General features: G+C 63.2%; 60 protein-coding genes (2 of these 60 cut by a window edge). 26 read left to right on the top strand and 34 right to left on the bottom strand.

Annotated features, from left to right (window positions below; all coding sequences use genetic code 11):
* Positions 1-1611 carry the start of an ATP-dependent RNA helicase HrpA gene (gene hrpA, locus WDS16_RS10970; RefSeq protein WP_338892696.1) on the bottom strand. The gene continues 2289 nt to the left of window position 1, outside the view, so 1611 of the gene's 3900 nt are visible here — the first part of the coding sequence; its start codon is at positions 1609-1611; its stop codon lies off the left edge, out of view.
* An 83-nt stretch (positions 1612-1694) separates the two neighbouring features.
* On the opposite strand from hrpA, the gene WDS16_RS10965 reads away from it, so the two are divergent.
* The gene (locus tag WDS16_RS10965) at positions 1695-2357 is read left to right on the top strand and encodes a Pr6Pr family membrane protein (RefSeq protein WP_338892695.1); all 663 of its coding nucleotides are present in this window, start codon (positions 1695-1697) and stop codon (positions 2355-2357) included.
* A gap of 14 nt (positions 2358-2371) precedes the next feature.
* The gene (locus WDS16_RS10960; RefSeq protein ID WP_338892694.1) at positions 2372-3631 is read left to right on the top strand and encodes an aspartate aminotransferase family protein; all 1260 of its coding nucleotides are present in this window, start codon (positions 2372-2374) and stop codon (positions 3629-3631) included.
* On the opposite strand, the gene WDS16_RS10955 is transcribed toward WDS16_RS10960, so the two are convergent.
* Positions 3615-3839: a hypothetical protein gene (locus WDS16_RS10955; RefSeq protein WP_338892693.1), complete on the bottom strand. Its 225-nt coding sequence runs from the start codon at positions 3837-3839 to the stop codon at positions 3615-3617. The genes WDS16_RS10960 and WDS16_RS10955 overlap by 17 nt on opposite strands.
* A 33-nt stretch (positions 3840-3872) precedes the next feature.
* Here WDS16_RS10955 and WDS16_RS10950 point away from each other — a divergent pair, with 33 nt between their 5' ends.
* Positions 3873-4508 (top strand): hypothetical protein, encoded by a 636-nt coding sequence (locus WDS16_RS10950; RefSeq protein WP_338892692.1) that lies wholly within the window; start codon positions 3873-3875, stop codon positions 4506-4508.
* A gap of 29 nt (positions 4509-4537) precedes the next feature.
* On the opposite strand, the gene WDS16_RS10945 is transcribed toward WDS16_RS10950, so the two are convergent.
* The 3 genes from WDS16_RS10945 to WDS16_RS10935 form a co-directional block, all read right to left on the bottom strand.
* Positions 4538-5209 (bottom strand): PhzF family phenazine biosynthesis protein, encoded by a 672-nt coding sequence (locus WDS16_RS10945; protein WP_338892691.1) that lies wholly within the window; start codon positions 5207-5209, stop codon positions 4538-4540.
* A gap of 88 nt (positions 5210-5297) precedes the next feature.
* On the bottom strand, positions 5298-5837 hold the full coding sequence (locus tag WDS16_RS10940) for an alkyl hydroperoxide reductase (protein WP_338892690.1): 540 nt from the start codon (positions 5835-5837) through the stop codon (positions 5298-5300).
* Position 5838: 1 nt separating this feature from the next.
* On the bottom strand, positions 5839-6426 hold the full coding sequence (locus WDS16_RS10935) for a peroxiredoxin (protein ID WP_338892689.1): 588 nt from the start codon (positions 6424-6426) through the stop codon (positions 5839-5841).
* Between the two features lie 164 nt (positions 6427-6590).
* Between WDS16_RS10935 and WDS16_RS10930 the strand changes: the two genes are divergently transcribed.
* Positions 6591-7526, top strand: a complete 936-nt coding sequence (locus tag WDS16_RS10930) for a LysR substrate-binding domain-containing protein (protein WP_338892688.1) — start codon at positions 6591-6593, stop codon at positions 7524-7526.
* Here WDS16_RS10930 and WDS16_RS10925 read toward each other — a convergent pair.
* The 4 genes from WDS16_RS10925 to sthA all read right to left on the bottom strand — a co-directional run bounded on the left by WDS16_RS10925 (position 7513) and on the right by sthA (position 13916).
* The gene (locus tag WDS16_RS10925; RefSeq protein ID WP_338892687.1) at positions 7513-10023 is read right to left on the bottom strand and encodes a DEAD/DEAH box helicase; all 2511 of its coding nucleotides are present in this window, start codon (positions 10021-10023) and stop codon (positions 7513-7515) included. The two genes, WDS16_RS10930 and WDS16_RS10925, sit on opposite strands and share 14 nt — an antisense overlap.
* 59 nt (positions 10024-10082) lie before the next feature.
* Positions 10083-11120 (bottom strand): alpha/beta hydrolase, encoded by a 1038-nt coding sequence (locus tag WDS16_RS10920; protein ID WP_338892686.1) that lies wholly within the window; start codon positions 11118-11120, stop codon positions 10083-10085.
* Positions 11121-11346: 226 nt separating this feature from the next.
* The gene (locus WDS16_RS10915; RefSeq protein WP_338892685.1) at positions 11347-12300 is read right to left on the bottom strand and encodes a PAC2 family protein; all 954 of its coding nucleotides are present in this window, start codon (positions 12298-12300) and stop codon (positions 11347-11349) included.
* 200 nt (positions 12301-12500) lie between these two features.
* The gene (gene sthA / locus WDS16_RS10910) at positions 12501-13916 is read right to left on the bottom strand and encodes a Si-specific NAD(P)(+) transhydrogenase (RefSeq protein ID WP_338892684.1); all 1416 of its coding nucleotides are present in this window, start codon (positions 13914-13916) and stop codon (positions 12501-12503) included.
* Positions 13917-14072: 156 nt separating this feature from the next.
* On the opposite strand from sthA, the gene WDS16_RS10905 reads away from it, so the two are divergent.
* The 4 genes from WDS16_RS10905 (at position 14073) to WDS16_RS10890 (ending at position 17849) form a co-directional block, all read left to right on the top strand.
* Positions 14073-15158 (top strand): S-(hydroxymethyl)mycothiol dehydrogenase, encoded by a 1086-nt coding sequence (locus WDS16_RS10905; RefSeq protein WP_338892683.1) that lies wholly within the window; start codon positions 14073-14075, stop codon positions 15156-15158.
* Positions 15155-15781 (top strand): MBL fold metallo-hydrolase, encoded by a 627-nt coding sequence (locus WDS16_RS10900; protein ID WP_338892682.1) that lies wholly within the window; start codon positions 15155-15157, stop codon positions 15779-15781. The genes WDS16_RS10905 and WDS16_RS10900 overlap by 4 nt, the downstream gene beginning before the upstream one ends.
* Positions 15782-15941: 160 nt before the next feature.
* Positions 15942-16586, top strand: coding sequence for a DUF5642 family protein (locus WDS16_RS10895; protein WP_338893338.1), 645 nt, complete (start codon positions 15942-15944; stop codon positions 16584-16586).
* 138 nt (positions 16587-16724) lie between these two features.
* Complete coding sequence (locus tag WDS16_RS10890) at positions 16725-17849, top strand: DUF4192 domain-containing protein (RefSeq protein WP_338892681.1); 1125 nt, start codon at positions 16725-16727, stop codon at positions 17847-17849.
* On the opposite strand, the gene galE is transcribed toward WDS16_RS10890, so the two are convergent.
* The gene (galE, locus tag WDS16_RS10885) at positions 17850-18839 is read right to left on the bottom strand and encodes a UDP-glucose 4-epimerase GalE (RefSeq protein WP_338892680.1); all 990 of its coding nucleotides are present in this window, start codon (positions 18837-18839) and stop codon (positions 17850-17852) included.
* A 106-nt stretch (positions 18840-18945) separates the two neighbouring features.
* Entirely contained in the window at positions 18946-19632 is a 687-nt protein-coding gene (locus WDS16_RS10880; protein ID WP_338892679.1) for a metal-dependent transcriptional regulator, read from the bottom strand.
* A 159-nt stretch (positions 19633-19791) separates the two neighbouring features.
* Between WDS16_RS10880 and WDS16_RS10875 the strand changes: the two genes are divergently transcribed.
* Entirely contained in the window at positions 19792-21063 is a 1272-nt protein-coding gene (locus WDS16_RS10875; RefSeq protein ID WP_338892678.1) for an acetoin utilization protein AcuC, read from the top strand.
* Positions 21056-23734 (top strand): GNAT family N-acetyltransferase, encoded by a 2679-nt coding sequence (locus WDS16_RS10870; protein ID WP_338892677.1) that lies wholly within the window; start codon positions 21056-21058, stop codon positions 23732-23734. The genes WDS16_RS10875 and WDS16_RS10870 overlap by 8 nt, the downstream gene beginning before the upstream one ends.
* A gap of 259 nt (positions 23735-23993) precedes the next feature.
* Here WDS16_RS10870 and WDS16_RS10865 read toward each other — a convergent pair whose 3' ends face one another.
* The gene (locus WDS16_RS10865) at positions 23994-24302 is read right to left on the bottom strand and encodes a hypothetical protein (RefSeq protein WP_338892676.1); all 309 of its coding nucleotides are present in this window, start codon (positions 24300-24302) and stop codon (positions 23994-23996) included.
* 283 nt (positions 24303-24585) lie between these two features.
* Positions 24586-25413: a MerR family transcriptional regulator gene (locus tag WDS16_RS10860; protein WP_338893337.1), complete on the bottom strand. Its 828-nt coding sequence runs from the start codon at positions 25411-25413 to the stop codon at positions 24586-24588.
* 163 nt (positions 25414-25576) lie between these two features.
* Here WDS16_RS10860 and WDS16_RS10855 point away from each other — a divergent pair, with 163 nt between their 5' ends.
* Positions 25577-25921, top strand: a complete 345-nt coding sequence (locus tag WDS16_RS10855) for a nuclear transport factor 2 family protein (RefSeq protein WP_338892675.1) — start codon at positions 25577-25579, stop codon at positions 25919-25921.
* Positions 25918-26805 (top strand): SDR family NAD(P)-dependent oxidoreductase, encoded by an 888-nt coding sequence (locus tag WDS16_RS10850; RefSeq protein ID WP_338892674.1) that lies wholly within the window; start codon positions 25918-25920, stop codon positions 26803-26805. The genes WDS16_RS10855 and WDS16_RS10850 overlap by 4 nt, the downstream gene beginning before the upstream one ends.
* Here the strand turns inward: WDS16_RS10850 and WDS16_RS10845 are convergent.
* Together WDS16_RS10845 and WDS16_RS10840 are read right to left on the bottom strand one after the other, a co-directional pair.
* Positions 26802-26942, bottom strand: a complete 141-nt coding sequence (locus tag WDS16_RS10845; RefSeq protein WP_338892673.1) for a hypothetical protein — start codon at positions 26940-26942, stop codon at positions 26802-26804. The genes WDS16_RS10850 and WDS16_RS10845 overlap by 4 nt on opposite strands.
* Positions 26943-27060: 118 nt before the next feature.
* Positions 27061-27993 carry an AraC family transcriptional regulator gene (locus WDS16_RS10840; RefSeq protein WP_338892671.1) on the bottom strand — a complete coding sequence of 311 codons (933 nt, stop codon included), beginning with the start codon at positions 27991-27993 and terminating at the stop codon, positions 27061-27063.
* A gap of 111 nt (positions 27994-28104) precedes the next feature.
* On the opposite strand from WDS16_RS10840, the gene WDS16_RS10835 reads away from it, so the two are divergent.
* A complete protein-coding gene (locus tag WDS16_RS10835; protein ID WP_338892669.1) occupies positions 28105-28845 on the top strand; it encodes an SDR family oxidoreductase in 741 nt (246 codons plus the stop codon).
* Between the two features lie 455 nt (positions 28846-29300).
* Here the strand turns inward: WDS16_RS10835 and WDS16_RS10830 are convergent, their stop codons facing one another.
* Both WDS16_RS10830 and def read right to left on the bottom strand, forming a co-directional pair.
* Positions 29301-29732 carry a MepB family protein gene (locus tag WDS16_RS10830; RefSeq protein ID WP_338892668.1) on the bottom strand — a complete coding sequence of 144 codons (432 nt, stop codon included), beginning with the start codon at positions 29730-29732 and terminating at the stop codon, positions 29301-29303.
* Positions 29733-29865: 133 nt separating this feature from the next.
* Complete coding sequence (gene def, locus WDS16_RS10825) at positions 29866-30432, bottom strand: peptide deformylase (protein WP_338892666.1); 567 nt, start codon at positions 30430-30432, stop codon at positions 29866-29868.
* A gap of 154 nt (positions 30433-30586) precedes the next feature.
* On the opposite strand from def, the gene WDS16_RS10820 reads away from it, so the two are divergent.
* On the top strand, positions 30587-30856 hold the full coding sequence (locus tag WDS16_RS10820; protein ID WP_338892664.1) for a hypothetical protein: 270 nt from the start codon (positions 30587-30589) through the stop codon (positions 30854-30856).
* Between the two features lie 248 nt (positions 30857-31104).
* On the opposite strand, the gene WDS16_RS10815 is transcribed toward WDS16_RS10820, so the two are convergent.
* Positions 31105-32052, bottom strand: coding sequence for an esterase/lipase family protein (locus WDS16_RS10815; RefSeq protein ID WP_338892662.1), 948 nt, complete (start codon positions 32050-32052; stop codon positions 31105-31107).
* Between the two features lie 80 nt (positions 32053-32132).
* Here WDS16_RS10815 and WDS16_RS10810 point away from each other — a divergent pair, with 80 nt between their 5' ends.
* Positions 32133-32699, top strand: coding sequence for a TetR/AcrR family transcriptional regulator (locus tag WDS16_RS10810; protein WP_338892660.1), 567 nt, complete (start codon positions 32133-32135; stop codon positions 32697-32699).
* A gap of 68 nt (positions 32700-32767) precedes the next feature.
* On the opposite strand, the gene WDS16_RS10805 is transcribed toward WDS16_RS10810, so the two are convergent.
* The 4 genes from WDS16_RS10805 to WDS16_RS10790 form a co-directional block, all read right to left on the bottom strand.
* Complete coding sequence (locus WDS16_RS10805; RefSeq protein WP_338892658.1) at positions 32768-33238, bottom strand: hypothetical protein; 471 nt, start codon at positions 33236-33238, stop codon at positions 32768-32770.
* Positions 33239-33725: 487 nt separating this feature from the next.
* A complete protein-coding gene (locus tag WDS16_RS10800) occupies positions 33726-34697 on the bottom strand; it encodes a sigma-70 family RNA polymerase sigma factor (protein WP_068375872.1) in 972 nt (323 codons plus the stop codon).
* A 105-nt stretch (positions 34698-34802) separates the two neighbouring features.
* Positions 34803-36338 (bottom strand): class I SAM-dependent methyltransferase, encoded by a 1536-nt coding sequence (locus WDS16_RS10795; RefSeq protein ID WP_338892655.1) that lies wholly within the window; start codon positions 36336-36338, stop codon positions 34803-34805.
* Positions 36339-36373: 35 nt separating this feature from the next.
* Entirely contained in the window at positions 36374-36742 is a 369-nt protein-coding gene (locus tag WDS16_RS10790; protein WP_338892654.1) for a DUF3099 domain-containing protein, read from the bottom strand.
* An 84-nt stretch (positions 36743-36826) separates the two neighbouring features.
* Between WDS16_RS10790 and WDS16_RS10785 the strand changes: the two genes are divergently transcribed.
* On the top strand, positions 36827-37063 hold the full coding sequence (locus tag WDS16_RS10785) for a DUF3039 domain-containing protein (RefSeq protein WP_032398413.1): 237 nt from the start codon (positions 36827-36829) through the stop codon (positions 37061-37063).
* On the opposite strand, the gene WDS16_RS10780 is transcribed toward WDS16_RS10785, so the two are convergent.
* The gene (locus WDS16_RS10780) at positions 37036-38160 is read right to left on the bottom strand and encodes a YihY/virulence factor BrkB family protein (protein ID WP_338892644.1); all 1125 of its coding nucleotides are present in this window, start codon (positions 38158-38160) and stop codon (positions 37036-37038) included. The genes WDS16_RS10785 and WDS16_RS10780 overlap by 28 nt on opposite strands.
* A 213-nt stretch (positions 38161-38373) precedes the next feature.
* Here WDS16_RS10780 and WDS16_RS10775 point away from each other — a divergent pair, with 213 nt between their 5' ends.
* Positions 38374-40107 carry a DEAD/DEAH box helicase gene (locus WDS16_RS10775; protein ID WP_338892642.1) on the top strand — a complete coding sequence of 578 codons (1734 nt, stop codon included), beginning with the start codon at positions 38374-38376 and terminating at the stop codon, positions 40105-40107.
* Positions 40108-40210: 103 nt separating this feature from the next.
* Here the strand turns inward: WDS16_RS10775 and WDS16_RS10770 are convergent, their stop codons facing one another.
* Positions 40211-40405: a DUF7455 domain-containing protein gene (locus WDS16_RS10770; RefSeq protein WP_121114656.1), complete on the bottom strand. Its 195-nt coding sequence runs from the start codon at positions 40403-40405 to the stop codon at positions 40211-40213.
* A 241-nt stretch (positions 40406-40646) separates the two neighbouring features.
* Here WDS16_RS10770 and WDS16_RS10765 point away from each other — a divergent pair, with 241 nt between their 5' ends.
* Both WDS16_RS10765 and WDS16_RS10760 read left to right on the top strand, forming a co-directional pair.
* On the top strand, positions 40647-41576 hold the full coding sequence (locus WDS16_RS10765) for an EamA family transporter (protein ID WP_338892640.1): 930 nt from the start codon (positions 40647-40649) through the stop codon (positions 41574-41576).
* Between the two features lie 23 nt (positions 41577-41599).
* Entirely contained in the window at positions 41600-41959 is a 360-nt protein-coding gene (locus WDS16_RS10760; RefSeq protein WP_338892639.1) for a DUF952 domain-containing protein, read from the top strand.
* Here WDS16_RS10760 and WDS16_RS10755 read toward each other — a convergent pair.
* The 4 genes from WDS16_RS10755 to ppgK all read right to left on the bottom strand — a co-directional run bounded on the left by WDS16_RS10755 (position 41914) and on the right by ppgK (position 46284).
* A complete protein-coding gene (locus tag WDS16_RS10755; protein WP_338892637.1) occupies positions 41914-42615 on the bottom strand; it encodes a response regulator transcription factor in 702 nt (233 codons plus the stop codon). The genes WDS16_RS10760 and WDS16_RS10755 overlap by 46 nt on opposite strands.
* Positions 42612-43826: a sensor histidine kinase gene (locus WDS16_RS10750; RefSeq protein WP_338892636.1), complete on the bottom strand. Its 1215-nt coding sequence runs from the start codon at positions 43824-43826 to the stop codon at positions 42612-42614. Before WDS16_RS10750 ends, WDS16_RS10755 begins: the two co-directional genes overlap by 4 nt.
* Before the next feature lie 148 nt (positions 43827-43974).
* Entirely contained in the window at positions 43975-45357 is a 1383-nt protein-coding gene (locus WDS16_RS10745; protein ID WP_338892635.1) for an RNA polymerase sigma factor, read from the bottom strand.
* Positions 45358-45480: 123 nt separating this feature from the next.
* Positions 45481-46284 (bottom strand): polyphosphate--glucose phosphotransferase, encoded by an 804-nt coding sequence (ppgK, locus tag WDS16_RS10740; protein WP_338892633.1) that lies wholly within the window; start codon positions 46282-46284, stop codon positions 45481-45483.
* 163 nt (positions 46285-46447) lie between these two features.
* Here ppgK and WDS16_RS10735 point away from each other — a divergent pair, with 163 nt between their 5' ends.
* Positions 46448-47347, top strand: coding sequence for an inositol monophosphatase family protein (locus WDS16_RS10735; RefSeq protein WP_338892631.1), 900 nt, complete (start codon positions 46448-46450; stop codon positions 47345-47347).
* Positions 47348-47355: 8 nt separating this feature from the next.
* On the opposite strand, the gene cei is transcribed toward WDS16_RS10735, so the two are convergent.
* Positions 47356-48036, bottom strand: a complete 681-nt coding sequence (gene cei / locus WDS16_RS10730; protein ID WP_338892629.1) for an envelope integrity protein Cei — start codon at positions 48034-48036, stop codon at positions 47356-47358.
* 495 nt (positions 48037-48531) lie between these two features.
* On the opposite strand from cei, the gene WDS16_RS10725 reads away from it, so the two are divergent.
* On the top strand, positions 48532-48834 hold the full coding sequence (locus WDS16_RS10725; RefSeq protein WP_068375910.1) for a DUF4193 domain-containing protein: 303 nt from the start codon (positions 48532-48534) through the stop codon (positions 48832-48834).
* Positions 48835-48913: 79 nt separating this feature from the next.
* Here WDS16_RS10725 and WDS16_RS10720 read toward each other — a convergent pair whose 3' ends face one another.
* Positions 48914-49381 (bottom strand): DUF3093 domain-containing protein, encoded by a 468-nt coding sequence (locus WDS16_RS10720; RefSeq protein ID WP_338893336.1) that lies wholly within the window; start codon positions 49379-49381, stop codon positions 48914-48916.
* Between the two features lie 205 nt (positions 49382-49586).
* Between WDS16_RS10720 and dut the strand changes: the two genes are divergently transcribed.
* Positions 49587-50072: a dUTP diphosphatase gene (gene dut / locus WDS16_RS10715; RefSeq protein ID WP_338893335.1), complete on the top strand. Its 486-nt coding sequence runs from the start codon at positions 49587-49589 to the stop codon at positions 50070-50072.
* A gap of 2 nt (positions 50073-50074) precedes the next feature.
* The gene (locus tag WDS16_RS10710) at positions 50075-50902 is read left to right on the top strand and encodes a DUF3710 domain-containing protein (protein ID WP_338892626.1); all 828 of its coding nucleotides are present in this window, start codon (positions 50075-50077) and stop codon (positions 50900-50902) included.
* Between the two features lie 30 nt (positions 50903-50932).
* Here the strand turns inward: WDS16_RS10710 and WDS16_RS10705 are convergent, their stop codons facing one another.
* Positions 50933-51664: an alpha/beta hydrolase gene (locus WDS16_RS10705; RefSeq protein WP_338892625.1), complete on the bottom strand. Its 732-nt coding sequence runs from the start codon at positions 51662-51664 to the stop codon at positions 50933-50935.
* 149 nt (positions 51665-51813) lie between these two features.
* Here WDS16_RS10705 and WDS16_RS10700 point away from each other — a divergent pair, with 149 nt between their 5' ends.
* Positions 51814-52191 (top strand): OB-fold nucleic acid binding domain-containing protein, encoded by a 378-nt coding sequence (locus WDS16_RS10700; RefSeq protein ID WP_068375927.1) that lies wholly within the window; start codon positions 51814-51816, stop codon positions 52189-52191.
* Positions 52192-52236: 45 nt separating this feature from the next.
* The gene (locus tag WDS16_RS10695) at positions 52237-52920 is read left to right on the top strand and encodes a DUF3159 domain-containing protein (RefSeq protein WP_338892622.1); all 684 of its coding nucleotides are present in this window, start codon (positions 52237-52239) and stop codon (positions 52918-52920) included.
* Here WDS16_RS10695 and WDS16_RS10690 read toward each other — a convergent pair.
* The 3 genes from WDS16_RS10690 to WDS16_RS10680 are packed head-to-tail and all read right to left on the bottom strand — an operon-like array spanning position 52883 to position 54531.
* Positions 52883-53176 carry a GNAT family N-acetyltransferase gene (locus WDS16_RS10690; RefSeq protein ID WP_338892621.1) on the bottom strand — a complete coding sequence of 98 codons (294 nt, stop codon included), beginning with the start codon at positions 53174-53176 and terminating at the stop codon, positions 52883-52885. The two genes, WDS16_RS10695 and WDS16_RS10690, sit on opposite strands and share 38 nt — an antisense overlap.
* Positions 53173-53832, bottom strand: a complete 660-nt coding sequence (locus WDS16_RS10685; protein WP_338892619.1) for a TrkA family potassium uptake protein — start codon at positions 53830-53832, stop codon at positions 53173-53175. The genes WDS16_RS10690 and WDS16_RS10685 overlap by 4 nt, the downstream gene beginning before the upstream one ends.
* Before the next feature lie 33 nt (positions 53833-53865).
* Positions 53866-54531, bottom strand: a complete 666-nt coding sequence (locus WDS16_RS10680; protein WP_338892618.1) for a TrkA family potassium uptake protein — start codon at positions 54529-54531, stop codon at positions 53866-53868.
* Between the two features lie 213 nt (positions 54532-54744).
* Here WDS16_RS10680 and WDS16_RS10675 point away from each other — a divergent pair, with 213 nt between their 5' ends.
* Positions 54745-56454, top strand: partial view of an APC family permease gene (locus tag WDS16_RS10675; protein ID WP_338892617.1) — the 5' portion only. It continues 288 nt past the right edge of the window; 1710 of the gene's 1998 nt are visible here — the first part of the coding sequence; it begins with the start codon at positions 54745-54747; the stop codon falls past the right edge of the window.

The raw sequence follows: 56454 nt of genomic DNA, 5'->3' as shown, positions 1-56454 counted from the left end.
GTGCTCGACGGGACGTTCTCGAACATCCTGGATGGACAGGGCCGATACGACGACGAGGGCGTCGGCGAGAGCCCCGGTGTTGTTGGCTTCGACGAGCATCCGTGCCATCCGCGGATCGACGGGAAGCGACGCGAGCTCCCGCCCGATCGGGGTCAGCTCCGATTCGCCGTCCTTCGTCGCAGGCTTCACTGCACCTAGCTCTTCGAGCAAGCCGATTCCGTCGCGAATGCTTCGTGGGTCCGGCGGTTCCACGAATGGGAACTGCTGGATCTTGCCGAGCCCCAACGCCGTCATCTGCAGGATGACCGAGGCGAGATTGGTGCGCAGTATCTCGGGTTCGGTGAATTGAGGACGTGACTCGAAATCCTCCTCCGAATACAAGCGAATGCAGATGCCGTCCGCGACGCGACCGCATCGACCGGCACGCTGGCGGGCCGAGGCCTGGGAGATCGGCTCGATGGGCAGGCGTTGCACTTTCGTCCGCAACGAGTACCTGGAGATCCGTGCAGTCCCCGGGTCCACGACGTACCGAATTCCGGGGACCGTCAGTGACGTCTCGGCGACGTTGGTGGACAGAACGACCCGGCGACCGGTGTGCGGGGTGAACACGCGATGCTGCTCGGCGGCTGACAGTCGTGCGTACAGCGGAACGATCTCGGTGCCGCGAAGCTGCTTGTCGCGCAGCGCATCTGCTGTATCGCGAATTTCTCGCTCACCGGACAGAAACACGAGTATGTCGCCGTCGCCCTCGCTGATCAGCTCGGCGACGGCGTCGCAGGTGGCGTCGACCGGGTCGAGATCGATCCTTGTCTCGCCTACATCCACCGACAGTGGGCGATAGCGCATCTCGACCGGGAACGTTCGTCCCGACACCTCGATGATCGGAGCGGGGACGCCATCGCGAGCGAAGTGTGTGGCGAAGCGCTCGGGGTCGATCGTTGCCGAGGTGATGACGACCTTGAGGTCGGGGCGTCGGGGGAGAAGCTGTGCGAGGTAGCCCAGGATGAAGTCGATGTTCAGGCTGCGTTCGTGCGCCTCGTCGATGATCAGTGTGTCGTATTGCCTGAGCATGCGGTCGCGCTGGATCTCGGCGAGCAAGATGCCGTCGGTCATCAGCTTGACGAGCGTCGACTCCGAGGACTGGTCGGTGAAGCGAACCTTGTATCCGATGGATTCGCCGAGGCTCTCGCCGACTTCCTCCGCAATGCGTTCAGCCACCGTTCGGGCAGCAAGCCTGCGAGGCTGAGTGTGGCCGATGGTGCCGCGGATTCCGCGTCCGAGTTCGAGACAGATCTTGGGAATCTGCGTTGTCTTTCCCGAACCGGTTTCACCTGCGACGATCACGACCTGGTTGTTCTCGATTGCGTCTGCGATATCGGATTTCCGCAGGCTGACCGGGAGTGTTTCCGGGTACTCGATTTTCGGTACGCAGCCACGGCGATGAGCAGCGGTGCTCTCTGCGCTCGTGAGATCGTTGTCGACTGCCGCGAGCTGATCGGGGGTACGTGCGCGGTCCAGCCGTCGACGCAATCTGTGCTCGTCACGGATCGATACTCCGGACAAGCGAGCAAGCAGTGAGCGGCGAAGTTCCGAGGCCGTTGAAGTAGACATTCTTCGAACAGTTTATCCAGCGGCAACGACGCAAGCACTGCCGGGATCACGTGCGATCGGCCTCCGCTGTGCAAAGATCCACTATGGCTGTCGAGTCTGCGCGATCCACCGAGAATCCGACGAGCATTCCGATCAGGGTTGCGCGGGTCGCGTTCGCGGTCCTCACCGCCGTAACGCTGGGCTTCATCCTCCACGACGGTGCGAGTGACCCGACGTTCTCGGTGGTCAACTACTTCAGCTATTTCACCGTGCTGAGCAACGTGCTGACCGTCGTCGTGCTCGGGATCGGCGGCCTCGTGGATCCACGGGGCATGCATTGGCAGCTGTTCCGCGGGGCCGTGACTCTGTACATGGTCATCACCGGAATCATCTATGCGGTGTTGCTGTCCAACATCGAGGTCGGGATCGCGGGACAATGGACCAACGACGTGGTCCACCGAATCATGCCCATCGTGATCTTCCTCGACTGGATCGTCGTTCCCGCGCGTCAGCGAATCTCCGAGTCACAGTCACTGGTGTGGTTGACCTTTCCAGTCGTCTACGGCGTCTACACATTGATCCGCGGACCGATCGTCGACTGGTACCCCTACCCGTTCCTCGACCCACGGAGCCAGGGCTATGTCGCGCTGGTGATCGGCCTCGTCGTACTCACTGTCGCGTTCGTCCTCATGGCGCTCGCGGTGAACGCAATCGGGCGACTCGGCAACAAATGGCGATACGGGGAGGCATCGGCCGGAGTCGAGTGACTAAGCTCTGGCGCATGTCTTCTGTGCCAGAGCCGACGTACGAATCCACCCATTCCGCGCTGTGGCACGGTTTCGCCGACATGGGCGCGGTGAGCAAGAACGGCCCGTTCGTGGTCTCGCGCGGCGACGGTGCCTACATCTTCGACCGCGAGGGCACGCGATATCTCGATGCCACAGCTGGTCTGTGGTTCACCAACGTCGGGCACGGACGTACCGAGATCGCCGACGCGGTTGCGTCCCAACTTTCTTCGCTTGCGCACTATTCGAACTTCGGTGACTTCGTTCCGGAGACGACCCTTGCTCTCGCCGAGCGGCTCGGCGAGATCGCACCGGTCGCCGGGAGCAAGATCTTCTTCACCTCCGGCGGTTCGGACTCCATCGACACTGCCGCGAAGTTGGCCCGTCGATACTGGCACGAGGTGGGCAAGCCGGAAAAGACGTTGATCGTCGGACGTCAGAAGGCGTATCACGGAATGCATGTCGCCGGAACCGCGCTGGCAGGCATCGCGGTCAACCGCGAGAACTACGGCACGTTGATGTCGGATGCGCGAACTGTCACGTGGGACGATGCCAAGAGTTTGCTCGCATTGATCGAGGAGGTCGGCGCGGACAAGATCGCCGCTTTCTTCTGCGAGCCAATCATCGGTGCGGGCGGGGTGTATCTGCCTCCTGAAGGCTATCTGCAGGAAGTCAGGCAGATCTGCCGCGACCACGATGTGCTGTTCGTCGCAGACGAGGTCGTGACTGGATTCGGCCGAATCGGTGGTTCGTGGTTCGCGTCGAGCAGATTCGATCTGCAACCCGATCTGATGACGACTGCAAAGGGCCTGACCTCGGGATACGTTCCGATGGGTGCGGTGTTCATCGCACCGCACATCGCTGAGCCGTTCTTCGCGGGTGGTGTCTGGTGGCGGCACGGCTACACCTACGGCGGGCATGCCGGTGCTGCGGCAGCGGCGATGGCGAATCTCGACATCATCGAACGCGAGAACCTGCTGCAGGAGTCGGCCAGGTTGGAGGCTTCGCTGCATACTCACTTCGCGCCGCTCGCCGACCACCCGCGCGTGCAAGAGGTCCGCAGTGGCCTCGGAGCGGTAGCGGCCGTGCAGCTGAACGATCCGGCAGAGGCGCTTCCGTTCGTCGGTGCGCTCCGCAAGTACGGGGTATCAGGGCGGGCTGCGGGTCAGGGCGCCATGCAGATCTCGCCGGCATTCGTGATGACCGACACCGAGGTGGAGGAAATGGCTGGGCGGATGCTCACCGCGCTCGGCTGAATTTGTCCTTCCAGCGCGCTATCCGTGTCCGCGGAGACGATGGTTCGGCGACAGGAGCGGTCGTTGCCTGCGCATACCGGGTGTGAAGCTGGTCGCGTACTTCGTCGGGGGTGTACGCGCGTCTGGCGCGCTCGGACTTCACCACCAGCGCGCCCGTCGCCGCAACTCCGACGACACCCGCCAGTCCGAGGATCTTCCACAGCTTCATTGCTTCACCGTACTGCGCTCTAGGCTGGTCGACATGACAGCGTCGACAATCTCGTTGGACACCGCCGTGAATGCGACCCGGACCGGTGACATATGGATCTTTCGAGGGCGTTCAGCGGCCGACCGTGCGATTCAGACACTGACCAACAGCCCCGTCAACCATGTCGGGATGGCCGTAGTGGTCGACGATCTACCGCCGCTGATGTGGCATGCAGAGCTGGGCAAGACGTTGCAGGACATGTGGACCGGCAACTTTCAGCGCGGTGTGCAACTGCACGATTTGCGTGCCGCAGTGATGCAGTGGTCCACGAAGTACGAGCAGCAGTGTTGGTTGCGGCAACTCGGAAGCGCGGTGACTCGCCAGCAAGAGGACGCGTTGATGCGCACCATCGCCCGCATGGACGGCACCGCGTTCCCGACGACGGCCGCACTCGCCGGGCGGTGGTTCAAGGGGCGCGTCCCGAGTCTGCGGAGAAGCGAGCACTCCGCGACTGCATTGGAGACGGCCTATTGCGCGGAAGTCGTTGCAATGACCTATGACTCGATGGGGCTGCTCACCGGGAAGAAGAAGGCGAACTGGTTCGATCCCGGAAAGTTCTGGAGTGGAGATCGTCTTTCGTTGGCGCCGGGGGTGACTCTCGGGCACGAGATCGCAGTGGACGTGCCGTAGTCGGTAGCGCAGTGGTCACGGGTGCGAGTTCAGATGTAGATGGTCGCTTCCTCTGCGGCCGTTCCACCGAGTTCGATCCACTCCGGCGTGAGAGTGGTGCGAAGCACAGATCCGCGGCCCTGTTCGATGTGCAGACCACGCCCGAGTTCGGCGGTGATCCACACTGCCGCGGAGCCGGTCGCCTCGTCCTCGGTGATCCCCATCGTGGGCGCGAACATTCGGGAGCGTATCGAGCCGGCGTCCTCGTCGTTCCAAGCCCATACGTAGTGGTGACCGTCGGTGAACGATGCAGGATCGGTCGCCAGAACGTCCGCGACGCTGTCCATCGGATGGGGTGTGAACGACGGTGCCCAGGCCGCTTTCGCGCGAATCCATGTCGTATCTGCCTCGTAGCGGACACGCAGATCCGCGGCAGGGACGGTGAGGGTATCCACAGCGGTGCGGTGCTCACGCAACCACCAGGACAAACCCACCGTGGGATGGCCGGCGAACGGCAATTCGACGGCCGGAGTGTAGATTGTTGTGCTCGCGCGCGCCGACCCGTCGGACGAGAAGAACACTGTTTCGCTGAAGCCCAGTTTCGTTGCGAGAGATTGTCTATCGGACTCCGCGACGTCCTCGGCGCGGACGATGCCGAGCGCATTGCCATGTTCTCCCGACTCGTCGGTGAACACTCGAACGACGGATACCTCGATGGTCATGGGACAAACCTACTCGAGTCGTTCGGCCGGCGCACACGAAGAACCCGCATACTCGGACACCGAGTATGCGGGTTCTTTCATCCGAAAATCAGACTGTCGCACCATCGAGTGTGCGGGTGATCTCGATCGCTTGACCGACACCCGCGACGATCGACGCGGCACGAATGGCCTCGAAGATCTTCTCGCGGTCGACGCCTTCGTCACGCAGAGTCTTTTCGTGCGCTTCGAGGCAGTGGTTGCATCCGTTTACGGCAGACACGGCCAACGACCACAGTTCGAAGTCGGCCTTGTCCACGCCGGGGTTGCCGATGATGTTCATCCGCAGCCCGGCACGCAGATCGTCGTACTTCCCGTCCAGGTAGCCCTTGGTGCGGTAAAAGACGTTGTTCATGCCCATGATGGAGGCCGCACCGAGTGCCGCGTTGTAGGCCTCGGCGGACAGAGTGTCCGCGGCTTCCTCTGCGATTTCCTTCAGCGTCGTAGGCGATTTGGTCGCGGCCGCAGTGGCGAGAAGCGTGCCCCACAGTTGCTGTTCGTTGAGCACCGTCGATCGGGCGATGGAACTGAGGTTGAGCTTGAGATCCTTTGCGTACTCGGGCAGGGCGTTCTTGAGATTCTCGACGCTCATGTCAGACGCTCGCCGTCAGCAGCTCGCCTGCATCGATGGTCGGGTCGCCCTTCTTCCAGTTGCATGCGCACAGCTCATCGGACTGCAACGCGTCGAGAACACGGAGTACCTCGTCGACGTTGCGACCGACGGATCCTGCAGTGACCGAAACGAACTGAACCTCGTTGTTCGGGTCGACGATGAAGGTCGCGCGGTCCGCGACGCCATCGTTGTTGAGAACGCCTGCAGCCGTTGCAAGCTCGCGCTTGAGGTCGGAGAGGATGGGGAACGGAAGGGTCTTCAGATCCTCGTGCTGTGCGCGCCACTGGAAGTGCACGAACTCGTTGTCGACCGAGGCGCCGAGTACCTGGGCGTCACGGTCTGCGAACTCCTCGTTCAGCTTGCCGAATGCTGCAATTTCCGTGGGGCATACGAACGTGAAGTCCTTGGGCCAGAAGAAGACGATGCGCCACTTGCCGGCGTAGTCGTCGCTGGTGACGGTCGTGAAGTAGTCGTCGGGCTGTTGTGCGTTCACCTTCGACAGGTCACCGCCGATGACGGCCGTGAGGTTGTAGGCGGGGAACTGGTCTCCGATAGTCAACAGGGCCATGTGGTTCTCCTCGGGTAGTGCTGCACAAGTGCGCAGATAACGCGCGATTTTCGTATGGGTAATGGGATCGATGGAGGCGTACGGAAGTACGGGCACCGACGTGTACGAGTGTGCCAAAAAAGCACCGAGAGGTAAACGTGATGACCGGCACTAGACTCATAGGTATGTCCGATGAAAGCTATCAACCCACACTGTCGCAGCTGCGTGCGTTCGTCGCGGTAGCCGAGCACATGCACTTCGGGGCCGCAGCGGCGCGCCTGAAAGTGAGCCAACCGACTCTGTCACAGGCTCTCGCTTCGCTCGAGCACGGACTGGGCGTGCAGCTGGTGGAGCGCAGTACCCGAAAGGTGTTGATGACTGCGGCGGGATCCCAGCTGATCGGTCGAGCGCATGCGGCCGTCGACGCGGCCGACGGGTTTCTCGCCGAGGCATCAGGTTTGGGCGGTACGTTGTCGGGGCCGCTGCGACTGGGGCTGATCCCGACGGTTGCGCCCTACGTGCTGCCCGCGCTGTTGCCTGCGTTGCGCCGTGAGTTTCCTGACATCGCACCCGTCGTAGTCGAAGATCAGACCGCGCGCCTGCTGGCGTCGTTGCGCGCGGGTGCAGTCGAAGCTGCCGTGGTCGCCTTGCCCACCGACGAATCGGGACTCGTCGAACTTCCGCTCTACACCGAGGATTTCGTGTTGGTAGTACCGGCAGGGCATGCTCTAGACGGACGATCCGCGCTACCGTTGACCGTCTTGGCCGGTCAACCTGTTCTTCTGCTCGACGACGGGCACTGCTTGCGCGATCAGAGTATCGACCTCTGCCGATCGGTGGACGCGGCGCCCATGACGACCGACACGCGGGCCACCTCACTCGCGACGGTAGTCCAGTGTGTGGCAGGTGGTCTCGGAGTGACCCTCCTGCCGCGTTCGGCGGTAGCTGTCGAGACCGGGAGGGGAGCGTTGGGAATCGCGGAGTTCGCCGACCCGAAGCCTGGACGGACGATCGGACTGGTGCACCGGACGTCGAGCTCGCACACCGAGAAGTACCGGGCCATCGCCGACCTGATCTCGGGGCTGGGCGCAGGCTCCGCGTTATCGACTACCCCGCGATGATGGTGATCTCGTCGAATACTATTTCGCCCAGGGCATTCGACTCGTCGAGATCGATGGTGGCGCCGAGAGCCCAGCCCTGATCGCCGTCAGGATCCTCGATGATCTGCCGAACAGACGTTGTCTCGCGGCCGACGGTGAGTTCGAACAATGCCGGCCCGCGGGCGGACGGTCCCGTGCCGATCTCGCCGTACTCTGCGAAGAACGGCTCCAGTTCGACCTCCCAGTCCGGGCCGTCGCCGAGATCGTCGAGGTCGTCCCATCGGCCCGCTGCTGCGAGTTCGATGCGCTTGAACATCGCATTGCGCACCAGCACTCGAAATGCCCTCGGATTGGCCGTGATCGGCCTCGGGGTATCGCCGCCGTAGGCTTCGGGCCGGGCTTCGGGCTCCTCGCCGGGGTCGGTGAGGTTCTCCCACTCGTCGAGCAGACTCGAGTCGACCTGTCGAACCAGTTCACCCAGCCATTCGGTGATGTCCTGTACTTCCTCGGTTCGAGCCTCCGGTGGAACCGTCTGCCGAAGCGCACGATATGCATCGGCGAGGTAGCGCAGCACCAGTCCTTCGGACCGGGTCAGCCCGTAGTGGCTGATGAGTTCGGCGAACGTCATCGTCCGCTCGATCATGTCGCGGACGACGGATTTCGGAGACAGCGCCACCTCGTTGAGCCATGGGTGTCCGCCTCGGTAGATCTCGAACGCCGGAACCAGAAGTTCGGCAAGAGGTTTCGGCCAGGTGACCTCTTCGAGCAGTTCCATCCGTTCGTCGTATTCGATGCCGTCTGCCTTCATCTGCGACACAACTTCACCGCGTGCAGCGTGTTGCTGCGCCATCAGAATCTGACGCGGATCGTCCAGCGTCGACTCGATGATCGACACCACATCGAGCGCATGAGTAGGGGAGTCGGCGTCGAGTAGTTCGAACGACGCCAGTGCGAACGGTGACAACGGCTGATTCAGTGCGAAGTCCGGCTGTAGATCCATCGTCAGGCGGGCGTGCCTCCCGTCGGCGTCCGGCTCGGGAAGTTGCTCGACGATACCTGCGGCCACCAGGCCCCGGTACAGCGTGATCGCGCGCAGAATGTGCTTGCGTTGCGATGGTCGAGTCTCGTGATTGTCTTCGAGCAGGTGGCGCATGGCGACGAAGCAGTTACCTGGACGCGCAATGACGTTGAGCAGCATCGCATTGCTGACGGAGAAGCGTGAGGACAACGGTTCGGGACTTGCGGCGACGATTCGTTCGAAGGTCGGCTCGCCCCAGGACACGAACCCGTCGGGAGCCTTCTTGCGCTGCACGCGTTTGAGTTTCTTCGGGTCGTCCCCGGCCTTCGCTACCAGTCGAGCGTTCTCGATGTCGTGTTCAGGAGCTTCGACGACGACGGTGCCGAGAGTGTCGTAACCGGCGCGCCCCGCTCGCCCGGCGATCTGATGAAATTCGCGTGCGCGCAGCTGCCGAGTACGAATACCGTCGTACTTTGTCAACCCGGTGAACAGCACCGTTCGGATCGGGACGTTGATCCCGACGCCAAGTGTGTCGGTACCGCAGATGACCTTGAGCAGTCCGTCCTGTGCGAGCTTCTCGACGAGGCGGCGGTACTTGGGAAGCATGCCCGCATGGTGGACACCGATACCGTGACGGACCAGCCGGGACAGCGTCTTGCCGAAACCTGTCGTGAATCGAAACTGCCCGATCGCGTCGGCGATCTGTGCCTTCTCGTCCTTCGATGCGACGTTCACACTCGTCAGCGCCTGCGCTCGTTCGAGGGCCGATGCCTGCGTGAAGTGCACCACGTACACCGGTGCCAGATGAGTGCTGACAAGTTCTTCGATAGTCTCGCCGATCGGTGTCGTGACATACGAGAACATCAGCGGCACCGGACGTTCGGACCCCGATACGACGGTCGTGGCGCGGCCGGTCCGGCGAGTCAGATCATCGCGGAAGAACGACACGTCGCCGAGCGTGGCCGACATCAGCAGGAACTGAGCGTTCGGCAACTCGATCAACGGCACCTGCCATGCCCAACCGCGGTCCGGCTCGGAATAGTAGTGAAACTCGTCCATGACCACTTGACCCATGTCGGAGTCTGCGCCCTGTCGAAGCGCAAGGTTGGCGACTATCTCGGCGGTCGCACAGATGATGGGCGCGCCGGAGTTCACCGAGGCGTCGCCCGTCATCATGCCTACGTTCTGTGCCCCGAAGATGTCGCACAGCGCGAAGAACTTCTCACTGACGAGTGCTTTGATCGGTGCGGTGTAGAAGGTGCGCTTCCCAGCGGCCATCGCCGCGAAGTGCGCCCCGACCGCAACCATGGACTTGCCCGAACCGGTGGGGGTCGCCAGGATGACGTTGGATCCGGACACCAGCTCGATCAGGGCCTCTTCCTGCGCCGGATACAGCGTCAGGCCTCGCTCGACCGTCCATGCGGTGAAGATGTCGAACAGTGCGTCCGGATCCTGTGCCTCGTCGGTTGTGGGGGCAGGGACGAGTTCGGAGAGGAGCACGCCTACAGATTATGGGTCGCCGACGATGTCCACACCATCGGCGTCCGCGAGAACCGCGCCTAGGTCGCGCTGCGTTCGTCCGATCCCATGGCTCCGAGCACTGCCAGTCGGGTGCTCGCGCTACCGGTGATCATGTCTTCACCGATGCCGTTGATGAGAAGGTGGCGCCAACGTGACTCGTCGAATTCCAGAGCCGATGTCTCCTCGAAGAACTCTTCGAGGACGTGGAGGAAGCGGATGGGATCGTCCCTGAACGGAAAGTGACCGGATCGTCTGAAGACTGCGAGCCTCGAGCCCGGCATTGCGGAATGGGCCAGATGGGCATGGCTGACGGGTATCACCGAATCCTGATCGCCCCATACGAGTAGAACCGGCAGGTTTTCGGTCAGGTAGCACCGATCCAGCATCGTCACCACCTGCCCACGCCAGTCCACGACTGCGCGCAGGGTGCGCAGGTACGCCTCGTACGCGGTGGGGTCTGGGAGCGCGCTGAGCACCCGCATGAAGTCCGGTGTGTCGTGCAGGATGGCCCCCGGGCGCAGCGGCGAGCCGTTCAGCTTGCCGATCAGCCCGCCTGCATACTTGACCAACGACAGCGCGCCGGGCACACGAAGCAGTTTCACGACTTCGCTGGCCAACGGAATCGACGCAAGCCGCAGCAGCGGATGAACATCCTTCGTCACCCCTCCGGAGGAAACCAGGACGAGTCTGTCGACCATGTGCGGAAACTGGTACGAGAACTGCATTGCAACGCCACCCCCGAGAGAGTGGCCGACGACGGTGACGTGTTCGATGCCCAAGACCGAGAGAAGGTCGCGCATGCCGTTGGCGTACGCAGCGACCGAGTAGTCCGCGCGTGGCTTGTCCGAGCGGCCGTGCCCGAGCAAATCCGGCGCGATGACCGTGTAGTTCTGTGCCAGGTGTGGAATGACGTCGTTCCAGGTCTCCGAATTGTCCCCGATGCCATGGATGAGCAGAACGACGGGACCTTCACCGGCCATACGAAAAGCACGCCGGTAGCCGTGGACGGTTCGGAAGACGAGCCGCGGTTCGGCGTCGGGAACCGGTCGAAGCTTGCGCGTGCGTGGATTGCTCATGTCGCCTGCTGGTTCCTCGCGTGGGCGGATCTGGTTAGCGGATCCTTGGTAGGAGGTTGCTCTGTTCGTCTATGACTCTCGCACGAGTTCGTGGCGACGGCGAGATTTCGGAGTGATTTCCGGTTACAGGTATGTTTCGTCCCGGCCGTCGCCGTCCGAAGCCGAAAAAGCGGGCACCGGGTGTGTGTTCACACCCGGTGCCCGCTCATTCGTTCATGCGAACCGGTCAGTTCTCGGACTGGGGATCGGCGTTCGGATCGGTATCGAACCCGCCCTGTTCGGCAAGGAATTTCTCGAACTCGGCGCCAAGCTCGTCGCCGCTCGGAAGTGTCTCGTCCTTCGCCAGCAGCGTCGACTGTTGCTCCTGGGCTGCTACGTAGGTGTCGTACTGGCGTTCCAGCGCGTGCACGACCGACTGAACCTCTTCGTTGCCCGTTATGTGCTCGTCCACCTGCTCCTTGACTCGCGCAGCGGCCTGACCGAGAGCAACGAGCGGCAGATCCAGACCACCGGCGGTGCTCACGTTCTCCAGAAGGGTTTCGGCTGCGCCCGGGTAGTCCGTCTGCGCGAGATAGTGCGGAACGTGCACCGAGAAACCCATGGATTCGTGGCCGTGCTGAGCCATGCGCAACTCGAGGAGCGAGGACGCGCTTCCGGGCACCTGTAGTTCGCCCGACCAGCTCTGCTCCGACGGCACCAACTCCTTGTTCGAGGAGTGAGCTGTCACACCCAGTGGACGGGTGTGGGGGATGGCCATCGGAATCGAGCCGAGTCCGATGGTTCGGCGGACTCCGAGTTGCTCGGCGAGCAGACGTACCGCCGTGGTGAATTTCTCCCACCGCAGATCGGGCTCCATACCGGAGAGCAAGAGGAACGGTGTTCCCGCGTTGTCCTTGACGGCGTACAGATTCAGCTCGGGAGCGTCGTAGTCGGAAAAGTGGTCGGATTTGAACGACATGGTCGGTCGGCGAGACCGGTAGTCGATGAGCTCATCGACGTCGAAGGACGCGACCAGTTCGGTTTCGAGACTCTCGCGCAAATGCTTGGTTGCCAGCTTGACCGCATGGCCGGCGTCGGAGAACCCCTCCAGCCCGTGCACGAGAACTGGACCGAGCCCGTCACTGGAGGAAATCTGAGGCGCCGGAAACTCCAGCTCGTACATGCTCGACTTCTCATCCATGCCGAACCCCTTTCTGTGAATCGTCGTCGGCAGACGACACGGCCGCATCCGACGACCAGGCCGAAACCGACGTCTGGACAGAATACCCGCGCGTAGACGGGAACTCTGTCACGGGACGCGTGCTGCACACGCGTCTACACCCCAAAGAACGTCAGGGGTCCACGCTTCATTCCCGTAGCCTTCATTCCCGCAGCCGGGCATTACCCGCCGAAGCTGTTCAAGGCCCGAATCTTGTTGGTGACGTCGAGGGCCGCCACCTTGTATGCCTCGGACAGCGTCGGATAGTTGAAGACGGCGTCGACGAGATAGTCGATGGTGCCGCCGCACCCCATGACTGCCTGCCCGATATGAATGAGATCCGTCGCGCCGGAACCGAAGATGTGTACGCCGAGAACGGTCCTGTCGTCGGTAGACACGAGCAACTTGAGCATCCCGTAGGAGTCCCCGGCGATCTGACCGCGAGCGAGCTCCCGATAGCGCGAGACACCGACCTCGTAGGGAACCGCCTGCTTGGTGAGTTCGACTTCGGTCGCACCGACGTAAGACACTTCCGGAATCGAATAGATGCCGATCGGTTGCAGATCCGTCAGACCTTTGCTCGGCTCGCCGAATGCGTGGTACGCGGCCAGGCGACCTTGATCCATCGACGTGGCTGCGAGCGCGGGGAAGCCGATGACATCGCCGACAGCGTAGATGTGATCGACCTTCGTCTGGAAGTTCTCGTCGACGAAGATTCGGCCACGAGCGTCGGCCTCGAGGCCAGCGTTTTCGAGATCGAGTGCATCGGTCAGACCCTGCCGTCCCGCCGAATACATCACGGCCTCGGCAGGGATCCGTTTGCCGCTGGCGAGTGTGGTGACCGTTCCCGAGGGCCCGATGTCGACCGCGGTGACCGCCTCGCCGAACCGGAACGTGACAGCAAGATCGCGAAGATGAAACTGCAGTGACTCGACGATTTCGCGGTCGCAGAAGTCGAGCATCGTGTCACGCTTCTCGACGACGGTCACCTTCGTGCCGAGTGCGGCGAACATCGAGGCATATTCGATCCCGATCACACCCGCACCTACGACGACCATCGAGGTAGGGATGAACTCGAGATTGAGGATGCCGTCGGAGTCGAGGACTCGATAGTCGTCGAATTCGATGTCGGCAGGCCGCGCCGGAGCCGTGCCGGTGGCGATGACGACGTTCTTGGCGTGGACCGTGATCTGCTCCCCGCGCTGCTCGTCGTCGATGACGACGGTGTGCAAGTCGAGGAACTTTCCGGTGCCGGTGATGAGCTCGATGCGGTTACGCAACAGCTGTGACCGAACGACCTCGATCTCTTTGCCGATCACGTGTGAGGTGCGGGCCAGCAGGTCCGCCGGGGTGATGTTGGCTTTCACCCGGTAGCTCGCTCCGTACAGCTCGCGCTGGTTCATTCCGGTCAGGTAGAGAACTGCCTCGCGCAGTGTTTTGGATGGGATCGTGCCGGTGTTGACGCACACACCACCGAGCATCTTGCCTTTCTCCACGATTGCAACGCGTTTCCCGAGTTTCGCTGCGGCAATGGCAGCCTTCTGGCCGCCAGGGCCGGACCCGATTACGACAAGGTCATATTCCATCGCAACAGACATGGCTCATAGTTACTCCGCCCACGCAAAGTCCGTATGCCGAGCGAGTCACAAGCACGTGAACACCGGCCCGTTCGAGGCATGCGGTTGTCGCTACCGATGCATGTGTTGTGGAAGTGTGGTGAAGGAAGACATCGTAAGTCGAGCGTGGAGGAATCAATGCCGCAAACAGTGCGTGGGGTCGTTGCCAAGGCCAAGGGTGAACCGGTCTCGATCGAGTCGATCGTGATTCCTGATCCGGGGCCGTTCGACGTGGTGGTGAAGATCTCCGCGTGCGGGGTGTGCCATACCGACTTGCACTATCGCGAAGGCGGAATCAACGACGAGTTCCCGTTCCTGCTCGGACACGAGGCTGCCGGTGTCGTCGAGACCGTCGGTGACGCGGTGACACACGTCGCGATTGGCGACTTCGTGGTGTTGAACTGGCGTGCGATGTGTGGCGAATGTCGAGCGTGCAAGAAGGGCAAGCCCTGGTACTGCTTCGATACCCACAATGCATCGAAGAAGATGACTCTCGAAGACGGCACGGAACTGAGCCCTGCGCTGGGAATCGGTGCGTTCGCGGACAAGACCTTGGTGCACGAAGGGCAGTGCACCAAGGTGAACCCGGAGTCCGATCCCGCGGTCGTCGGCTTGCTCGGGTGCGGGGTGATGGCCGGCCTTGGTGCCGCCATGAACACCGGCAACGTCTCCCGCGGCGATTCGGTGGCCGTCATCGGATGTGGCGGCGTCGGCGATGCGGCCATCGCGGGTGCCCGTCTGGCCGGTGCGACGACGATCATCGCGGTCGACCGTGATCCGGGCAAGCTCGAATGGGCGAAGGACATCGGTGCGACACACACCGTCGACGCCTCGAAGGTCGATGCAGTCGAAGCCGTCCAGGAATTGACCGATGGCTTCGGAGCCGACGTCGTAATCGACGCGGTGGGGCGGCCGGAGACCTGGAAGCAAGCGTTCTATGCGCGAGATCTGGCTGGGACAGTGGTGTTGGTGGGCGTTCCGACGCCGGACATGCAGTTGGAGATGCCGCTGATCGATTTCTTCTCGCGCGGTGGATCGCTCAAGTCGTCGTGGTACGGCGATTGCCTGCCGGAGCGGGACTTCCCGATGTTGGTCGACCTGTACGAGCAGGGTCGGTTGCCGCTGGAGAAGTTCGTGACCGAGCGCATCGGGATCGAGGACGTCGAGGCGGCGTTCTCGGCGATGCACAAGGGAACAGTTCTGCGTTCGGTGGTCGAACTATGAGTATTCGAGTGGAAAAGGTCGTCACATCGGGCACGTTCGCGCTCGACGGGGGCGAATGGGAGGTCGACAACAACATCTGGCTGATCGGGGACGACAGCGAGGTCGTCATCGTCGATGCCGCGCACAACGCCCGTCCGATCATCGACGCAGTAGGCGGTAGAACGGTCAAGGCCATCGTCTGCACACACGGACACAACGATCACGTCACGGTAGCGCCCGAATTGTCTGCGGAACTCGATGCGCCGATCCTGCTGCACCCGGCCGACGACGTGCTGTGGGAACAGACGCATCCGGGTATCACCCACGCCGTTCTCGAAGACGGACAGCGAATCTCGGTGGCAGGGACGGAGATCCTTGCGCTGCACACTCCGGGCCACTCTCCAGGGTCGACCTGCCTGTACCTGCCCGAAGCCGGCCAGCTCTTCTCCGGGGACACGTTGTTCTCCGGCGGCCCTGGCGCGACGGGGCGTTCGTACTCCGACTTTCCGACCATCATCGGCTCGATCCGGGAACGTCTGTTCGCGTTGCCTGCCGAGACGAAGGTCAATACCGGGCACGGCGACGGGACCAGCATCTGCGACGAATCGCCGCATCTCGAAGAATGGATCGCTCGCGGAAATTGATGCGGGCCAGCGTGCCTAACGTTCGGTTCCACCCTTCGGTGAGAGGGTGGAACCGGACATCTGCAATCCGTCGTGTGTTTCGTTTGGAGGATCTTCCGTGTTGCGCCGCTCTGTTCTCTGGTCTCGCCCGACTCTTCTCGTGATCGGACTGGGCGCTGCGTTGACTCTTGCCGGGTGCGGTTCCGATGTGGCAGGTACGCCCGAGCCCGTCGGTCAAGGGGAGGTCTCCGCGACGCCGAGCGGCGGGGATGATCTGGACGCTCTGCTTGTCGATGCGTCGGTGTTCCCACCGCAGTACGACGCTATCGTTTTGCCACCGCAGGCAATTGCGCAAGCTTCGCCGGACCTGACCGGCATTCCGGCCGGCGCCGAAGTGTCGCCTGCCGGATGCAAGCCCAAGGACGTCCAACCCGGCTCGGCGTCGATGATCGTAGGCACGGACAACGCCAACAGAGCCACGATCTCGGTCGAGCTCACCTCGGTGGACGAACCGCTGTCGGTGCGTGAGGAGCAGCTCAGCGGCTGTACCGAAGTGCAGGCGACCAAATCGGGTGCCACCTCCACAATTCGATCCACAGTCACCCCCGCCCCTCCGATCGATGCTGACGAGACGCTCGCGGTTCGTCAGACCGTGGCTTCGGGAACCGGAACGGATTCGGTCACTCAGTCGATGTTGACGCTGATGGCGCAGGTCGGAGACGTGCGAATCGCCGCGACTTACATGTCCTTCGACAGCGAATCCACCGACCCCGCCACCTTGGACGAGGTCTTCACCGCTGCGGTGCAGAAGGTCAAAGCGGGATAGCACAGACCTCCGACCGATCGAACGGCCGGGGACGCTACCGACGGCCGTTCTCCACAGGGTCGGGCGTTGTCCACATGCTTTCTTCCGCCCCAGGTCGATCATCTCGTGTCGTCAATGACGCGGCGCACTGTGTGCGTCATGACGACACACTCCGACACGCACTCCCCGATGCCCGAAGGGGTATCGGGACCCGGGGACCTCCTCGCCGCGATCCCGGCGTTCCTGGGCTTCACACCGCACCGATCGCTCGTTGTCATCTGTCTGGACAACACCATGGGCGGCGGACCCACGATCGGCATGGTGATGCGCCACGATCTGAAGTTGCCGGAGCCGATGCGCGACGAGCATCAGCTCTGGGGGCGAGTGAGCGCCGACATGGCTGATGTCACCGCGCATTTCGCCGAAATCTGCGCACGTGACGACGTACGGGGTGCATTGGCGTTGATCGTGGACGACCGCGCGCGGGCGAGTGACAAGAGCGCGCGCACCGATCAGCACTGTCGAGCCATCGCGCGGCGACTCGCACGAGACCTTCGCGACCGAGGGACCGAGCTGACTCAGGTCTACCTGACTACCGAGATCGCCTGCGGCAGCCGATGGTGGACTGCATTCGGACCGGCGGAGAGCGGCACGATCCCGGATCCGACTACCTCACCGGTCACCCTTGCTTACATGCTCGAGGGCAGGGGCGTCCACGAGTCCCGGGACAGGCTTGCAGAAGCGATCGGACCGGTCGATTCCGCTGTCAGCCGTACCGTCGAGGGACTACTCCGCTCGGGACGCTCACGCGATCGTGGTTCCGACCGAATGCGGCTCGACGCAATCCTGTCTCGAATTGCGATGTGGGGCGCCTCGTCACCGGACCGCCCTGCCGTGGTGGCGCTGCCCGCCGAGACGATCGCCGAGTTCGGCCTCGCGCTGCGGAATGTCATGGTGCGCGACAGCTTGCTCGCTATCACACTCACTGGTTTCGCCGATTTCGCCGAACAGCTGTGGAGCTATCTGATGCGGAATCTGCCTGCGCCCGAACGCGCATGTCCGGCGACGCTGTTGGGATTCAGCGCCTATGCGCGCGGCGAAGGTGCCCTGGCGACGGCTGCCCTCGACATCGCGCTCGATGCAGACCCCGACTATTCGCTTGCACAATTGCTGGATCGGTCATTGTTGGCTGGTGCGCGGCCGACGATGATCCGGGAAGTTGCGCTCAGCGGCTATGCGGTAGCCGAGCTGTGCGGCGTTCGGCTACCGCCCCCACTCGAATGACTACACAGTCGATGCTGCCGCATGCGATCGGTCGCCGAGTTTCTGCAGATACGTCCACGCGTCACCGACGATGACGTCCAGATCGGTCTTTACGGGGGACCAACCGAGCTCGGCTATCGCACGTTCGCTCGACGCAATGAGAACAGCTGGATCACCCGCGCGTCGCGGCGCGTCTTCGACTGCGATCGGCAACCCGGTCACTCGTGCGCAGGCGTCGATCACTTCGCGGACCGAAAAGCCGGTTCCGCTACCGAGATTGAAGATGCGGTGCGTGCTGGGCTGCGCAGACTCGAGGGCGAGGATGTGAGCCTCCGCGAGGTCCAGGACGTGGATATAGTCGCGCACTGCGGTGCCGTCCGGGGTCGGCCAGTCGGTGCCGAACACGGAAATCTTCGCACGCTGGCCCAGTGCGGTCTGCAACACCAGTGGGATCAAATGTGTTTCGACGACCCGATTTTCGCCGAAATCACCGTAAGCGCCCGCGACGTTGAAGTAACGAAGGCTGGTGGCGGCAAGGCCGTACGCATTGGCGTACGAGGTGATCGCGTGGTCGATCGCCAGTTTCGTTGCACCGTACGGATTGGTGGGCGCCGTAGGCATCGATTCGGTGATCGGCGTGCGGTCGGGCTCGCCGTAGGTTGCTGCGGTGGACGAAAACACCAAGCGAGGTGTGTTGGACGCGCGGATAGCGTCGAGCAACGCGATTGCGGTGACTACGTTGCCGGACCAATATTGTGCCGGAGCTACCACTGACTCGCCGACGAGTGACTGGGCGGCGAAGTGGAGGACTCCGTCGAACTCGCCGTCGTCGAGCACCGACGCCGCGACGTCCTTGATGTCGGCTTCGATGAACGTGGCTTGCGCGGGCACCGCATCGCGGTTGCCGGTCGACAGGTTGTCCACTACGACCACCTCATGGCCGCGATCGAGCAGAACTGCAGCGCACACGCTTCCCACGTATCCGGCGCCGCCGGTTACCAACAACTTCACTCGTGATCTCCTGATCCACATCGGGCGGTCTGCGCTGGGCAGCGCCGCAGTCGGGCCGGGAGCCGTGACGTTCGGTCAAGCCCCCGCGCCGCGACGTGAAGCGTTGTCAGACCCTTTTCACCTGAACGGCGTGAGCCATCTCTTCCGAAATGTCGATTCCGCCATGACCGGGCACCGTGATGGTGACGGTGCCTGGCTTCGCCTCGACAGTGACCCGGGCGTCGGGGACGACCCCAGCGTCACGGAGCTGCGAGATGACCTCTGGGTCCGATTGCACATGTTCGGCCAACCGGCGCACGACCACTGCCGTCGTAGCGCCGTGCGGCAGGTCGGTAAGCCGTACGAGGTCCTCCGGTGCCACTGCCGGCTGTCCGAGCCCGAGCTCTTCCAATCCCGGAATGGGATTGCCGTATGGCGAGGTGGTGGGATTGTTCAGCACGGCGACCAGGCGACGCTCCACCTCTTCGCTCATGACGTGCTCCCACCGGCACGCTTCGGCGTGTACGTCTTCCCAGCGCAGACCGATGACATCGACGAGTAACCGCTCGGCTAGACGGTGCTTACGCATCACCGCGACGGCAAGGCTGCGTCCCTTCTCCGTCAACTCCAGATGGCGGTCACCTGCAACCGACAGCAAACCGTCACGTTCCATCCGTGCGACAGTTTGACTGACAGTGGGACCGCTCTGCTCGAGGCGTTCTGCGATTCGTGCCCGCAGGGGCACAACGCCCTCTTCTTCCAAATCGTAGATCGTCCGGAGGTACATCTCCGTGGTGTCGACCAGATCCTTCACACTCAACCCCTTCGTCGCGTCCGATTCTACCGTTGATCGGCGCATATTGGCGCCGCAGGTCGGTCCGGTGGCGTGCCGTCCGTCCGTACTCGCCGGTAACCGAGTGCAACACCGCAGGATGCTCGCACAGTCCCGATGCGACAAGTAGCGTTGCGTTCCATGGCAGACCAGGCAACGCAGCCGCCGCCGGGAATACCGGGAACAGCGCACGACATCGTCGTCTGGAGCGCCGATTACCTGTCGTACCGGTGGAGCGACGACCATCCGATGAACCCCACCCGTCTCGATCTGACGATGTCGCTAGCCCGCCAGATCGGAGTCCTCGACGGGATCGAGCTCGTCGAGCCATCGGCGGCTCCCGATGAGGAATTGCTCAGGATTCACACTCCCGCCTACATCGAGGCCGTCAAACGCGCGCCGGGCAAAGGCATGTCCATATTGCATCCGGACCAGGTCGAGCACGGGCTCGGCTCCGACGACAATCCGGTGTTCGACAAGATGCACGAAGCGTCGGCGATGCTGACCGGTGGATCGTTGACGGCCGCGCGCGAGATCGCCTCGGGGCGCGCGCGTCGCGCAGTCAGCATCGGCGGTGGAATGCACCACGCAATGCCGGACTGGGCGTCGGGGTTCTGTGTGTACAACGATGCGGCGGTGGCCATATCGTGGTTGCTGGACAACGGCTTCGACCGGATCGCGTACATCGACGTCGACGCCCATCACGGCGACGGAGTCCAGCAGGCCTTCTTGCACGACCCGAGGGTGTTGACGGTGTCACTGCACCAGCATCCGGCTACGTTGTGGCCGAACACAGGATGGTCGAGCGAAGTGGGATCGGGTGCGGCGGAAGGAACGTCGATCAACATCCCGTTGCTTCCCGGTACGGGTGATCGCCTGTGGCTCAGGGCATTTCATGCGATTGTCCCAGGTGCTATCGCTGCGTTTCGGCCGCAGATCATCGTCAGTCAGTGCGGTGTGGACAGTCATCGCGAAGACCCGCTTGCCGATCTCGCTCTGACTGTCGACGGTCAGAATGCCGCATTCCTGGCAATGCGCACCTTGGCTGACGATCACGCCGAGGGACGCTGGCTCGCAGTCGGAGGAGGTGGTTACGGCCTTGTGCGCGTCGTTCCCCGCGCGTGGACGCATCTGATCGCCGCTGCACTCGGTCGTCACATCGATCCACAGACGCAGGTACCCGAAATGTGGCGCGATCGGGTGCGGGCCATGGCTCCGAGCGTCGACCTTCCCCAGGTCATGGGAGACGGCGGCGACATCGACTATCCCGCCTGGGATGGACCGGGAGGTGCCGTCGAGGGTTCGACCGAAGCGGCAGATCGGGCGCTCGAACGAGTGGATTCGGCGATCATCGCAACCAGGCGGGCCAGCTTCCCACTACTCGGACTCGATCCGGAGGATCCTCGTGACTGAACCCACTGCCAAGGAAAGAGAACGGTTGACGGCCGAGACGTCCTTCCCCAAGCACTGGGTGGCCGATGTGCTGGCGTCCGATGGGGGAGTGGTCCATCTCCGGCCTATCGTGCCTTCGGACGCCGATGCGCTCGTCGCGTTTCACGGCCGACTGTCCGAACGAACCCGATATTTACGGTATTTCGGACCGTACCCGACCATGCCGCAGCGCGACGTCTTGAACTTCACGACGGTCGACCACCACGCACGAGTGGCGTTCGTAGCCATGCTCGGGGACGACATCATCGCGGTCGGACGATACGAACGGCTTCCCGAGGGCGACGGCAACTCCGCGGAAGTTGCGTTCGTCGTCGCCGACACACATCAGGGCCGTGGCCTCGGGCCGATCCTGCTGGAGCATCTCGCCGGTGCTGCCGCCGAGAACGGCGTGTCCATGTTCGTCGCAGAGGTGCTCGCCGAGAACCGCAACATGGTCACGGTCTTCCGCGAAGCCGGCTACCAGGTATCGAGAAGCTTCGAGGGGGGCGTGCTGCGACTGGAATTCGCGATCGACCCCAGCGAAGCTCTCTTGTCGGTTCGCAATTCGCGCGAACGTGCCGCTGAGGCCCGCAGCGTGCGCAATGTGCTCAGCCCGTCCTCGGTTGCGGTGATCGGTGCGTCGACCGATAGTTCGAAGGTCGGCAACGCAGTACTCGCGAATCTACTTGCAGGCGGCTTCACCGGGCCGGTGTATCCAGTCAATGCCGATCACCGATCGGTCAGGGGGGTGCGCGCGTACCGCACCGTGCGCGAGATTCCCGACCCAGTCGATTTGGCAATCGCTGCAGTACCTGCGGACGCGATCGACGACGTGCTCGACGATTGTCTCGACAAGGGCGTCAAAGCTCTCGTCGTGGTGTCGGGAGGGTTCGGTGAGTCCGGCCCCGAAGGTCAGGAGAACGAGCGGAGACTCGCGCTTGCCGCTCGCGCGCACGGAATGAGGTTGGTCGGCCCCAACGCGCTCGGAGTAGCCAATACCGACCCGGAGTTCGCGTTGAACGCGACGTTGGCTCCGCATCTGCCGATGCCGGGTCGTGTCGGGTTCTTCTGTCAGTCCGGAGCTCTGGGCATTGCCATTCTCGATCAGGCATCGAAAAGGAGTCTCGGATTCTCGACGTTCGTCTCGGCCGGAAACCGAGCGGACGTATCCGGAAACGACCTGCTGCAGTACTGGGATTCCGATCCCGCGACAGAGGTAGTCCTGCTGTACCTCGAGAGCTTCGGTAACCCACGAAAATTCACGCGCATCGCGCGACGGGTTGCCCGTTCCAAGCCCATCGTGGCAGTCAAGAGCGGACGTGGGGCAGTTCCGCCCGCTCTTGCCACCGGGCCGGACATCGACGATTCGATCGTCAAGGCGCTGTTCGAGCAGGCCGGTGTCATTCAGGTCGACACCATCGCGCAGCTCTTCGACTGTGCGATTCTGTTCGGCTATCAGCCGTTGCCGAGCGGGCCTCGTGTAGCCGTCGTCGGTAACTCGACTGCGCTGGGGGTCCTTGCCGTCGACGCCGCGCGCGCCGAAGGTCTCCATGCGGGAGCACCGATCGACGTCGGTCCGCAAGCCGGTCCGCAGGAGTTCGCGGCGGCTGTCTCCGGGGCGTTGGCGGCTGGTGACGTCGACTCGGTGATAGTCGTGTTCGTACCACCCGTCGCCGTCACTGTAGAGCCGTTCGCCGAGGCTCTCGGCAACGCGGTCCTCGGCGCCGACAAACCCGTTCTGACAACATTTCTCGCGACCGAGGGAATTCCCGACGTATTGGCTGTGCGGGGCGAACAAGGGCAGCCGGTCAGAGGTTCGGTTCCCTCGTACTCCAGCCCGGAACGAGCAGTTGCGGCGCTCGCGAAGGCGTGGCGGTACAGCGCGTGGCGAAGTCGGCCGGCGTCGCAACCGATTCGGCCGAACGGTACCGACTCCGAACGAGCCGCCGCGCTCGTCCGAGGGTGGTCGGTGGGCGACACCGATCGATGGTTGTCGGATTTCGAAACCTCGGAGTTGCTGTCCTGCTACGGGATCGAGGTCGTCGAGTTCAGATCCGTCACCGACGAAAATGAGGCGGTGGCCGCCGCAGACGAACTGGGGTACCCCGTCGCACTGAAAGCGACGGGTGAGCAGTGGAGGCATCGACCGGATCTCGGCGGGGTGCGACTCGACCTTGCGGGCGCCGACGCAGTGCGATTCGCATACCGAACCCTCGCAGCAGATTCCGGCGAACCACTGCTGCATGTGCAGAAGATGGCGGTCAAGGGTATCGGCTGTGTCGTCCGAGTTCAGGACGATCCGAGCTTCGGTTCACTCATCTCGTTCGGGCTGGCGGGAGTCATATCCGATCTTCTGGGCGACCGGGCATTTCGAGTTCTGCCGTTGACCGAGGATGAAGCCGTGCAGCTGATCGATGCGCCGAAGGCAGCGCCGCTGCTGTCCGGCTATCGAAATGCTGTGCCCGTCAACAAGAGTGCGCTCGTCGATCTCGTACAGCGAGTATCAGCGATGGCCGACGACATACCGGAGATCCGAGAACTCGCATGCGAGCCAGTACTTGCGTCGGCGAACGGAGCACAGATAACCGACGCGCGTCTACGCATCGGGCCGCAACCGAGCCGCAACGATCTCGGGCCGCGCAGACTGCGCTGAGCCCTGCTCCGCCGTCGGGGTCGTACTCGGCCACCCATTCGATGTGTTCGATGTAGCCGCCGTACTGGCGCACATGGAGGTCGTGGCTGAGTCGATCGAGAGCACGCAACCAAGGGTCCGGCAAGTCTGCGTGCGGGATCTCGACTCCGCGGGACGGGGTCCAGGTCGCAGTCAGCACTTGTTCTCGGTCGGGGAAGAAGTGGTGCACATTGTGAGTATGTCAGCTGCTCACGCCTATTTGGCTGTGCGTTGTCGTCCGCTACCGCGTAGCTGCAGGCTCCCTGTTCGATCCGCGCTGGGGAGACCGTCCGTAGTAGAGCCACAGGCCGAGACCAGCAATCGGTACCAGCCAAATCCCGAGTAAGAACGCGAGGGTGCGGGGTAGCCCTAGTCGACTGAATGCAGTGACGACGCTGACGGACGCGGCCATACAGACTGACACCCAAACGAGGAGAAACAGGAGACCGCCGAAGGTGGCGGACAGAAACAACCCGAAGCCGGGCATGCAGTCCATACCTGCGTCCGCGCAATCCTGCAGGCCGGCCGCGGCGAACAAGGATGTCGTCACCGCCCTGATGCTATCGAAGTGGCGTTCGGACGATCCTCGAACCAGATGGAGCGTTGACCCGTTCGATCGTGGGTCGTCGGCTTCGGACCGGGCCCGTTGGTGCAGAAAGAGCCAGCGCACGCGTTCATGCACGCACCCGACGACATCGGCCCCGACGCCGTCCCACCGAACCGAACTCCGGTGCGCTTCGCGCCAACTCGGGACCAGACCGGTTGCTGTCCTGTCCGCCGCGGGGATGGTTGTCGTCCAAGTGTGGTGCTGCGCCCGCCTGACTCATTGAGGTCTACTCGGGCGTTGGAGCGGTACTGAAGATGGGCCAGCAGATTTCGGTTGCGGTAAACGCAGTCGGCTCTGAGGCCGTGCCGCCGAGGTAGTGTTCGCGGATCGGTCCGTGGCCGCTGACCAATTGTTCGTTTGTGTATGTTCCCAGGGCCGCGTAGCTGCGGTCGATACCTTCGTGGCCGCCGGAGTGAGTGAGGACCGCGAATTGGGCCTGCGGGAGGAGCTGGGCCCGGATGCCTTCCGGGGGGTCCGTCGATTGTGGAGCTGCGACGAAGAGGGTGGCTTCGCCTCGGGATTCGAGGAAGAGTGCTCGGTCGTACAGGCCGCCCGGTACGACCTGGGAGTCAACACTTGTCGCCGCTTCAACGGCATCTCGCAATTTCCTGACCGTCACCGCGAACCAGCTGTCGATCTCGGCGACCTCGAGAGTGGTGCCGATGGACCACACGGCGAGCGCCGGCTCTAGGCGCAGCTCGATCTCGGCGGGGGCGCCCACGGGGGAGAGTAGTTCGCGTAGCGCGCCGACAGTGTCGCGAGTGTGCTGCAGCTGTACCTCCATTTGTTCGAGATGGGTCGTGAGGATCTCGGTGCGGGCCGCGGCGTTTTCTGCACTCAGCAATGCCTTGATATCCGGGATGGACATGCCGAGCGATCGGAACCGGCGGATTATGTGTGCGTGGTCGACCTGGCTGGTGTCGTAGAAGCGGTAGCCGGTGTGCGCGTCCACGAGAGTTGGTTCCAGAATCCCGATCTCGTGATAGTGCCGTAGCGCTTTTCTGCTGAGGCTGGTCATCACTGCGAAGTCGCCGATCGAGACCTGTGCGCCCATGGTGTCCTCCTGTGCGTTGCGTCGTCTGCGTTGTTGGGTAGGGCTCATCGTTGAGCTTCCCCCTAGGGCAAGGTCAACAAGCGGCCGGGCTTGGTGTCCGGCATGGACACCAGTGCCTTGACTTGGTTGACATTCCCCTTAGGGGAAGCATCACCGTGGTGTCATGACCACAGAATGGGACGGACTCCCGGACAACGTAAAGAAGTTCATGACCGCACTCGACGCCCGACAAGGCGCTCTAGCGCTCACCGTATTCACCGCGAATGCCGTGGTGACCGATGAGGGCCACGACCACTCGGGCCGTGACGAGATCGAGGCCTGGCTGACCGCCTCGGTCAGCGAGAGTGAGTACACCTACACAACCGAGTTCACCGGAGCAACCACGATCGGCACCACCGTCGACGTCGTGCAGCACCTGGAGGGCAACTTTCCCGGGGGAGTCATCGACCTGCACTACCGCTTCACGCTTGACGGCGCGCTGATCAACCGGTTGGTGATCGAGCCATGAGCAAGCGATGGTTCATCACCGGTGGCACACCCGGCGGTTTCGGTATGGCGTACGCCGAGGTCGCGCTGGAGGCGGGTGACCGCGTGGTACTCACCGCCCGGCGACCAGGGGAACTGGCGTCGTGGGCCGATCAGTACGGTGACCGCGTTCTCGTAGTGCCCATGGATGTCACCGACGCGGCACAGGTCCTACAAGCGGTACGAACAGCCGAGGAGCATTTCGGCGGTATCGACGTGCTGGTCAACAACGCCGGCCGCGGCTGGTACGGATCGATCGAGGGAATGAACGAAGCGTCGATACGGGCGATGTTCGAACTGAACTTCTTCGCGGTGCTGTCTGTCACGCGCGCAGTGCTACCGGGAATGCGAGCCCGCGGAAGCGGGTGGATCGTCAACGTGTCCTCAGTGGCCGGGCTTCTGGCGGCGGTCGGATTCGGCTACTACAGCGCCACGAAATACGCGATCGAGGCCGTCACCGACGCGCTGCGCCAGGAGGTCGCCGAGCAAGGACTCTCGGTGTTGGCGGTTGAACCTGGGGCTTTTCGCACGAACGCCTACGCCGGATTCGCCGACGAGCCTGTCGCGGAGGCGATTCCGGATTACCACGACATGCTGGAGGAGGTGCGCGCCGCTTTCGTCGACATGAACTGGATGCAACCGGGCGATCCGCATCGCGGTGCCCGTGCGGTGATCGCGGCGATGGCCCAGGATCCGCCGCCACACCGGTTAATTCTGGGCAATAGCGGGTTCGACGCCGTCGTCGACGCGCTGGAACAGAACCTGGGCGACATCCGGTCGAACGAAACACTGTCTCGTAGCGCGGATTTCCCCGCCAAGCCGAGCCTGCCGGAACAAGATTCGATACCTACCCATCCGGTGCACTAGCTGACCGATCCCACGGTGACGACGGCCAGGTCGTCGTCAACGACCTGGCCGTCACCACTCCACGGCAACAGATACCGCAACCCGAGAACACGCACCCCCACCAATCCATACACCGGCACTGCGCGTGCCGCGCTCACGGCCTCGGCCGGCACCGACGAGCACTCGCCCCCGCTCGACGCCCCAGCGCACACCGCTCACAAAACGGGCAGGTCGCTCACGCACTGTCGGTCGGAGCCGGGTGGTTTCGGCTGCAGCTCAAACTGCTTGCAAGCTCGGGGCATTCCTTTGGCTGCGTCCGGTTCTGCGGGCATAGCCGCTGGGGGATTCGCCGGTGTACCGGCTGAAGGCGGTGCTGAAGGCGCTGGCCGAGCCGTATCCGACTCGGCGTCCTACCTCGAGTAGCCCGAGGTCGTCATGTCGGAGTAGCTCGCGAGCGACCGCCATTCGCCACGCCATCAGATACTCCATGGGTGGCATTCCGATCTGTCGGGTGAAGCGCTCGTAGAACGCTGATCGCGACAACGACGCGACTGTGGCCAGTTGCGCGACCGTCCACGGCGTGTCGAGGTGCTCGTGCATCGTGTGAATGGCGGGGGAGAGCTTGCGGTCGGCCAGACCCCGGAGCAGGCCGGGCGGTGTCTGAGGGGTGACCGTCGTCCGAAGAGCTTCCACGAGCAGGATCTCCACGAACCGCGTCAGCACGAGAGTCCGCCCGGGCCTGTCCCGCAGCGCTTCGTCGGCTACAAGGGAGACGAGCGCCTCGAAACGTTCGACTCCGCGCACGTGGACGACCGTGGGTAGCAACGCACTCAGCAGGGCTGCGTCCGGGGAGTCGAACACGAAACTCCCACCGAGGATGCGCACCTCGGGTTCTGCGCCGTGCGAGTAGTCCACGTCCAGGTCGTCATCGGTCATCTGAAGTGGGTCCATCGAGATCGGCTCGACATCGCAAAAGCCTGAGATCTCGAACGCGGGAGTGGTTGGCAGTAGGACGAAGTCGCCCTTGTGCATGACGATTTCAGGCTCGCCGTCTACGGCCAGGCGGCAGCTGCCCTCGAGGACGACGGAGAATCCGGGCTGACCGAACGCGGTGTAGCGGACACCCCATGCGCCCGCCGCCGAGATGCGTTTGGAGAACACACCTTGCGGTCGGAGCATCTGCACCACCTCGGACAGGGGATCGGACACCGAACACTCCTCACTACCGCGTCGCTCAACGCCAAAGAACCGGACGATCAATAACGAATTACGGATGTACAACTATAGATCGTCCTGTCGGCGCTGCATAGTGTTCTGGTCATGAAAACAATTCTGATCACTGGCGCATCCTCGGGATACGGCCTCGAAACCGCCCGCTACTTCCACTCACAGGGATGGTGTGTCATCGCCACCATGCGCACACCACGCGAAGGGGTCCTTCCCATATCGGACCGCGTCAAGATCCTGCAGCTCGACGTGACGGATCCCGACAGCATCGCCGCCGCGTTCGCCAAGGCAGGCCCCATCGACGTACTGGTCAACAACGCTGGAATCGGCTCGATCGGTGTAGTCGAAGCCACCCCGCTCGACAAGGCCCGCGAATTGTTCGAGACGAACACCTTCGCCGTCATGGCAACTACCAAAGCCATCATCCCTCAATTTCGCGAGCGCAGCTCGGGCGTCATCGTCAACGTCAGCTCCAGCGTCGTCCTCGGGGCGATGCCCCTCACCGCCATGTACAAGGCCAGCAAGATGGCCACCGAAGGATTTACTGCGTCGCTGGCGCTCGAGCTCGCAGCATTCGGCGTGCACGTCAAGCTTGTCCAACCCGGCTACTGCCCGACGACCCGGTTCACCGCCAACGGGGGAGACATCAGTCCTTATCTTCCTGAGACGTATGCCGGATTCTCCGGCCCAGTCCTCGAGGCCTTCAGTGTCCAAGGAAATGTCACCACACCCGCCGATGTTGCCGAGGCGATCTGGCGTGCAGTTCACGACACCACCGGCACCCTACGTTTCCCCGCAGGCGCTGACGCCGTCGCCCTGGCTCAGGTCCGCTGACCGACTCTTCCTCAGAGGCAGGGTAGGGCTCGCCGACACCGAGCCCTACTCTGCCGCACTGAAAGCTCTGCCTCCCGGACCTACTGCGACCGAAAAGAAGCAGTGTTCTGTACGCCGTGCTCGAGTCGAGCGAGTGCTGCAGAACGGTGTCACCACCAAGTCACGGTGACACCGTCGTTCATCGAGCCGCCGCCTAGAGAGTGTCGCTAAACTCGATTCGGTGGTTGGGATGAGGCCGGGGGTCGTGTCGCGTCATGTGGTCTCGGATGAGGTGTGGGTTGTGATCGGGCCGCTGTTTCCGACGGCGAGGACGACTGGTCAGCCGCCGGTGGGTCGCCCAAAAGAACTTCAACCGGTGGTCCCGAGCAAGGGTCTGGGCGCGCATGCTGGAGAAGACCCAGGATCTTCGCGCAGCAGTCCGGGAACCTCGATTGGGTCGCCAGCACGGCCTGAGCTCAATACTCCTGAAACGCGAGCGCCTGAGCACGTTGCGTCGCCGTGGCCTGAGTATTCAGGTCCGCGCACCAGCTCGGGTATACCCGGAACCCACGCTTGCCCGGCCGCTTCCCTGACGTGATCCCGAGTGCGGCGAGATGCGAGCCGGTGAACCGAAACACGCCTCGTCGGCCCTGTTGTTCGACGAAGACAAGCAGGCCCGCTGCGAGATCGTCATCACTGAACGGCGTCGTCGTTCCGTCCGTGTCTCGGAGCCAGAAGGCGACGAAAGCGCCCGGCTTGGTCGGCGTGGTTCGCGCAGTCCGGATATGCCACGCCTCGTCGCAGATCTGGGCAATGCCCGACTCATAGTCACTGTTCTGCAACTCGGGGGTCACCGCAACGGTCATCCCTACCTCGGCCGCATAGACCTCGAACGCACTGAACCGCACAACGCCAAGCTATCTCACTCATCGCAATGACCCGGAGAAGCGTCTCTTACCGCCTCGAGCAACACGGCCCAGTTTTGATCCGGGGGACAAGCTCAATGGCTCGAGGGCTGGTATAGCAGGGGGTAGAAGCAAATCACTTCGCTGGCCAGTTTGCTCCATAGTGAGTGGAAACTGCCTCGTGGTCGCGGTGGAGCTGCTTGCGTTTACGTGTTGAAAGCCTGTCGCCGAATACAGTGCCGTTGATGTGGTCGGTCTCATGCTGAAAGCAGCGTCCGAGGGTGCCACCGGCAGTCAGTTCGAGCGGATCACCGTACTGGTCCTGGCCGCGGCAGGTGGAGAATTCGGGCCTGGCGAGATCGCTATACGCACCGGGTAGCGACAGACATCCTTCCCCGAACTCGATGAGCCGCCGGTTGTTTCCTTCTGGTACTTCGACGACCGGGTTGCACACGACGCCGGTCTGTCGTCGCCCCGTTTCGTCACTGCAGTCGTAAATGAACACTGCCAGATCGACGCCGATCTGCTGGGCTGCCAGACCGGCTCCATCAGCAGCAGTGTTGGTCGCGAACATATCGGCAAGCAATTCCTGAAGCCCTCCGCCGAAATCGGTTACCGGTCGGGCCGGGGTGTGAAGGACTGAAGTGCCCCAACGGATGATCGGCCGTGCAGTGCCGAGACGAACGAGCTCAGAGACAGGCATGGCACCTATTGTCCCACGTTGGCGTCTGGGCGGGGCCACCGTGGGACCGACCGCACATTCGCGCGCCAACGCGTCTGTCTCGTCAACGCTTTCGCAGTTCCATGTTGCGAAGTTTCTGTGTGCCTGGACCCCGTTTCAGTAGTAGGACGGAGTCGTGGTCAAACCAAATAAGTTCGATGACGATCCGGAACCATTGATAGCCGCGGTACGCGGCAAGACACTTCGTACCATGCTCGGCGCTCACCGACCTGCTCCTACGCTCGACTCCGGCAATGAACGGGGGAGGGGACGCATCCAGTTCATCACTCTCGACACCAACGTCCGCGGCCGCGGAACACCGCAAGGCACCTGCGGGTACACCCTCGCCGCAGCCCCCGCCGACCTCGCAGCGCACCGCCGTGTTGCGGCCAGCTTAGGGAGGTGAGCCGGCAGGTAGCGAACGACGAACCGCAGACGATGGGCCGTTCATCCTGACGGTCGACGGCGAGACGTGCACCGTCCTCGCCAGAGCAAACGAACCGGGCTGTTACGGCGACGACTGGGAATCCGGACCAACGCGCGTCTCCGCATCAGCCGGCCCGCAACGAACTCGGTCCCCGCCGATTGTGCTGAGGTCTTGGGGCCGTGCCCCGATCACCGAACCCTGATCGCCGGGTCGACGCGCGTGCGTCGTCACGACCCGAGGACGCCCAGGATGGGCAGCGACGGCGAGCACATCGGCGTCGCCGTGTAGTTCGCGTCGAGCGCACCGAGCACGATGTGTGCCGTCGTCGGCGAATAGGTGAGCTGGTAGTGGTCCGAGTAGTCCTGGCTGCACAGATCCTGGACGACGATGTTGCTGACGTTCCGACCTTCGAGCACGCCGGTCGTGTACGGGGTGGCGTTCTGGTCGTAGCGCGTCATGATGTTGGTGAACTGCACACCGGGTGCCGCATCGCCGTGTGGGTCGAGTTCGGCGAGGAAGGCTGAGCCGGACACCATGTCGCGGCACGCCCCGCACACGTCCGTCAGCACCTGCCCGGCAGGCGAGGAATACAGGTCGCCGATCAGGCCAGCGAGCCCCCACTGGGAGGTCCCGCGATACAGGGGCGCGATGCCGATGTACCGGCCGACCTTGTCGGCGCCGCCGAGCCGGGTCAGGAAGTGGAACGGCATCGTCCCTCCCTCGGAGTGCCCGATCAGGTCGATCTTGTCGGCGCCGATGCCGGCGAGGACATCGTCGACGAACAGAGCGAACTCGATTGCGCTCGGCTCGACGGGCGTGATGCCACCGAGTGTGCTCGAGAAATCCGCCCTGCCGTAGTCGAAGGTGAATACGCAGTAGCCGTGGTTGCGGAGCAGCGGAGCCAGTGCCTGCCAGGTCAGTGTGGAGTTCGAGACGAAACCGTGCAGGAGGACAACAGGGTTCCGATCCGACCGGCAGGTGGGGTCGTTCGTGCCCGGCGGAGCGCTGCCCGGGTCAGCGGCCTGCGCCCGGACTCCGGACAGGTAGCTGAAGGGGTATTCCGTCGGTTCCGGTGCCTGCTGTGCGACGGCTGGCGCGGCCGTCGCTGCCATGATTACAGCGACGGTGGCAGCCGAGACGGCGTTGGTAAGTGCGTGCACGAAACGGATTCGCATAGCCCCTCCTGTTTTGACTGACCGGTCGGTCATTAACGGAAACGGTACACTCACGACCCGGACGAGGGAAGGTGGTCTTTGTGGCGCGTCCCGCTGGACCCGGACGTCGAGCGCTGCTCGATGCGGGGATGTCACTTGCGGAGGAAAAGGGCGTCGGCGCACTGTCGATCAGCGCCGTGACCACCACCGCCGGGATGGCCAAAGGTAGCTTCTACCAGCATTTTCCGGATCGGCAAAGCTACATCGTCGAGCTTCATCGCAGATACCACGACCAGCTGGAATCTCTAATGAAGTCGGCGATCGAGGGGCTGCCCCCGGGGGTCGAACGGCTACGTACCGGGTTCGTTGCCTTCCTCGACGCCTGCCTGGCTACGCCGGGAACGAAGGCGTTTCTCGCGCAGGCACGATCGGAAACCGATTTGGGCGAGCAGGTTGCCGAGCGCAATGCGATGTTCGCCGCTCTCGTGCGCGCGGATCTCGAGGCGATCGGCTGGTCACCGGCCGCACCGGTCGCGACCCTCGCAGTCGCGATGGCTGCCGACGTGAGCTTTCAGGAGCTCGGCGCGCGGGGGCCCCGTGACGACTTGCGGGCCGCCGTTCTCGCCATCGTGGCACATCCGGTGGACATCAGGGTGCCACCGACATGATGGCGGCACCCGCGAATTGCCCTGGGCGGCCTCTTGTTTCGTCGCGGCGTACATCCAGTATCAGATCGCTACGGCGCGTGGAAGGTTCCGATACCTGGGATCGATGGCTGGCCTGCTGCAGGCGCGAACGGTGATCCGACTACCTGAGTTGTCAACACGATTCGGCCCGATCCGGTGTTCGCAACAACGCTGGTCGGCGTCGGGTCGATGAAATACTCACAGGGCTTGACAGTGACCGATCCGCTGGCGCCGGTATTGACGTTGAGGTAGGAAATCTTGACGAGAGCACGTCCGGCTGTCGTCGCGCACGCCGAGGGACTGGCGGGAGCGGCGAATTCTGTCGTCGTCGGAGCGAGTGACCGCGCGGTCACTGTCGCGAAGACAGGCCCCGGAACGACGAGTCCGCTGACCGCGAAGGCCGTCGCCGGGATCTGATAGACAGGCACGGCTACGGGGGCGGCCTGTGCGACTCCACCTCCCACGACCATAGCTGCGAAAACTGCCGCGGTGGTTGCACATCGAAGTCCGAGCTTGCGCACAGCCTTGTCCCTTCTCGTGGTGAGTCGAAGTCGGGACAGTGGGCTCTATCGGGTCATCGCCCGGGTTAGCGTGGCCTGCACAGTCGTCGACTACAAACGCTTTGTCTCGGGTCTATCGACGTGTACCGCCGCAGCATTAACAAACGGGAAATCACGGTTCGATGACGTTCCGAGCGCGCAGACCGGCCAGCCGAGCTGACCTGGCCCCGCAGCAATTGGGCGACCAGAAAGGCCCGCACCCCGATACCTAGGGTGCGGGCCTTCCTCGTACCACCATGACGGCGATCAAGTGCCGGGCGCCACCTCATGGGTCCACGACCTGAACGCTGTCGTAGAACTGGGCTGCTCACCGGAACGAATTTTCAAGCAGCGGCCGAACCGAGATCCCAGAGGGGGGAGAGACCTCGGTTCGACCACCGCATGAGGTGAGACAGTAGGAGCGTAATCACTACTGGTCCACCGGTTTCAGGGGGCTTGTTGCTGTGGATCAGCTGGCGTAGGAGCGCAGCTTCTCGGCCCGATCGCCCTGGCGAAGCTTGACCATCACCTCGCGTTCGATCTGGCGCACGCGCTCACGCGAGAGACCGAACAGCTTGCCGATCTGATCTAGGGTGCGCGGCTGACCGTCGTCGAGACCGTAGCGGAGGCGAATCACCTGCTGCTCGCGTTCGTCGAGTGTCCCGAGGACTGTCCGGACATCGCTGTGCAGAAGCCCTGCGATAACGGCATTCTCGGCGGATGTCGCCTCGGAATCTTCGATGAAGTCGCCCAGTGGCGCTTCTTCGTCACTTCCTACCGGCATGTCCAGACTCACCGGATCGCGGCTGTGATCGAGGAGGTCGGCGATCTTCTCCGCTGGGATCCCTGATTCGTTCGACAGCTCCTCGTCGGTCGCTTCGCGGCCGAGCTGCTGGTGAAGCTCTCGCTTGATACGAGCCAGTTTGTTCACCTGCTCGACTAGGTGGACAGGAAGCCGGATAGTGCGACTCTGATCGGCCATGCCACGCGTGATGGCCTGTCGAATCCACCACGTTGCGTACGTGGAGAATTTGAATCCCTTGGCGTAGTCGAACTTCTCCATTGCGCGAATCAGCCCCAGGTTGCCTTCCTGGATGAGATCGAGCAGGGGCATTCCACGACCGGTGTACCGCTTGGCGAGCGATACGACGAGGCGAAGATTGGCCTCCAACAAGTGGCTACGGGCTGCACTTCCGTCGCGCACGATGATGGCCAGGTTCCGCTTCTTCGCTGCTGTCAGTCGCTTGGTGTTCTCCAGCACATTCTTCGCGTAAAGCCCCGCCTCGATGCGCTTGGCGAGGTCCACTTCCTCGTCGGCCGTCAGCAGCGCTGTGCGGCCGATCCCGTTGAGGTAAACGCGAACGAGGTCCGCTGCCGGGCTCTGAGCGTCGAGATCGGCATCGGTGGGGCGCGGGCGGGTCGTGGTGCTGGGGCTGGTCATGACTTGCCTCCTGATCGGTGGTGTCTCATAAAGCTCAACGTCCGGAAGACTTGGAAAAGTTCCCGCGCTGCACCCCGTGATACCCGTCTGACCAGGGTCTATCCCTTACTTGTCCTGAGAAGTTGCTGAGAAGGTGTCAGGGCTGGGAACGGGGATCCGAATACCCGCCGGTCGGACCAAGCCGTGCCGCACAAGACCCACCACCAGCTCGGTCGCCGAGATCGACAACTCGTCGACATCGAGATCGTTCGCCGCCGCAAGCAGCTCGATCAGTTCGTTCAGTCGCAGTCCTCCGGGGGAGAGTCCGGACAGCAATGTTGCGCCGAGTTCGTCGATCTCGTGCTGCCAATTCGGCCCGTTGCCGCGATGCACACGCGTCACTTCGCGTTCCCAACCCTCGGCGCCGGGAAGATAGACCCGTTCGAGCGCGGTCGAGATGTCCAGCTCGAAGATCGAATCCGAAGGGTCGTTCTCTCGTAGCCACTGGAGGCGTGCGAAATAGTCGATGGCCTCGTTGCCGAGCGGGTCCTCGAATGCGTGCCTGAGATCCTCGGCCAGCACATCTGTCGGCAGGTCGGTGCGACGCAGATACACGAAGCCGAACCCGATGCCGGTGACGTCGGCTGCAGCGAAGTGCTCTAGCCACGCGGTTGCCTGGGCGGCACCGGCATCGTCACGCGGGTCGACTCCACCGTCACGCATCCAGGTGCCCACATACAGTGCGGGGTCGGCGACATCGCGCTGAAGTATCCACGCATCGACCCCGTGATCGGGGAGCCAGGACGCCACACGAGCGCGCCAGTCCTCGCCCTCGACATGCACCCAGGACGCAAGGATGACAGCGGTACCGCCCGGATTCAGATGTGCGGGCGCATTCTCGATCATCAGCTTGCTGGCACCGTCCAGGTCGAGACCCGAATCGCGGTAGCTGTGACTGACCGTGCCGAGGCCGACGACGAACGGAGGGTTCGCCACGATGCGATCGAATGTCCGACCTGTCACCGGTTCGAACCACGACCCGCGGATCAACTCGGCGTCGAGCTGGTTGAGCGCCATGGTTGCGGCGGCAAGAAGCATCGAGCGTTCACTGATATCTGTGGCCGTCACCGAACCCGCATATCCGGCAGCGTGCACGGCCTGGACCCCACAGCCTGTGCCGACGTCCAACACCGAACCGACCGGTGTCGTCGGTGTACCTCGCAGTAGAGACAACGACGCCTGCCCGACTCCGAGAACATGATCGGAAGCAGTCGGGGCCGGGCGCATGCTTCCGTCCAGGTCGGAGACGACCCAACGAGTCCCGGTGCCGGTGTCCAACGGTCTGATGTCGACCGAAGCTCGAACGAGCCCGGGTCCACTGCGCACGAGAATCGATGCGGCGATCGCGTCGTCTACGGAGAGGGGTGCGAGAGCCGATGCAGCATCGGCCTCGGCGATGTCGTCGACCAGTAGGAACATTCGGATGAGAACACCGAGATCACCATGGGAGCGACAGGCGATCCGCACCGGAACGGGTTCGCTTCGACCGAGCGCGGCATGACCGGCGTCGCCGAGCGCGTCGAGAAGAGCGTCGGCGTCGTACCGGCATCGGACGAATGCCTCGCGGAGAGGAGGGCAGGCGGAAAGCAGCGTTGCAGTCACCTGCTCAGTCTTTCAGTAAGCGCCCTCTCGGCAACTCAGTCGTCGGCTCCCTCGATCACCTTGTGTGCGCGTGGCTCGATGGATGTTCGCTCGGTGCGTCGCCCGTCGTACCGGCTTACCTCGTCCTTGCTGCGGGGAGGACGGTCGTTCGCAATGAGGACAGCCATCCACGGGAGCGGAATGGACACTCCGACGATGGCCATCGCTATCCAGGGGTTGGCCCAGATGCTGTACGAGACTGCCGCCAGCACGAGGGCTGGGATTCTGAACGACATGATGAACATGTATTTCTTCACCCGCGCGCGGTGCTGCTCCTCGACCGAAGTCTGCGCTTCGGTGATCAGTGCTGGGTGCCTGGCCGAGCCGCTTTCGGCCGAGCTGTAGAACCCGGGTGTACGCGTCATGACTCCACTGTGTCACTACCTCGCCTCGAATGCACTCGTCGGCGTTGTTGGTCTCAGCAGGCTCTTGTGCGGAATAATCGAGCCATGAGCACTCAGACCAAGGATCGCCCCGATATCGCCCCCGACGAAACCACCGATGACGACCGGCCGAAGTTCTTTCACTATGTCAAGAAGAACAAGATCGCCGAAAGCGCCGTCATGGGAACTCACGTCGTGGCGCTGTGCGGCGAAGTATTCCCGGTGACCAAGTCTGCGAAGCCGGGCTCGCCGGTGTGTCCCGACTGCAAGAAGGTCTACGAAGGTTTGAAGAAGGGCGACTGACGGGGGGAGCTCGGTTCGGCGGCGGTCTCGGCGCTGTCCGTCGCCGCAGCTGAGCTGTCACCCGAACCGCTCGATCTCGTACGGTCCCCGGCAAGCCGAATCGGTCCGGTGGCCAGTCGCCATGCGACGGCGGTGACAGGTCCCGATTCCTCGTACGCGGCTTGCGCTGCGAGCCATTCCCGCATTTGCTCGATTCTGGTAGCGCGCGCCGGAAAGAACTCCTGGATGGTTGCGTTGAACTCGGCGCCCAGAACGACGGCGAAACCGAGGAAGAACGTGAAGAGTAGAAACGCGATCGGTGTCGCGAGCGCACCGTAGGTGTAGCCGGTTCCGGTGATCCAGGTCAGGTAGAAGCGTAGGACAGCGCTCGCGATCATGAAGAACACTCCCGCCAAGAGCGCCCCGCCCAGCAGACGGTGCCATGGCAACGAGGTGTGCAGCGCAACCTTGTAGAGCGTCGTCAGCCCAACGATCAGCAGCAATCCGACGGCGGGGTAGTAGAGGACGTCGATGAGTTCGCTGCCGATCTCGAACCACGAGCTCGGGAGCAGTGCCTGGACGTAGGTCGGGCCGAGTGCAACGAGCGGGAGCACCAATACGGCCACGACGAGAAACGCGACGTACAGCAGGAGCGCGAAGATGCGCTGCCAGACCGGGTGCCGAGCGTCCTGCTGACCATGGGCCTCGACGATGGAGTCGACGAACGTCGAGATGGCGGACGATCCGGCCCACAGCGACAACACGAAACCGGCGGATACGACTTCGCCGCGTCCTTGCTGGAGTACGTCCTGAACCGTCGGTTCGATGATGCCGTCGACGACGCTGTCACTGAAGACGGTGCTGCTGAAGGTGATGATCTTGGACTCGATGATCTCGATCGTGTTCGGACCGAACCAGCCGGCAACGAAGCCGAGACTTCCGAGCACCCCCAGTAGCAGGGGAGGCAAGGACAGCGTTTGCCAGAACGCGGCCGTCGCCGCTTTGCTGAAGATCGAATCGTCCCAGGCTTTGGTCAGTGTGCGCTTCGTCACGACCCAGATGAGGCGCAGGGGTCGCCCGGACGACAGCTTCTCCGGTGCACCTGCAGATTCGCTCATGGTCTCTCCAGCATTCCCGACGATGGCCTCGCGCGCTCGTTGCCCCCTCGGTGTGACCGTTCGGCGTGTCGCTCGTGCGTCGAAAAGGTCACATCTCTTCCGATGCGGGTTCGGTCGGTGCGGAGCGATAGGCTCCACGGCGGACACTGCAGGGCTACCGAGAGCGCGAGGAATTCGATCGATGCCAGGAACCGGCGGCCAGTGAGCGCTGATATGACCGAAACCACAGACCACCCCACACCCGCAGCCGCACCAGCGGGTGGAGCCCCGCTGCGTGCGTGGCAGAGACGTGCTCTGACGAAGTATCTGGTGTCCGCACCGAAAGACTTCTTGGCCGTCGCGACGCCCGGAGCAGGTAAGACGACCTTCGCCCTACGCGTTGCTTCCGAGCTGCTCGCCCATCGAACGGTGGATCAGGTGACCGTCGTCGCGCCGACAGAACACTTGAAGCACCAGTGGGCCGAGTCCGCTGCGCGGGTGGGCATTGCACTCGATTCTCGTTTCTCCAACTCCACCGGACAGACGTCGAGCGACTACCACGGCGTCGTCGTCACGTATGCGCAGATCGCGTCGCACCCGTTCCGGCATCGCGTACGCACGGAGGCCAGAAAGACCCTGGTCATCCTCGACGAGATCCACCATGGAGGTGACGCCAAGAGCTGGGGCGAAGGCATCCGTGAAGCGTTCAGCGACGCGACGCGTCGCCTTGCGCTCACCGGTACTCCGTTTCGAAGCGACGACAGCCCGATCCCCTTCGTGAACTACGAACCCGACGACGAGGGATTGATGCGTTCGCGGGCGGACCACTCCTACGGGTACTCGGATGCGCTCGCGGACGGCGTCGTTCGGCCTGTCGTCTTTCTTGCCTACTCGGGCGAAGCCCGGTGGCGAAACAACGCGGGTGAGGAGTTCACTGCCCGTCTGGGTGAACCGTTGAGTGCCGAACAGACCGCGCGGGCGTGGCGCACCGCACTCGATCCGCAGGGGGACTGGATGCCTGCGGTGCTTCTTGCAGCGAACACTCGACTGGGCCAGTTGCGCAGCGGTGGGATGCCCGACGCAGGGGCCCTCGTCATCGCTACCGATCAGACGGTCGCGCGCGCATACGCGAAGCTCATCGAAGTGATCACCGGTGAGACGCCGTGCATCGTTCTGTCCGACGACCCGACATCGTCCGCTCGCATCGCCGAGTTCGGCAAGAGCGACCAGAAGTGGATGGTCGCAGTCCGGATGGTGTCCGAGGGCGTCGACGTACCCCGCCTAGCAGTCGGTGTCTACGCGACCAGTGCGTCGACTCCGCTCTACTTCGCTCAGGCGATCGGTCGGTTCGTGCGATCTCGGCGTCCCGGCGAGACGGCGAGTGTCTTTCTGCCCTCTGTTCCGGTTCTGCTCGATCTCGCCAGTCAGCTCGAAGCGCAGCGTGACCACGTTCTCGGTAAACCGCATCGAGAGAAGGACGGCCTCGACGACGATCTCCTCGCCGATGCAAACAAGCAGAAGGACGAACTGGGGGAGGAGGAGAAGGCGTACACGTCCCTCGGCGCGGATGCCGAGCTGGATCAGGTCATCTACGACGGTTCGTCGTTCGGAACTGCCACGTTCTCGGGAAGCGACGAGGAGGCGGACTATCTCGGCCTACCCGGACTGCTCGACGCCAAGCAGATGCGTGATCTGCTGCGTCAACGCCAGCAGGAGCAGTTGGAGAAGCCGGCGGCGCCCGGCCCCGCGGTGCCACCGCCGGCCGCCTCGGAGCGGGTGTCCACGTCCGGCCAGCTTGCCGCTCTCCGCCGCGAACTCAACAGTTTGGTCGCGGTGTACCACCACCGCACCGGAAAGCCGCACGGAGTGATCCACGGCGATCTACGACGCGTGTGCGGAGGCCCACCTACGGCGATGGCTACGGCAGATCAGCTGAGCGAACGAATCACGCAGCTCCGCAAGATGTGATCTGAATGCACGAGAACGGGCGTCCACTCGAGTGGACGCCCGTTCTCGTGAAATTGTGTTCGAGTATCTGGATTTCTTGCCGTGTGTATCGCGAGCGAGCCGACTACACCGCGGAGTCCGATTCGGTCATCACCGTTGCGTTCACTTCACGCAATCGATCTTCGTGCTCCTTGGCGTGGTGACCGCAGAACAGCAGTTCTCCGCCGGTCGAGAGCACAACTCGTGCGCGAGCCCCTGCACCGCACCGGTCGCACCGGTCGGCAGCTGTCAATTGTGGGCTGGTCAAAGTTCCGGGCATGACTCCTCCGTACTGGCGTTCGGTGTCAACCGATTGCCTGGGGCCGGTCCGCCGCGTCGGTATGGCGCGGTCCGTACACTCTTTCAGACGATTGGCGGTCACGCGTTGTTCCCGTAGACGTTTCTTTGTGTTGTCACTAACACGAAACACAAGAGAACCTGCTGGCCGTGCATCCAAGGTCAAGATCTGTTCGCTTAGAGCTGATTCCGGGCGTGTCGAACTCGCCGTCTACTGTCGAACGGTGACACGAGGCGTGGCGACGACCGGGGTAGCTGCTCAATTCGGCATTCCGGCGCTGTTCGTAGTGGGTGGCCTGTGTCAATACGTCGGCGCAGCAATCGGAGTGTTTCTGTTCGACACCCTGGACCCGGCGGCGGTCGCCTGGCTTCGAGCGCTCGGCGCCGCAGTGGTGCTGCTCTTGTGGCGACGACCATGGAGACGACCGATCGGCTCAGCGCAGTGGACACGCCGAAAAGTGATGATCGCCATACTGTTTGGGCTCGCAACAGTCGGGATGAACGTCATGTTCTACGAAGCGATAGCCCGTATTCCATTGGGAGCAGCTGTCGCGATCGAATTTCTCGGCCCGGTCGCTGTCGCCGCAGCCGGGTCGAAGCGCGTTCGCGACACGATCGCGCTTGGTCTGGTGATTCTGGGTGTGCTCGCGATTGCCAGTGCTCAACTCGACGGCAGCCCGGTCGGACTGCCGGGTGTGGGGTTCGCGCTGGCATCTGCCGGTCTCTGGGCGGTCTACATTCTGGTCGGCAAGCGGGTTGCAGACGCAGGCAATGGAATCGATGACCTCGCGGTCGGAATGGCGGGCGGAACCGTCATCCTTGCTCCTGCTCTGCTCGGGCCGGTGCTGTGGACCGATGCAGACGTGTTTCTCGAGCCACGTGTATGGATGCTCGGACTCGGGGTCGGATTGCTGTCCAGCGTCGTGCCCTACGTCTTGGACCAGGTGGTATTGGTCAGGATCGGTAGAGCGCGCTTCGCCCTCCTGCTGGCTCTGCTTCCTACGACAGCGACCGTGGTGGGCGCCGTGGTGCTGTCGCAACTGCCAACGGTCGCCGAGGGAGTGGGAATCGCGGCCGTCATTGCGGCTGTGGTGATCGGCGGTAGCGCAGTCCGCGAACGTGCCGTGGGTACCGAGGAGTTGCCACCGCCCTGACCTGCCCTGACAGAATCGTTCTCGTGAGCGAATCCACCGAACCACTGCTGCACATCTGCGCCTCCGCCGACTGGCACGCAGTCAGAACCTCGCCCGAACTGCGTCCGCCTTCTCTCACCGACGCTGGATTCGTGCACCTGTCCACACCGGCGCAGGTTCATCTTCCGGCGAATCGCCTGTTCGCAGGCCGCGATGACCTTCTTCTCCTGGTCCTGGATCCGCACCGCCTCGACGCCCCCGTGCTGTGGGAGTCGGGTGTACCGGGAGATCCTGAATCGATGGTGTTTCCACACTTGTACGGACCGTTGCCCACGGCAGCCGTCACAACGGTTTTGCGCTACGTTCCGGATGCGAATGGAGAATTCGCTGCGCCAGAACTGTGATGGTCGAGCTCGGTCACGGCCGGCAGCGACCGAGCCACGATCGCGGCTTGAACTCGTGAGTCGACGCCGAGCTTCGCCAGAATCCTCGATACGTGTGTCTTGACTGTCGTCTCGCCGATGTAGAGCTGCCGCGCGATCCGCGCGTTCGACATTCCGTCACCGAGACACCGAAGCACGTCACGTTCCCGGTCGGTGAGATCGGTCAACCCCTGAGGGGCCTCGATCGCGGCCGCATGACTGCCGGATGTGAAGGCGTCGATCAACGTCCGCGTCACCTGTGGCGCCAGCACCCCGTCGCCGGCGTGTACTGCCGAGATTGCGTCGAGGAGATCCTCCGCTGATACCGACTTGAGGACGAACCCGGACGCTCCCGCTCGAAGGGCACGGAAAACGTAGTCGTCGATGTCGAATGTCGTCAGCACGAGGACGCGAGCGAATCGACCGGCGACGATCTTGGTGGTTGCTTCGATTCCGTCGAGGCCGGGCATGCGAATGTCCATGAGCACGACGTCGGGAGTGCGCTGGGCGGCGAGATCGACTGCTTCGTAGCCGTCGGCCGCTTCGCCGACGACGGTGAATCCCGTTGTCGACTCGACTATCGTTTTCAGCCCCGATCGGATGGCTGCATGATCGTCGGCGATCAGCACTCGAATCATCGGGCGGTGCTCTTCGCTACTGGTAGAACTGCTTTCACGCACCACTGGCCGCCCTCGGAGCCCGCATGCAGCATGCCCCCGAGTAGTTCCGCGCGCTGTCTCATGTTGGAAAGTCCCGTCCCTGTATGCCCGTTGTCTCGGACAGGATGGCCCGAATCCGTCGGCGTGATGTCGTTCGTGATCACGATGGTGAGTGCATTGCCATCACATCTCATGTCCACGCCTGTGGCGGCTCCAGGGGCGTGTACGACAGCGTTGGTCAACGCCTCCTGCACGATGCGGTATGCAGCGTGATCCACCGCTGCCGGGAGAACCGTCGTACGGTGAGCGTCAGGTGCGAAGTCGCCGTCGATGTGCACGTCGGTTCCGCTTGCCCGCGCCGACGTCACGAGTCGGTGGAGCTCCTCCACGCGCCCGGGTGAGACGGGTTCGTCCGCGGCACCGTCGCCGCGGAGGAGGCCGATCATCGAGCGCATCTCGGACAATGCGTCGATGCTGTTGACGCGGATCGACGTCACGATGTCGTGAACGCCGGGTCCATTGACTGCGGGGGACCCTTGGTCACGTTTTTCGACTATCCGCAGTGCGGCCGCGGATTGAATCGCTATGGCTGAGAGGTGTCCGGCCACCACGTCGTGTAGATCTCGTGCCATGCGGGCGCGTTCGGCCTCGATGGCAGCTCGCCGGTCCAGTTCGGCGATGACGGTAGTTGCTTCAGCTCTCTCGAATTCGGAGCGCGCGATCTGCTTGTGTTGACGCACACTTCGCGCCCACCACAGTGGAGTGCCAAGGAATGCAGCGGCGGCGCCGATCGTGACGATCACTTCCTGACCCTCGCCAGTAGCCGCGTACACCAGACCACACGTGAGCACGGACACGGCAGCGCACAGACGCAGAATGCCGATCGATTGGCGATCGGTGCCATAGAGCGCCACGCAGTAGACGAGGTCAGACACGATCAGCCACACCGGAAGTGTTGCACCGAGCATCAGATCGAGGCCGAACGGAACGACCGCCAGGCCGAGCGCCAGGACCGGCGCGCGCCGGCGGAGGAGGGAACACGCGCAGAGCAGCGCGAGTACCCCGATTCGTCCCCACAGCGACACGTCCATCCGGTCTGGCACGAATCGGTAGATGTTGGTTGCGTACAGGGCGCAGCAGAACCCGAACTGTGCAGCGACGACGAGAACGTCGCGCGATTCTGCAGACAACTCGGACCACCGGCGCACCCATCCATCACAGCACATCGGTCCGCGCACTTCGTCAGACGAAGGGATGAGGCACACCCGAGACACAAAAGAGCCGCCGCTTGTGCAGCGACGGCTCTTCGGCGTTCACGTGCCGGTGTGCAAGTTCCTACTAGTCGAGGTAGTCACGCAAAACCTGCGAACGCGACGGGTGACGAAGCTTCGACATGGTCTTGGACTCGATCTGACGAATACGCTCGCGCGTCACGCCGTAGACCTGCCCGATCTCGTCGAGCGTCCGCGGCTGTCCGTCGGTCAGGCCGAACCGCAGTCGAACCACGCCTGCCTCGCGCTCGGACAACGTCTCGAGGACCGACTGCAACTGATCCTGCAAGAGGGTGAAGGACACCGCGTCTACAGCGACCACAGCCTCGGAGTCCTCGATGAAGTCGCCGAGCTGGCTGTCGCCTTCGTCGCCGATCGTCTGATCGAGCGAGATCGGCTCGCGAGCGTACTGCTGGATCTCCAACACCTTTTCAGGGGTGATGTCCATTTCCTTCGCCAGCTCTTCCGGAGTGGGCTCGCGGCCCAAGTCCTGGAGGAGTTCACGTTGGATGCGACCGAGCTTGTTGATGACCTCGACCATGTGCACGGGAATGCGGATGGTCCGTGCCTGGTCGGCCATTGCACGGGTGATTGCCTGTCGGATCCACCACGTCGCATACGTCGAGAACTTGTAGCCCTTGGTGTAGTCGAACTTCTCGACCGCGCGAATCAGGCCGAGGTTTCCTTCCTGAATCAGATCCAGGAAGGCCATTCCACGCCCGGTGTAGCGCTTTGCGAGCGACACGACAAGGCGGAGGTTGGCTTCGAGTAGGTGGTTCTTTGCGCGGTTGCCGTCGCGGCAGATCCAGGTGAAGTCGCGTCGTGCAGCAACCGGGAGCTTCTCGCCCTTCTCGGCGAACTCACGCATCTTCTCCGTGGCGAACAGGCCGGCCTCGATGCGCTTGGCAAGCTCGACCTCCTCCTCGGCATTGAGCAGTGCGACCTTGCCGATCTGCTTGAGGTATGCGCGAACGGAGTCTGCCGAAGCGGTGAGCTCGGCATCCTTACGTGCCTGACGCAGAGCCTCGGACTCTTCTTCGTCCCAGACGAAATCGCCGGACGCTTTGTCCTCGGCCGTGGGTTCGGCAGTTGCATCGTCCTCGGTATCGTCACCGGCGGCTACAACCTCGACGACGTCGTTGGCTGCAGCGGCGATGTCGGTGTCGGAGATGTCGATCTCATCGATGCCGGGGGCATCCTCGTCGCCCTCTGCCGTGGGAGACCCGTCGGCAGCCTTCTTGGCCGTAGCCTTCTTCGCTGGTGCTTTCTTGGCTGCCGCTCGTTTTGTGGGAGCCTTTTTCGGCGCTGCTTTCTTCGCCGGTGCGGTGGTCTTAGCCGCCGGAGCGGCGTCGACCTCTCGGATCGTGCCGTTCGGTGCCTCCGCAGCAGGTGCAGGGGACGCAGACTCTGTTGCTGAATCTACGGTCTGACGGATATCGGTGGCTGCCACGTACGCCCTTTCGTGACGGTGTCGTGCGGCGTCACGCCAGAGTGGTTTCCGGCGGAGAGGTCTTGTCGATTGTGCCGGCGTGCAGACCGGCATCAACCATTGTAACGACCCGTCGAGACTTTGTTACCGAGCCTGGTCCGTATCGGCTGCTGTGTCGGCTGCCAGGGCAGCGCCGACAATGCCTGCGGTGTTCAACAAAGTGGCCGCGACCACCGGAGTTCTGTTGGTCAGGTGCGGGATCCACTTCTCGCTCTTCCGGCTGATTCCGCCTCCGGCGATGAAGAGATCGGGCCACAGAAGCGCCTCGAACGTCCGAAGTACCTTCGACACCTCCTTGGCCCATTCATTGTAGGACAGGTCTTTGTTCTCCTTCACCGATGACGCGGCCCGATGCTCCGCCTCCATGCCGTCGACCTCGAGGTGACCGAACTCGGTGTTGGGAAGAAGAACACCGTTGTGCAGTACAGCCGAGCCGATGCCGGTTCCGAACGTGAGGAGGACGACGACGCCGCTCTTGTCCTTGCCCGCGCCGTAGCGGTCCTCGGCGACACCCGCCGCATCGGCGTCGTTCAGCACAGTGACGTTGGAGTGCCCGAGTGCCGAGGAGAAGAGTGCCTTGGCGTCGGTGTCGATCCACGACTTGTCGATATTGGCTGCCGACCGCGCGACTCCTCCGGTGACGACGGCCGGCAGAGTGACACCGACCGGTCCGGTCCAGCCGAAGTGGGCGGTGATCTCCGCAACCACTGCCGCCACGGAATCGGGAGTCGATGGCTGTGGCGTCTCGATCTTGTACCGGTCGCCGACGAGTTCGCCGGTGACCAGATCCACGACTCCACCCTTGATGCCGCTGCCGCCTACGTCGACGCCGAATCCCTGACGTTGCCGTGAGTCCGTGGGCATCGATTCCGAAACTGCCTGTGTCATGTGGCGTGCGCTCCTGATGTCGTGGAACTTCGTCGTACGCACGAATGCCCGTCCTCGGTGAGTACCGTGCGCCTCAAAGAATAGTGCCCGTACGCGGAATCGGTAGGGCCATGAACGGAACACGAATCGTCCGAGTGGTGCGCACGCCACGACCTGTGATCCGATGGTGCACGTGCCGAAACCAGCCGACGCCTCACACCCGAGCAATCGAGAACTTCTGGAGATCGCCCGCGAAGTCGCACAGATCGCTGCTGCACACGTGCGTACTCGTCGGCCCGAAGTGTTCGGTGGCGACGCACGTGGAGTGTCCGCAACTGCGTCTACACCCGTCCATACGAAGAGCACCCCCACGGACCCGGTCACCATCGTCGACACGGAAACGGAACAGCTGCTGCGCACTCTGCTCGCCGAACGGCGTCCTGAGGACCTGATCCTCGGCGAAGAAGGCGGCGGCCAGACGGAATCCGTGCGGGGAATTCGATGGGTGCTCGATCCGATCGACGGCACCGTCAACTTCCTGTACGGACTCCCTGCATACTCGGTCTCGGTGGCCGCTCAGGTGGACGGCGTCAGCGTCGCCGGAGTTGTCGTCGATGTTGCACGCGATGTCACGTACAGCGCGGCTCGTGGCGAAGGTGCCACCATGACCGAATCCGATGGTCCCGCGGTCGAATTGACCTGCAATCCGGTATCCGAACTAGCCCTTGCGCTCGTTGCCACCGGTTTCGGATACGGCGCGTCACGGCGCACCGTTCAAGGCCGCATCATTGCCGAACTGCTTCCTCGGATACGCGACATCCGGCGCGTGGGGTCAGCAGCGCTCGACTTGTGCATGGTGGCGTCCGGAGCTGTCGACGCTCACTTCGAACACGGTCTCAGTCCATGGGACTGGGCCGCGGGATCTCTCGTCGCAGAAGAAGCCGGCGCCGCTGTCGTGCTTCCGAGCCCGACCTCGACGACGGCGGGCGGTTCGATCACGGTCGCGGTTGCGCCGGGCATCGAACGGAAGTTCCTCGAGTGCCTCGACTCGATCGGCGCCCTCGACGCCATCCCGATCGACTGAGGCGGTTGTCAGCAGCGCGCGCTGCGCGCCGCCTCGAGTAGTTCGATGTCGAGTGGGGCGGGAGCCGAACCCGGCGTCACGCCAGCCAGCGACTGAAGTACGGACTCGGCGTCGGTATTGGGCTGCAGACTTTGGAAGTACGTACCCAACGCCAGGTCGACGGTGTCGTCGCCGCGGCCGTCCTGGATCAGTTCGGCGCACGGCGCCGCCAGCCATACCGCGCTGGCTGCGGCTTGGCCGTTTGCGCCGAATCTGATCTGCCCCTGGCACTGCATGTTCTGGTCGAGATACACCGGATCATTTCCGACCTGCACATCCGGCGCGCTCGCGAACCCGTATTCGCTCAGGTCCGCTGCGACTGTGGCGGCCTGCCCGCGTTCCCCGTTCGCATTGAACACTCGCACCTTGGTCGCGGACAGTGCGGCAGGTTCGACATCGAGCAGCGCGGAGCGGTCGACTCGTTCGCCGAGTGGCGCTGGGATCGTTCCGTCGCTCGACGGTGCCGTGGAGGGCTCGTTGCATTCGACTGTGGCGGTCACTGCTTCGTCGGAGGTGAACACCCTGATCCAGGTGAAGACACCGAGAAGCGCCAACGCAAGGAGCACGATCATGATCGGAAGCACACGCCGACGCCGAAACGGTCGGCCGCGATCGTCGACAGATTTGCCCTCGGTGATCAGTGAAACCACGGTGTGGACACGCCTTTCCTTCGCCGGATCTTCATGTGCGCGCCAACGTTCGAGCAACGGGCTCGGCGTGCGTGCTTACTGTAGTTGGCTTCCGCACGAAGGTCGCTGCGCAGGCATGGAATGTCTGGCGGGTCGACGGTGTTCAACCGGTTTGTCAGGCGAAAAGATGACCGTTCGGCGATTCGGTTTCGCCAAAGTCACGCGGTTCGGCTATTGTCTGGCGGCCCCGGTGGTTTCGAAAGTGAGACGAATCCGTGGTGGACGGCACAGAAAGGTGAGGTCTCGATCGGGTTTCAACCTCGATCGTTCGGGAATTACCCGGGTAGTTTCTCGGGCACCTTGCACAACTGTCGTCCGTTGGAGAGACGAACCGGATCAGAACACGAGACGGTGAAGACAGCATGAGGCGCGATCCCCGCGGCCGACTCACTCGTCGGCACGAGTGCACGACGTTTTCACCAATACATGCACGAGAACAAGGGGTACGAAAGAACAATGGCAACCGACTACGACGCACCGAGAAGAACAGAATCCGACGACGTGTCGGAAGATTCACTCGAGGAGCTGAAGGCACGCCGCAACGAGGCGCAGTCTGCTGTGGTCGACGTGGACGAGTCGGACACGGCAGAGTCGTTCGAGCTTCCGGGCGCGGACCTGTCCGGGGAAGAACTATCGGTTCGCGTCGTCCCCAAGCAGGCCGACGAATTCACCTGCTCCAGCTGTTTCCTGGTCCACCACAGAAGTCGACTGGCAAGCGATGCGAGCGGCGTGCTCATCTGCCGCGATTGCGCTGCCTGACCGACACAGCAGAATGATCGACACAGGAGGATGATCGTCCGGACAGTGCTTGTCCGAACGATGGTGAGGCCGAGACCACTCAGGCGTGGTCTCCGGGGGTGGGCCGAGCCAGGGCAGCGACCAGATCTTCCGGCCGCTGGGTGCTGACCAACCAGTAGGGGGTGGGGTCGTCGGGATCGTCGAGAACAATCAGAACCATTTGTTTGACCCAGGTGCGGTGTTGTACGAAGGCAAGGGGATCGAGCTGCCTTCCCAGCGCCGCACTTTTTGCTGTCGCGGGAACGACGGCTGCCTTTGCAATCACGTCCAAGGGGAGGTGTGCCTGTCCGACCCGCAGTTCGCCTACTCCTGACTCGTCGCGAGAGACCTCGACCGTCATCCGACTGAGCCAGTACAGAGCCCAGATCGGAAACGGTAGTAGGAGCACGTACGGAAGCCATGCGCGTAACCCGGGTGCGCCCATGTGCACTTCCGCTGCGAGGAGGGCTCCCACCGCGAGACCTGCGGGCCACCACCAGAGCGGCACCCACAGCTTTTCCGAATGCACGAGGTTGTCTCCAGCCCCGTCGCTCGTCGGGGCGTCGGATTCGAGATCGCGGTGTGAGTCCTGTGGCACGTCCCCCAGCCTAACCTTTTCCCGCGGACGCTCGACGAGGCTCCACTCCTGGGACAGGTCGGGCAGCGTAGTCTCGGAGCACGTGAGAGACGATTCCACCATTGACCACGGCACGTCGGGTGTTGCGAATCCAGTGATGTCCGTTCCGCCACAGGTTCGGGTGACACGGCTGGACCCGGAGTTACCTCTGCCACAGCGCGCACACGAGGGCGACGCGGGCGTCGACCTGCACATCACGGCCGATGCGTCGATCGCGCCGGGTGAGCGGATGGTCGTCGGAACCGGCATCGCCGTGGCGCTCCCTCTCGGCACTGTCGGCCTCGTTCATCCACGCTCCGGCTTGGCAGCGCGTTCCGGACTGTCCATAGTGAACTCGCCAGGAACCATCGACGCCGGCTACCGCGGTGAGATCAAGGTCTGCCTGATCAATCTCGACCCTCGGGAGACGATCGACCTGGTACGTGGGGATCGCATCGCGCAGCTGGTGGTTCAGAAGGTCGAGCTGGTGACGTTTCTCGAGGTGGACTCGCTGGACGACACGACGCGAGGCAGTGGTGGATACGGTTCGAGCGGCGGTCACGCAAGCTTGGCGCATAGCCCGATTCGAGAAGGAAAGAACTGATCATGTTCGGACGTCGCAAGAAAAGCTCTGGCCTTCCCGACGAGACGGAGGGTGGGTTCTTCGCCGACGAGGCCCCCAACGGCTCCGGGGACGGTGCTATCGAGGACGGGGCTACTGCAGATGAGTCGGCACCCGGGGGACTCGATCCCGACCAGGGGCCGTTCGATCTGGGCGAACTCGACGAGGAGCGAGACGCGCTCGCCGAGACTCGGCTGGACCTCGGTTCGGTGCTGGTGCCGTTGCCGGCGGGCGGACAGCTGCAGGTCGAGATGACGCAGGCGGGCGCCCCGCAAGCAGTGCACGTCGTCACGCAGTACGGTCGGATCACGATTGCGGCGTACGCGGCTCCCAAGTCTCCCGGTCAGTGGCGTGAAGTAGCCGCCGATCTTGCGGATTCGCTCCGCAACGACAAGTCGACCGTCTCGATCGAGACCGGCCCGTGGGGACGAGAGCTACTCGGTGTGACCGCGAATGCAGATCTGCGCTTCATCGGAGTGGACGGATACCGGTGGATGGTCCGCTGCGTGCTCGCCGGTCCGGCCGGGAATGTGAACAGCGACTCACCACTCGTGAAGATCGCTCGGGACGTGCTCTCGCAAACCGTCGTCGATCGCGGTACCGATCCGCATCCGGTGCGTACGCCGCTACCCGTCGTACTTCCCGCCGCGCTGACCGCTCAGCTTGCAGCGGCGCAGCAACAGCAAGCCGAGCAGGCCGCTCAATCCAACGCCCAGCCGAATCCGACTCCGGCGTCACCCGCCCCGGCAGGCCCTACCGAGGGGCCGCGCCGAGGTTCGTCGGGCTCGGCAATGCAACAACTCGGCGGCTGATACACGCGAGCTGATTCGCGGAGAGCTGGTTTACGGCGAGCTGGGGTTGGGGGAGTCCTGCTGTCCGAGCGAGGCCGACAGAGCTCCGACGGAGCGCGCCCCGATTATTCCCGGGTCGGTTCCGATGTCCGCGAGGGTGACGGTGGACAACGAGGACCCGGGTATCTCGGCGTGCCAGATCCGGGCAACGTCGTACGGGTGGATCGGATCGTCGACTGCGGCCACGATCGCTGTCGGCACGCGCAAGCGGGCCAGTAGTTCTCGATCAGGCGCCGTATACGCAGATGCTTCGATCAACGCTGCAGGTAAATCGGGCCACTGCGACCGCCACGACCGCGTGAGCGTCTCGGCCAGCCACTCCGGAGTCGACGCGACCATCTCGGCAGTGGTGGCAACCAGGCCATCGTCGAGGAGTCGTTGCGAGGTGTATCGAGCGCTCGCGGCCGCCGGAGCGTCACCCGGCGCACCGATCCAGGGCGGGAGCGCCGCCAGGATCGCGCACGCACGGCCGGGGTTGCGTGACGCCCACGCCACCGCGACCGCAGCACCGATCGAGATTCCACCGATGATGATCTGGCCGTGTTCGGAAGCCGCAGCATCGAGAGCTGCTTCGTACGATGCAACGACACCGTTCGGATCGGGTTCGACCGCCACCGCGGACGTTCCGACCGAAGACAGTGCCGGTGCAAAGGCAGCCGCAGCGAACTGCGCATCGCTCCCCGTACCGGGCAGCACGACGGCGTGTGATGCCCATTCGCTCATTCCGATCATTGTGCACTTGCATCGTCGAAATCGTCCTCGGGGGGCGTTCGGACGGTGCGGTTGGCTGTAGGCGATCTGCAGGTCTACAGTGGCGGAAGTACACGCCATCGAGGTGGCACAACCCGTCGTAAATGCTCCAGGAGCGCGCAATGGCACCCGCTGCCGCAGGATACTTCCGCAAGCTGACGCGGAAGTTGACCGAGGACGTCGAGGAGCTCGACGCCCAAGAAATGGCCGAGTCGTCCGAAGCGTCCGGCGCGAAGCGCGCCTGTGACTGCTCCCGCGGAGATGAAGTCACCATGCTCGGCCGTCTCCGCAGCGTCGATGCGTGTTCGAAAGCCGCCAACGCGAACATCGAAGCAGAGTTCTTCGACGGCACGGATCCCGTGACGCTGGTGTGGATCGGGCGGCGCAAGATCGCGGGAATCGAGCCTGGTAAGACGGTGCTGATCCGTGGTCGCGTCGGCGAACGAGACGGTCGCAAGATCGTCTACAACCCCTACTACGAACTTCGCGACGATTCCTGACGCCCTTGCGCGGAGGGCACCGGGGGATGTGGCACCCTCGTGGGTGTGACAGACAGTGAAGGCGCGAACGTCGAGGACCGCAAACAGACCATTCTGGAGCAGCTCGGTGGGCTGACCGGTCTGGTGGCGTCGACGCTGCCCGTCGTAGTTTTCGTACCTGTCAACAGCTTCTGGAATCTCACCGCCGCGATCTGGTCGGCGTTGGCCGTCGCTCTCGGGGTGATGGTGTGGCGGCTCGTCAAGCGAGCACCGATTCAGCCCGCTATCTCAGGATTCTTCGGTGTCGGAATCTGCGCGTTCATCGCATATCGCACGGGCGATGCGAAGGGCTACTTTCTATTCGGCATCTACACTTCGCTCGCGTACGCCGGGGTGTTCGTCGTCTCGATGATCGCCAGGTGGCCGCTCGTCGGCGTCGCCTGGGGGTACCTGAACAGCAGGGGATCGTCGTGGCGCAGCAATCGCCGAGCGGTTGCCTCCTACGACATCGCCACGTTCGCGTGGGCGGTGGTCTTCGGCGCCCGCTATCTCGTCCAATCTCAGCTCTACGACGCCGATCAGACAGGGTGGCTGGCCGCCGCACGTATCGGCATGGGCTGGCCACTGACGGGCGTCGCACTGCTGGTGACGTTCTGGGCCGTTCGCCGCGCCGACCGCGCCCTCGCGGAGGAATCGTCGACCGGCGGGGAACTCACGCCACTAGATCCTGATACTCGGGATGCTTCGTGAGAAAGCTCACCACGTAGCGACACTCGGGTCGCACCCGTAATCCCTTGCTGCGCAGATCATCGAGAGCTGCACTTACCAGTGCGCTCGCGTAGCCGAGTCCCTCGAACTGGGGGTAGATCTCGGTGTGCAGAAACGTCACGACGTCATCGTCTCGGGAGTACTGCTCGATCCCGGCGATCTGATGTCCTGAGACGATCTCGTACCGAGACTGCTCGGGGTTGTCACGGACCTGGGCAGAGTCGCTGGAGGCGGTCATTGCAGACCCACCGCCGCGCGCAGTTCGCCCTCGACTTCCACCGAGGCCACGAACAACAATTCGTCGCCACCTTCGAGCGGATCGTCCTGCTGCGGCACAATGACCCGTCCGCCGCGAAGGATCGTCACGAGCGCAGCGTCACGCGGAAGCGACAGTTTGCGGACCGGTTTGCCTGCGAGTGGCGTGTTTTCGGGAAGCGTCACTTCGACCAGGTTGGCCTGTCCCTTGCGGAATGTCATGAGATGGACGAGGTCGCCGACGGACACCGCTTCCTCCACGAGGGACGCGAGCATGCGCGGTGTCGACACGGCAACATCGACGCCCCACGACAAATCGAACAGCCACTCGTTTCGCGGATCGTTCACGCGGGCCACAACTCGGTTTACCCCGAACTCGGTCTTGGCCAACAAACTCAGTACGAGATTGGCCTTGTCGTCACCCGTCGCGGCGATGACTACGTCGTAGGTTTCCAGGTTCGAGGCCTCCAGCAGCGAAAGTTCGCATGCGTCGGCGAGGACCCACTCGGCTTCGGGGATCGCATCTCGATCGACATGATCGAGTTTGCGCTCCAACAACATCACCGCGTGGTTGTTGCGAATCAGTTCCCGGGCAATGGATCTCCCGACGGCGCCGGCGCCGGCAATTGCGACTCTCATGAAATTCCGTCTCTGTGAGGTGCGGTGTGACGATCAGTCATCGGACGGCGGCGGATTCGATGCGAGCGCAACGGCTTCGGCGACGGTGCCCGACACCGCCGCAACGTAGATCTCGTCGTCGGACTGGATCACGGTCTTCTTGTCCGGTAGCAGTCCGGTTCCGAAACGGATCAGGAACGCGGCCCGCGAATGTGTCGACTCCTCGAGCACGGACAGTTTCTTCCCGATCCAGCCCTCGTGGATCTCGAGCAGGACCACCGCGACGCTGCCGGACGGATCGCGCCATTTGGTAGTCGGATCCTCACGCAGCAGATTGTGCAGGAAGCGGTCCGTGGCCCAGGGAACGGTTGCAACGGTCGGTATCCCCAGCCGCTCGTAGACAGCTGCGCGCTTCGCGTCGTAGATGCGAGCAACGACCTTCTCGACTCCGAACGTCTCGCGGGCGACTCGCGCAGCGATGATGTTCGAGTTGTCTCCGGACGACACCGCAGCGAATGCCTCGGCCCGCTCGATGCCGGCCTTGACGAGAACATCCCGGTCGAACCCCATCCCGACCACACGATGGCCGTCGAACGACGGGTCGAGGCGCAGGAACGCAGTCTCGTCACGATCGATGACGGCGACCTCGTGGCCGATCCGTGCGAGAGCGCCTGCCAGCGATGCACCGACTCGGCCGCACCCCATCACCACTACGTACACAGGTCCAGCTCCATTCGGATCTTTCCTCTCCCGGCGTTCGAGAGGGTGGGCGACTGCTACGGACACCAACGTATCGGGCCGCCGCTCGGTTATCGAGCGGTGGATCTCGGTGTCGACGTCGAATCAGACTTTTCGGAAGGTGGATCGAGCGCGTACGGCGCGTTTCGACGCTCCGGTGTTCCACCTGCAACACAAGCGCCTACGCTTTCACCCGTGTCCAAGCTCTCGACGGCCGCCAAGCGGCTCGTGCTAGGTAGACCCTTCCGCAGTGACAAGCTAGGTCACACGCTCCTACCGAAGCGCATCGCACTTCCCGTCTTCGCCTCGGACGCCATGTCCTCGGTCGCTTACGCGCCGGAGGAGATCTTCCTGGTGCTGTCCGTGGCGGGGATCTCGGCCTACGCCTTCACTCCCTGGATCGGTCTTGCCGTTTGCATAGTCATGGCCGTCGTCGTTGCCAGTTACCGACAGAACGTTCACGCGTATCCGTCGGGTGGTGGTGACTACGAGGTAGCCACAGTCAACCTCGGGCCGACCGCAGGCTTGACCGTCGGGAGCGCCCTGCTGGTCGACTACGTGCTCACCGTCGCGGTGTCGATCTCGGCTGCCGCGTCGAACATCGGCTCGGCAGTACCTCTCGTCGCGCACCACAAGGTTGCGTTCGCGGTCGTCGCGATCGTCCTGATCACTGCGATCAACCTGCGCGGGATCCGGGAATCGGGGGCAGCCTTCGCGATTCCGACCTACGCGTTCATGATCGGCATGGTGCTCATGCTTGCGTGGGGACTGTTGCGGGTCTACGTGTTCGGGGAGGATCTGCAGGCGGAATCCTCATCGTTCGAGCTGGTGGAGGAGGACTCGCACCTGTATGGAATCGCGTTCGCCTTCCTCATTGCTCGCGCGTTCTCCTCAGGCTGCGCCGCCCTGACCGGCGTCGAAGCGATCAGCAACGGTGTACCCGCATTCCGCAAACCGAAGTCGCGCAATGCCGCGACGACGTTGCTTCTCCTCGGAGTCATCGGCATCACGCTGCTGATGGGCATCATCATTCTGGCCCAGAAGATCGGCATCAAGTACGCGTTGGATCCCGCCAAACAATTGGTCGGCGCGCCGGATGGGTACCAGCAGAAGACTCTGATCGCGCAGCTCGCCGACGCGGTGTTCTCCGGTTTCCCGATCGGCTTCTTCTTCATCACGATCGTCACTGCATTGATCCTCGTGTTGGCCGCGAACACAGCCTTCAACGGGTTTCCGGTTCTCGGATCGGTACTTGCACAGGATCGATACCTTCCCCGTCAGTTGCACACGCGCGGCGACCGGCTTGCGTTCAGCAACGGGATCCTCTTTCTATCCGGTGCTGCCATCGCGTTCGTCGTGGTGTTCGGCGCCGAGGTGACCAAGCTCATTCAGCTCTACATCGTGGGTGTGTTCGTCTCGTTCACGCTCAGCCAGACGGGCATGGTTCGGCACTGGACTCGACTGCTTCGTACCGAGCAGGATTCGGAATCACGGCGTCGGATGTTTCGTTCCAGAGTCGTCAACGGCGTCGGGCTCGCGATGACCGCCACCGTGCTCGTGATCGTGCTGGTCACCAAGTTCGCAGCCGGAGCATGGATCGCGATCGTGGCGATGATCGCGATTTTCGTGCTGATGCGGATGATCAGGAAGCACTACGACACGGTGGCCCGTGAACTGGAGAACGAAGAGTGGGACGGTGTGTTGCCGAGTCGAACTCACTCGATCGTGCTGGTGTCCAAGCTGCATATGCCGACGCTGCGCGCGCTCGCGTACGCACGTGCGACTCGCCCCGACACGTTGGAAGCCATCACCGTCAACGTCGACGAGGCCGACACCAGGGCTCTTGTGCGGGAGTGGGAGGCCAGTGACGTCTCCGTTCCGCTCAAGGTGGTGGAGTCGCCATAC

Origin of the sequence: Rhodococcus sovatensis, assembly GCF_037327425.1 — a bacterium.
GTDB lineage: Bacteria > Actinomycetota > Actinomycetes > Mycobacteriales > Mycobacteriaceae > Rhodococcoides > Rhodococcoides sovatense.
The sequence above is the reverse complement of the archived record's forward strand: the minus strand, read 5'-3'. Positions and strand labels throughout refer to the sequence as shown.

Bases quoted from the DNA above. Each gene is read 5' to 3' on its own strand.
- WDS16_RS10965 (WP_338892695.1), top strand. From the start codon at position 1,695: ATGGCTGTCGAGTCTGCGCGATCCACCGAGAATCCGACGAGCATTCCG.
- WDS16_RS10960 (WP_338892694.1), top strand. From the start codon at position 2,372: ATGTCTTCTGTGCCAGAGCCGACGTACGAATCCACCCATTCCGCGCTG.
- WDS16_RS10955 (WP_338892693.1), bottom strand. From the start codon at position 3,839: ATGAAGCTGTGGAAGATCCTCGGACTGGCGGGTGTCGTCGGAGTTGCG.
- WDS16_RS10950 (WP_338892692.1), top strand. From the start codon at position 3,873: ATGACAGCGTCGACAATCTCGTTGGACACCGCCGTGAATGCGACCCGG.
- WDS16_RS10945 (WP_338892691.1), bottom strand. From the start codon at position 5,209: ATGACCATCGAGGTATCCGTCGTTCGAGTGTTCACCGACGAGTCGGGA.
- WDS16_RS10940 (WP_338892690.1), bottom strand. From the start codon at position 5,837: ATGAGCGTCGAGAATCTCAAGAACGCCCTGCCCGAGTACGCAAAGGAT.
- WDS16_RS10935 (WP_338892689.1), bottom strand. From the start codon at position 6,426: ATGGCCCTGTTGACTATCGGAGACCAGTTCCCCGCCTACAACCTCACG.
- WDS16_RS10930 (WP_338892688.1), top strand. From the start codon at position 6,591: ATGTCCGATGAAAGCTATCAACCCACACTGTCGCAGCTGCGTGCGTTC.
- WDS16_RS10920 (WP_338892686.1), bottom strand. From the start codon at position 11,120: ATGAGCAATCCACGCACGCGCAAGCTTCGACCGGTTCCCGACGCCGAA.
- WDS16_RS10915 (WP_338892685.1), bottom strand. From the start codon at position 12,300: ATGGATGAGAAGTCGAGCATGTACGAGCTGGAGTTTCCGGCGCCTCAG.
- sthA (WP_338892684.1), bottom strand. From the start codon at position 13,916: ATGTCTGTTGCGATGGAATATGACCTTGTCGTAATCGGGTCCGGCCCT.
- WDS16_RS10905 (WP_338892683.1), top strand. From the start codon at position 14,073: ATGCCGCAAACAGTGCGTGGGGTCGTTGCCAAGGCCAAGGGTGAACCG.
- WDS16_RS10900 (WP_338892682.1), top strand. From the start codon at position 15,155: ATGAGTATTCGAGTGGAAAAGGTCGTCACATCGGGCACGTTCGCGCTC.
- WDS16_RS10890 (WP_338892681.1), top strand. From the start codon at position 16,725: ATGACGACACACTCCGACACGCACTCCCCGATGCCCGAAGGGGTATCG.
- WDS16_RS10875 (WP_338892678.1), top strand. From the start codon at position 19,792: ATGGCAGACCAGGCAACGCAGCCGCCGCCGGGAATACCGGGAACAGCG.
- WDS16_RS10860 (WP_338893337.1), bottom strand. From the start codon at position 25,413: ATGGGCGCACAGGTCTCGATCGGCGACTTCGCAGTGATGACCAGCCTC.
- WDS16_RS10855 (WP_338892675.1), top strand. From the start codon at position 25,577: ATGACCACAGAATGGGACGGACTCCCGGACAACGTAAAGAAGTTCATG.
- WDS16_RS10850 (WP_338892674.1), top strand. From the start codon at position 25,918: ATGAGCAAGCGATGGTTCATCACCGGTGGCACACCCGGCGGTTTCGGT.
- WDS16_RS10835 (WP_338892669.1), top strand. From the start codon at position 28,105: ATGAAAACAATTCTGATCACTGGCGCATCCTCGGGATACGGCCTCGAA.
- def (WP_338892666.1), bottom strand. From the start codon at position 30,432: ATGCCTGTCTCTGAGCTCGTTCGTCTCGGCACTGCACGGCCGATCATC.
- WDS16_RS10815 (WP_338892662.1), bottom strand. From the start codon at position 32,052: ATGCGAATCCGTTTCGTGCACGCACTTACCAACGCCGTCTCGGCTGCC.
- WDS16_RS10800 (WP_068375872.1), bottom strand. From the start codon at position 34,697: ATGACCAGCCCCAGCACCACGACCCGCCCGCGCCCCACCGATGCCGAT.
- WDS16_RS10790 (WP_338892654.1), bottom strand. From the start codon at position 36,742: ATGACGCGTACACCCGGGTTCTACAGCTCGGCCGAAAGCGGCTCGGCC.
- WDS16_RS10785 (WP_032398413.1), top strand. From the start codon at position 36,827: ATGAGCACTCAGACCAAGGATCGCCCCGATATCGCCCCCGACGAAACC.
- WDS16_RS10780 (WP_338892644.1), bottom strand. From the start codon at position 38,160: ATGAGCGAATCTGCAGGTGCACCGGAGAAGCTGTCGTCCGGGCGACCC.
- WDS16_RS10775 (WP_338892642.1), top strand. From the start codon at position 38,374: ATGACCGAAACCACAGACCACCCCACACCCGCAGCCGCACCAGCGGGT.
- WDS16_RS10770 (WP_121114656.1), bottom strand. From the start codon at position 40,405: ATGCCCGGAACTTTGACCAGCCCACAATTGACAGCTGCCGACCGGTGC.
- WDS16_RS10755 (WP_338892637.1), bottom strand. From the start codon at position 42,615: ATGATTCGAGTGCTGATCGCCGACGATCATGCAGCCATCCGATCGGGG.
- ppgK (WP_338892633.1), bottom strand. From the start codon at position 46,284: ATGACACAGGCAGTTTCGGAATCGATGCCCACGGACTCACGGCAACGT.
- WDS16_RS10735 (WP_338892631.1), top strand. From the start codon at position 46,448: ATGGTGCACGTGCCGAAACCAGCCGACGCCTCACACCCGAGCAATCGA.
- WDS16_RS10725 (WP_068375910.1), top strand. From the start codon at position 48,532: ATGGCAACCGACTACGACGCACCGAGAAGAACAGAATCCGACGACGTG.
- dut (WP_338893335.1), top strand. From the start codon at position 49,587: ATGTCCGTTCCGCCACAGGTTCGGGTGACACGGCTGGACCCGGAGTTA.
- WDS16_RS10710 (WP_338892626.1), top strand. From the start codon at position 50,075: ATGTTCGGACGTCGCAAGAAAAGCTCTGGCCTTCCCGACGAGACGGAG.
- WDS16_RS10705 (WP_338892625.1), bottom strand. From the start codon at position 51,664: ATGAGCGAATGGGCATCACACGCCGTCGTGCTGCCCGGTACGGGGAGC.
- WDS16_RS10700 (WP_068375927.1), top strand. From the start codon at position 51,814: ATGGCACCCGCTGCCGCAGGATACTTCCGCAAGCTGACGCGGAAGTTG.
- WDS16_RS10690 (WP_338892621.1), bottom strand. From the start codon at position 53,176: ATGACCGCCTCCAGCGACTCTGCCCAGGTCCGTGACAACCCCGAGCAG.
- WDS16_RS10685 (WP_338892619.1), bottom strand. From the start codon at position 53,832: ATGAGAGTCGCAATTGCCGGCGCCGGCGCCGTCGGGAGATCCATTGCC.